The following is a 56061-nucleotide window of genomic DNA, read 5'->3' as shown; positions in this document are numbered from 1 at the left end:
GTCGGCGATCAGCCGTGCGGCGCGCTGCTCGGCGGTCGGTTGCTCGGCGGCCAGGGCCTCGACCAGTTGGCCGATGCTCATGCCGCGCTCCTTCGCGAGCTCGGCGAGGTGGTCGCGGGTCTCCCGGGGTACCTGAATCGTCGTCGATGCCATAGCGCCACTATAGAACCCCTGTGGCGGCAGGGGCGTGCTTCCCCCGCACCCGAAAGTCCACTCAGCAAACGGCCCCCAGCAAAAGGCCCCGCCCCCGTCCGAAGACGGAGGCGGGGCCTCGGCGCGTACGAGCCGGACTCCGGGCGGAGCGGGCCGGGGACGGGCCCGGGGGCCGGGCGGAGCGCCCGTTGCCCGCACCCGGGCGGAGCTCAGAAGCGGCGGGTGATCAGGGCGCGCTTGACTTCCTGGATGGCCTTCGTGACCTCGATGCCGCGGGGGCACGCGTCGGTGCAGTTGAAGGTGGTGCGGCAGCGCCACACGCCGTCCTTGTCGTTGAGGATTTCGAGCCGCTGCTCGCCGCCCTCGTCGCGGGAGTCGAAGATGAAGCGGTGCGCGTTGACGATCGCCGCCGGGCCGAAGTACTGGCCGTCGTTCCAGAACACCGGGCACGAGGACGTGCACGCGGCGCACAGGATGCACTTGGTGGTGTCGTCGAAGCGCTCGCGGTCCTCGGCGCTCTGGCGGCGCTCGCGGGTCGGCTCGTTGCCCGTGGTGATCAGGAACGGCATGACGTCGCGGTACGCCTGGAAGAACGGCTCCATGTCGACCACGAGGTCCTTGAGGACCGTGAGCCCCTTTATGGCCTCGACCGTGATCGGCTTGTCCGGGTTGATGTCCTTGATCAGCGTCTTGCACGCGAGGCGGTTCTTGCCGTTGATGCGCATCGCGTCGGAGCCGCAGATGCCGTGCGCGCAGGAGCGCCGGAAGGTCAGCGTCCCGTCCAGCTCCCACTTGATCTTGTGGAGGGCGTCGAGGACCCGCTCCTTGGGGTCCATCTCCATCTGGAAGTCCTGCCAGGTGGCGTCCGCCGAGACCTCGGGGTTGAACCGGCGGATGCGGAAGGTGACCTTGATCAGGTGGCCCTGGTCGCCCTCCAGGTCGTCCAGCGACTTCGAGTGCTTCTCAAGGGTGGGGGTGCTCATCAGTACTTACGCTCCATCGGCTGGTAGCGGGTCTGCACGACCGGCTTGTAGTCGAGGCGGATCGTCTCTTTGCCGGAGGAGTCCGTCTCGCGGTACGCCATGGTGTGCCGCATGAAGTTGACGTCGTCGCGGTTGGGGTAGTCCTCGCGGTAGTGACCGCCGCGCGACTCCTTCCGCGCCAGCGCCGACACGGCCATGACCTCGGCCAGGTCGAGCAGGTTGCCCAGCTCGATGGCCTCCAGCAGGTCGGTGTTGAACCGCTTGCCCTTGTCCTGCACGGACACGTTCTTGTACCGCTCGCGCAGCTCGCCGATGGTCTCCACGGCGGTCTTGATCGTCTGCTCGGTGCGGAACACCATCACGTTGGCGTCCATGCACTCCTGGAGCGCCTTGCGCAGCTCGGTGACGCGCTCGGTGCCCGTCGAGTCGCGCAGGCTCTCCACCTGCGAGGCGACCAGCGACGCCGGGTCCTCGGGCAGCTCGACGAAGTCGTTCTTCGCCGCGTACTCGGCGGCGGCGATGCCGGCCCGGCGGCCGAAGACGTTGATGTCGAGGAGCGAGTTGGTGCCCAGCCGGTTGGCGCCGTGCACGGAGACACAGGCGACCTCGCCGGCGGCGTACAGGCCCGGCACGACGGTGGTGTTGTCGGCCAGCACCTCGCCCTCGACGTTGGTCGGGACGCCGCCCATGGCGTAGTGCGCGGTCGGCTGGATCGGGATCGGGTCCGTGTAGGGCTCGATGCCCAGGTACGTACGCGCGAACTCGGTGATGTCCGGGAGCTTGGCGTCGAGCTGCTCCGGCGGCAGGTGGGTCAGGTCCAGGTAGACGTGGTCGCCGTCGGGGCCGCAGCCGCGGCCCTCGCGGATCTCCGTGTAGATGGAGCGGGAGACCACGTCGCGCGAGGCGAGGTCCTTCATGACGGGCGCGTACTTCTCCATGAAGCGCTCGCCGTCCTTGTTGCGGAGGATGCCGCCCTCGCCGCGCGCGCCCTCGGTCAGGAGGATGCCCATCCGCCAGATGCCCGTCGGGTGGAACTGGAAGAACTCCATGTCCTCCAGCGGCAGCCCGCGCCGGTACGCGGCGGCCTGGCCGTCGCCGGTCAGGGTGTGCGCGTTGGAGGTCACCTTGAAGAACTTGCCGGTGCCGCCGGAGGCGAAGATGATCGCCTTCGCCTGGAAGACGTGGATCTCGCCGGTCGCCAGCTCGTACGCGACGACGCCGGCGGCCTTCTTGACCCCGTCGACATCCTGGAGCAGCAGGTCCAGGACGTAGAACTCGTTGTAGAACTCCACGCCCTCCTTGACGCAGTTCTGGTACAGCGTCTGGAGGATCATGTGGCCGGTGCGGTCCGAGGCGTAGCAGGACCGGCGGACGGGGGCCTCGCCGTGGTTACGGCTGTGGCCGCCGAAGCGTCGCTGGTCGATGGTGCCGTCGGGGGTCCGGTTGAACGGCAGGCCCATCCGCTCCAGGTCGAGGACCGAGTCGATGGCCTCCTTCGCCAGGATCTCGGCGGCGTCCTGGTCGACCAGGTAGTCGCCGCCCTTGATCGTGTCGAAGGTGTGCCACTCCCAGTTGTCCTCCTCGACGTTGGCGAGGGCGGCGGCCATGCCGCCCTGCGCCGCGCCGGTGTGGGAGCGGGTCGGGTAGAGCTTGGTCAGCACGGCGGTGCGGCTGCGCTTCGTCGACTCGATGGCCGCGCGCATGCCGGCGCCGCCGGCGCCGACGATCACGGTGTCGTACTTGTGAATCTTCATGGGTTAGGCCTCGGTCCCGGGGTCTACTGGATGTTCGGGTCGAAGGTGAAGATCACCAGCGTGCCCAGAAGGACGGTGAACACTGTGGCGGTGTAGAGCAGCATCTTCAGCCAGAAGCGGGTGTTGTCCCGCTGCGCGTAGTCGTTGATGACCGTGCGCAGGCCGTTGGCGCCGTGCAGCATCGCCAGCCACAGCATCGTGAGGTCCCACACCTGCCAGAACGGCGAGGCCCAGCGGCCGGCGACGAACGCGAAGCCGATCTTGGAGACGCCGCCGTCCAGAACGAGCTGGATCAGCAGGTGGCCGAGGACGAGGACGACCAGCACGATGCCGGACAGGCGCATGAAGAGCCAGCCGTACATCTCGAAGTTGGTGCGGGTCGACTTAGGGGTCTTCTTGGTACGCGCGCGGGGCGGCTCGATCACCGGAGCCGGGTGGTCCGCGTCGTACAGCGACACGGAGTCGTGCGGCGTTGTGGTCTCAGCGGAGGACATCTCAGCTCCCGAACAGCGTGCGCAGGGTGTGCTGCAGCACGGGGTAGAAAGCGCCGGCCATCAGCACGACCCAGACGCCGACGACGGTCCAGAGCAGGTGCTTCTGGTACTTCGGGCCCTTCGACCAGAAATCCACGGCGATGACCCGCAGGCCGTTGAGCGCGTGGAAGAGGATGGCGGCCACCAGGCCGTACTCCATCACGTTGACGATGGGCGTCTTGTACGTCGCTACGACGTCGTCGTACGCCTGGGGGGAGACGCGGACGAGAGCGGTGTCGAGGACGTGCACGAACAGGAAGAAGAAAATGAGGACGCCGGTGACTCGATGAGCCACCCAGGACCACATGCCTTCCCGGCCGCGGTACAGCGTTCCAGCCGGCACTGAAAACCCTCCGGGAGCGGGGATTGGGGGCTGCCGCCAGCTTCTAACAGGTAAGAGGAACACTGTCGGTCGGGCCCGGCCGGGTACGGTCCACCGGCCCTGGCCATCGTAGCGACGACGTGTCGGTTCGCTCGCCCGGGGTCCTTAGGTGTGATCAAACAGGCACGTACGGCGTACTGGGGAGGGGTGCGTACCGCCCTGGAAGCCCCATTTCGGCGCGTCCGTTCGTACGGGCGTTCGAGGCTGGTCGCCCTGTGCGTGGCGCGCCGCTCACGCGCCCGCGCACCGCTGGGTGTCCGGTACGGGGGTGGCCTCCGGTGCGGGCGCGGGGGGGGGGCGGTGATGGGGGGCCAGGGGAGTGCCTGGGGGGAGGGGGTGCCTGGGGAGGGGCGGGCGAGGGGGCGATCGAGTCGTCACCGTAGCGATGCGACTCGGCCACTGTCCGACGGATGTGCGAATTTCACCCGGACGTGAGGTCGTACGGGCGCGTAACTGACGGCTGAAGGGGCAACAGCCAATACCTTCGCCCCGAAGTGATCCAAATCATTCATACTCAGGAGGAAACGCGCCATGCGGTTGCCCCGCAGGATCAGCCGGACCGCGGCCGTGAGCGCCGCCGTCGCGGGTGCCGCAGTGATCGTGGCCGTCGTCGTGGCCCTCATCGTGTGGCCGGACGACGACGCTCCCACGAACCCGAGCGCGCCCGGCGTCACCAGCACGGCCAGCCCCAGCCCGGCCCCCACCGGCCCGCTGTCCAAGGCCCCCCGCACCATCCCGGCCGTACGCGACTTCGACGCCGCCCGCGGACCCGGCTGGCGGCCCTCGCCGTCCGGCCGCGTCATCGCCGACCCGCGCGGCCCGCTCGGCGAATCCGCCCGCGTCCTCGCCCGCGACCTCGACCTGAAGACCGCCTCCGGCCCCGCCCGCCGCGGCGACGTCGAGCTGCGCCTCGGCCATGACGGCGGCCCCGAGTCGTACACCATGGCCACCCGCGACGGCCGTGTGGTGATCACGGGCGCGGACGAGGCCGGCGCGTTCTACGGCACCCGCACCGTCGTCCAGGCCGTGCGCTCCGGCGGGCAGGTGCCGGAAGGGACCGTGCGGGACCGGCCCGACCGCCCCCAGCGCGGCCTCAACCTCGACATCGCCCGCAAGTTCTTCGACGCCGACTGGATCGAGGCCCGCCTCCGCGAGATGGCCGACCTCAAGCTCAACCAGCTCTGTCTGCACTTCTCCGACGACCAGGGCTTCCGCGTCGAGAGCGAGAGCCACCCCGAGATCGTCTCGGACCAGCACCTCACCAAGGACCAACTGCGCCACATCACCGACCTCGCCACCAGCCTGCACATCGAGGTCATCCCCGAGATCGACTCGCCCGGCCACCTCGGCGCGGTCTTCAAGGCCCACCCCGGCCTCCAGCTCCGCAAGGCATCCGGCGCCCCCGCCCCGGGCGCCGCGGACATCTCGGACAAGAAGGCCGCGCAGATCGTCGACGACCTGCTCCGCGAGTACGCCCCGCTGTTCCCCGGCCCGTACACGCACCTCGGGGGCGACGAGTACCTTGCCCTGATGGCCCGCGACCCCGAGGGCTCCTACCCCGGCCTCGCGGAGGCGGCCCGCGCCGAGTACGGGCCGGACGCCAAGGTCCAGGACCTGGCGACGGGGTGGCTCAACGACCGGGCGAAGACGGTGCGTTCCCTCGGCGGGAAGGCCAAGGTGTGGAACGACGGCGTGCACGCCGGCGGCGTCGTCACCGCCGACAAGAACCGCGAGGTCGAGTACTGGACCGGCACCGAGACGGGCGCCCGCGAACCGCTGGAGTACCTGAAGGAGGGCCGCAAACTCGTCAACCTCAACGACGAGTTCCTCTACTACGTGCTCGGCCAGCCCAACCAGTTCCGCTACCCCACCGGGCAGCGGATCTACGAGCGCTGGACGCCCGCCGTGCTGCGCGGCACCAAGCCCGTACCCGCCGCCATGGCCGGCCCGGACCGGGTGCTCGGCGGCCGGCTCGCGATCTGGGGCGACATCCCCGGCGCCCAGACCACCGAGCAGGTGGCGCGCGGCATCCGGCTGCCGCTGCGGGCCCTGTCCCAGAAGCTGTGGGACCCGCGCCGGCCCGAGCTGTCCTGGAAGGAGTTCACGGCGCTCGCGGACCGCGTGGAGCACTGACCGCTGAGCGCTGGCCGCTGAGCGCCGACCGCTGAGCACTGAGCGCGTCGAACACCGAGGGCGGTGGACGCCGAGCATCGAGAGCGGCGGACGCCGAGGGCTGGGAGCGACGGACGTCAAAGGCTGAGAGCGTCCGGACGCGGCACCCGTTTCAAGGCCCCGGACGGCCCCGGGCAGCCGCGAGGGTTGTCAGTATGGGAGACAACCAACGCGGATGCTCGCGCATCTAGCCATGGCGGAGTGCGCGTTCGCGCGCCCGCGCACCTGAACGAGGGCCGATGAAGATCGAATTTCTGATTCACAACGCGTACGGAATCGGCGGCACGATCCGCTCGACCGTCAACCTCGCCGCAGCACTCGCTGACCGGCACGACGTCCGCATCACCAGCGTCAACCGCCCGGCGGACGCCCCCGAGCTGACGATCGACCCCCGCGTCCCCGTCGCCCCCCTCGTCGACCTGCGCGAGGGCGCCGACACCGACGAGTACGCCGACCCGCTCAACCAGAAGCCCAGCGCCCTGTTCCGGGACGAACGGATCGACAACGGCCGGATGGCCGCCACCGCCCTGACCGACCAGCGCGTCGCCGCGCACCTCGCGGCCACCGACGCCGACGTCGTCATCGCCACCCGCCCCAAGCTCATCGGCTACCTCGCCGAGTACGGCAGCGACCGCTACCTCCGGCTCGGCCAGGAACACCTCACCCACGAGGCGCACGTACCCGAGCTGCACGAGGTGATGGACCCCGCCATCGCGGCCCTCGACGCGTTCGCCACCGTCTCGGAGGCCGACGCCGGGCACTACCGGGACGCCCTCCCCGACGCCCGCGCGCGCATCCTGTGCATCCCCAACGCCGTGCCCGCCCCCGCCGCCGACCCGGCCGACCTCGGCGCGGGCGCCACCCACACCATCGTCTCCGCCGGCCGCCTCGTCGCCGTCAAGCGCTACGACCGGCTCATCGCGGCCTTCGCCAAGGTCGCCGCCGAGCGCCCCGACTGGAACCTGCGGATCTACGGGCGCGGCCCCGCCAAGGCCAAGCTGCGCAAGCAGATCGAGCAGCTCGGGCTGTACGAGCGGGTGCTGCTCATGGGCGCCCGCTCGCCCATCGAGACCGAGTGGGCCAAGGGCTCCCTCGCCGCCGTCGCCTCCGACGCCGAGTCCTTCGGCATGACCATCGTCGAGGCCATGCACGCGGGCCTCCCCGTCGTCGCCACCGACTGCCCGTACGGCCCGCGCGAAATCCTCACCGACGGCACCGACGGCGTCCTGGTGCCCCTCGACGACTCCGACGCCGTCGACGCCTACGCCGACGCCCTCCTGCGACTCACCGGCGACGCTGAGCTGCGCCGCACGCTGGGCGCCGCCGCCCGCCGGACCGCCCACCGCTACGAGCCCGCCACCATCGCCGGCCGCTACGAGCAGCTTTTCGAGGAGCTGCGCCCCGGCTGCACGACCGCCGCACCGGCCAAGGGCGGGCTGCTGCGCGGCCTGTTCGGTGGCAAGTCCGGAGCGAAGGCCGGCGCGAAGTCCGGCGCGAAGTCCGGCGCCAAGAAGGTGGCCCCCGCCCACACCCCGTCCGACCCCAACCCCGGCGCGCGCTGCGCCGTGGAGAGCGACGGCACCCTGACCGTAGCCCTCCGCTCCGAGCAGCTCACCGCCGCCGACACCCACCTCCTGCTGCGCCACCGCGGCACCAAGGGGAAGGAGGCGCTGCGCGTCGAACTGCCCAAGCGCCGCGTGCCGGGCGAGCGCGTCGAGGTCCGCGTCGAACGGTCCGCGCACACCCTGGCCGAGGGCCGCTGGGACAGCTACGTGGAGCGCTCCGGCGACAAGACCCGCCGCCGCCTCAAGGCCGAACTCGTCGAGCAGAAGCGGCTGTTGAACCTCCCGCTCACCGAGACCGGCGACGGCGTCGGCCACTGGGTCCCGTACGAGACGAGCGACGGCTTCCTGGCCGTACGGACCTGGCAGCGCGCCGTGCACGCCGAGGCCGCCGAGGTGGTGGTCGGCGAGGACGGCATCACGGTCGCCGTGGACGTCGGCCCCGCGCTCGGCGGCAAGCGGCTCGGCGACGGCGCGGAGCTGATCGCCCGGCTGCGCGGCGGCGACGGCTCCGTCGGCGATGTGCGCGCGCCCGTCGAGGACCACCGCGGCTGCCTCCCGTACGAGCCGATGGCCGAGCGGCGCGGCGCCGAGGCCGACCTGTGGGACCTGTATGTACGGCCGTCCAAGGGCGCCGAACTCGTCCGCCTCGGCCGCCTCGGCGGCGACTTCGCCGACCGCAAGGGCATTGACACCTTCCCCGCCGCCACCCGCGGCGAGGCGCGGCTGCGCCCGTACTTCACGGTCACCAACGACCTGACCGTCTCGGTGAAGGACGCCGCCGACGACTCGGCGTGAGGCGTGGCCGGGCGCCGCCGAGGCGTCCGGCCGCTCACCCACGCCCAGGGCATCGAACTTCGCCGGGAGCGGCGGCAAGATGGACAGGTGCCGCCGCCCGGTGCGCGGACGCCGCGAGCCGAGAGCCGTGTGATCAAGGGAGATCAGGATGGGCTTCTGGGGCTACTTCGTCGTCGGCCGGAGCGACCGGGGGCTCGTCGAATGCGCCGTCTTCGACGAGAGCCGCGACCACCTGGAGCTCACCGAGGCGTTCGCGGACGGCTGGCAGCTCTGGCAGCACCCGCCCGAGCCCGAACTCGGCGACATCGACTCCCTCGTCCGCGGCCTCACCAAGGAAACCGGCGCCCCCGCCCTCGCCGCCTACGTCCTCGACAGCGAGTGCGCCGTCGTCGCCGCGGCCGGCCCCGCCGGCACCTCCTGGTCGGCCTGCCTGGGCCGCGCCGCCATGGCCCGCTACATGGAACAGAGCGAGATGGACATCGGCGAACTCTTCCTCACCCCCCGCGCCGCCGCCTCCCAAGGCGCGGCCTGGGCCGCCGCCGCGGGCCACATCGCCAACACCACCGCCCTCACCCGCGTCCTCGCCGCCGACCCCGACCCCTTCGTCGAGAACCTCTTCTACGACCTCCTCGCCGAACTCGGCATCGAAGACCTCGCCGACCCCGACGCGCCCGAGCAGCACCCCGGGGCGAACGGCGGGCGGGGTTCGGGCGGCTGACGCACCTCTCCTGATCACCGGCGCTGCGCTATCTGTCCAAATCGAGTATGCCGAGATCCGTCGAATTCACCCGCCGCTATGCCCACCCCCTGCTCCCCGGCGGCCTGCCCGGTCCGGTCGGCGCCACCGAGGTCGCCGATCCGGCCGCCCGGACGAAGCACGAGGTCGACGTCATCGCGTTGGCGGCGGGCGAGCGCCCACAGGCCCCCCGCGCCAGGATCGCGCTGCTGGGCGAGGCCAAGGCGACCGCCGCCCGCCGGGGCACCGGCGACCTCGAACGCCTGGAACGCATCCGCACCCTGCTCGCCGACCAGGGCCACGACACCACCGCCACCACCCTGGCCCTGTACTCCCTGCACGGCTTCTACCCGGACCTCACCGACCTGGCCGCCCGCCGCGACGACATCCTCCTGGTCGACCTGCCCACCCTCTACAACGGCTGACCCCCGGGCCCGCTCCTGCCCAGGTGGTGTCTCTGGTCGTCTCCAACCGCTGCTGGTCATGCGTTGCCCACGCCGCCGACGACCGGGCCGTCACCTGCGGGTTGAACGGCCCTACCGAGCGACCCCGCCTGAAACCGAGCTTCAGTGCGCCGTGCCGACCACGTGTTCCAGGCGCTCGCGCAGGGCGTTGATGTCGCTGTTGTCCGCGTGGGGGTCGGTCTCCTCGTGGAGTTCGCTGAGGCGGTCGGCGATGCGGGTGCTGTGCAGGCCCTCGGTGATGGTGAGCGCGGTGGTGGCCTCCTGGCAGGCTCCGGCCAGTTCTCCGACGGCCAGGTGGGTACGGGCGAGGCCGATGTGGTCGAACGCGCGGGAGCGGACGCGGCCCGCGGGGCGCAGGTGCAGGGCGTTGTTCAGCAGGGTGAGGGACTGTTCGGCGCGTTGGGTGCGGTGGGGGCCGGTGGCGTGTTTGGCGGCGATCTGGTGGGCGATGCCGAGGGTGGCGGAGAGTTCCGCTTCGTCGAAGAAGGCGGTGTGCGGCGGTTCGTCGTCGGGGCGGATGCGGGCGAAGGCGTCTTCGGCTTCCCCCGCTGCCCGTTGGCTCTCCTCCAGGTCGCCGCGCATGGCGCTGAAGCGGGAGTGGAGGGCGGCGAGGATCGCGCGGGTTCCTGGGCCGGCGTGGCGGCGGGCTCCGTACTGGGCGAGGGCGACGAGTTCGAGGGCGTCTTCGACGTGTCCGAGGTGGGACATCTGGCGGGCCATGCACTGGAGGATGTGGGCGGCGAGCTGGCGGTCGCCGCCTTCGCTGGCGGCGTGCACCGCGGTGACGAAGAGGCGCTGGGCGCTGAGGTGGGCTCCGGCGTCGAAGGATATCCATCCGGCGACGCTGCCCAGGTCGGCGACGGCGCGGAAGAGGCGGCGGCCGGTGGCCTCGGTGTAGGTGGCGGTGGCGAGCAGGTCGTTGATCTCGCTCATCTGTGCCACGACGGCGCGGCGGGAGAGCACGCCGCCGTGCCGGTTGTCGGCGTCGCGGAAGGCGGCGGTCAGCGCCTCGATCGATTCGACCTGGGCGGTGCCCAGCATGCCGGGGCGTGTCGCGGTGTTCGGCAGGGCGGCGGGTTTGGCGGAGGGCCAGCGGCGCAGCGGCTCCAGGAGGGCGTCGGCGGTCTGGATCTGTGCGGCGTCGTCGCTGGTGCGGGTGTGCGGCAGCATCAGGTCACTCCGGGTCAGGGCAGCGATGGCGGCGATGGTGGCGGCGTGCTGCCACGGCAGATCGGCGCCGTGGCCGGGGCCGGGTTGCGGGCCTGGCAGGCCCACGTCGGCCGGGGTGAGCGGTAGTGCCAGCCGGGCTCCGAGGACCTGGGCGATGAGCTGCGGTACCGGTGGTCGGGGGCGTTCCCCTGCGCGCCAGCGCCGTACCCGGCTCTCGTCCGGGTTGATGTGCCGGTGCCCTGCTGCCCGCGCTCTTCCGGTGACTGCCTGGGCGAGCTGGGCGTTGGAGAGCTGGGCGCGGTCCATGAAGTGGCTCAAGAGGGTGTTGGGCAACCGGCCGCCAGCCTGTGCCATCTGGGCCCTTCCGCCAAAGTGCCGACGAACCTTCCGAGCGTACGGCGTGCGGCACCCGGCAGGAACAACGCCGCTGGATTCGCCGGTCTTTCGCCGGTCCGCACGCCGGGGCGACGCCGCGGTGTCCGCCGCTGTGCGCCACGCTTCACCGGCTTCGCGTGCCCAGATGGCTGTGGTGCCGTGGTGATGACGCCCGGAGCCGTGGCCCGGGGTCTGGCGTACAGCTCACAGGAGAGGCCCATGGAACTTCCGTTCATCGTGGTCGATCAGCTCACCCCGCAGCAGGAACGCGACTGGCACACCTTCTTTGGCACCGAGGGCGCCGACCGGCCCCGGGACATCGAGGAGGGCATCTGGCGGCGCACCCAGGAACAGGCCACGGCCGCGCAGTCGCACTGGCGTCCCGGCGACGCGCGGCGCCGCATGGTGCACTACCGCTACCGGTACGGGCTCGCCACCACCACCGGTGCCCCGGCCCTGGCGCTGCGCCAGTTCTACCTGTACCACCACGCCGCCGCCCCGGCCGAGGAGATCGGCGCGCACTGGGAGACGGTCCGCACCGCCCTGCGCACGGGCGGCTGGAAGCCCGAGGACGGCGGGTGGGTGCGCGGCGACCTGCGCGCCACCCCCACCCTGCGCTCCGCCCCGCACCCCGAGGACATCCGCGCCCGCCGCACGCTGCCGAGCGGGTACGCCTGTCTGGACGTGCAGATCACCTCGTCCGGCTACGTGCCGCCCCCGGCTACCCGCCGCCGCCCGTGGCAGGTACTGGCCGGCGGCATCCGCCGCAAGGCATCGCCGGGCACCTTCCGGCGCATCCCGGACCTGGCGGCGCTCGCCGATTTCCTGCCGTTCCAGGTCGAGATCGGCTGCGGCACGAGCTGGGAGGCCGGCATCCCCGCGCTGCACCGGCTGCACGAGATCTACCGGGTCACCACCCGCGAGGACGGCGCCCCCGGCGCCCACGGCTTCATCCTGCGCCCCCAGGACGACCCCCTGCTGACGGAGTTCCTCGCCGCACCGGAGGAGAAGGCCGAGGAGTGCGTGGAGATGTACCGCGCCTGCTTCCAGGCCCGGCCCACCCCGGCCCTGACCGCGCTCAAAGAACTGCACGAAGCCGGGTACCTGACCGGGCCCGTCATCACCAACAACTTCGACGTGCTGGCAGCCCGCGCCGGGCTGCGCGAGTGCTTCGTACGCCGCTACGACCAGATGATCCCCGACGTGGAATGGGGCCAGGAGGCCCGCGCGCTGCTGGTGGTCGGGCTGCACGCGGACCGCCGCCAGGTCGCCGCCCGCGCCCGGCAGCGCGGCATGCAGGTCATCCACTGCGACCCCGAAGGCTTCCACAACGACGGCATCTTCCACCCCTACCCGCTTGAAGGCCCGCAGGACGGCGACCTGGTCTGCAACGCCCCGGCCGGTGTGGCGCTGCCCGCGCTCGCCCAGCACCTGCTGGAGAAGGCCGCGGCCTGACCCCCGCGTCAACGGCGCGACCTGCCCAATGCCCGTTCGTCCGGTCAACGGCGCTAGCGTGCGAGCCCGTTGACCGGCCCGGCCTTCACGACGAGGGCGGGCGGACCGAAGGAGCACACCGCACTATGCGCGTATCCGTCATCGGCTGCGGCCACCTGGGCATCCCGCACGCCGCGGGCATGGCAGAGATCGGCCACGAGGTGATCGGCGTGGACACCGACCAGGCCAAGATCGACACCCTCAACCAGGGTGAGAGCCCCATCTACGAGGCGGACCTGCCCGACCTGCTCGCCCGCCACACCGCCTCCGGGCGGCTGCGCTTCACCACCAGTCTCGCCGAGGCCGCAGAGAACGCCGATGTGCACTTCCTCGCCGTCGGCACGCCCCTCGACGCGGACGGCCGCACCTACGACATGGGCCAGGTCTTCGGCGCCGCCCGCGCCCTCGCCCCGCACCTGACCCGCCCGGCCCTCATCATCGGCAAGTCCACCGTCACCCCCGGCACCACCGCCAAACTCGCCGACCTGCTCGCCCGCCACGCCCCCGCCGGCCGCGACGTCGAGGTCGTCTGGAACCCGGAGTTCCTGCGCGAAGGCCACGCCGTCGCCGACACCCTGCGCCCCGACCGGATCGTCGCCGGCGTCCCCTCCCGCCACGCCGAGACCATCGTCCGCGACCTGTACGCGCCGATCGGCGCCCCGCTGGTGGTGTGCGACCCGCCCACCGCCGAAATGATCAAAGGCGCGGCCAACACCTTCCTCGGCCTGAAGATCTCCTTCATCAACGCCGTCGCCGACATGTGCGCCGCCTCCGGCGCGGACGTGGCCACCGTCGCCGCCACCATCGGCATGGACCCGCGCATCGGCACCGGCGGCATGAGCCCCGGCATCGGCTACGGTGGCGGCTGCCTGCCCAAGGACATCCGAGCCTTCACCGCCGCCGCCCGCCAGCTCGGCGCCGACGACGCCGCCACCCTCCTGCGCGCCGCCGAGATCATCAACGAACACCGGCCCACCGCGGCCCTCGACCTGATCACCCGCGCCCTCGACGGTCCCCTGGCCGGCCGCCCCATCACCGTCTGGGGCGCCGCCTTCAAACCCGGCACCAACGACGTCCGCGAATCCCCCGCCCTCGCCGTCGCCCGCCTCCTCCAGGACCACGGCGCCCGCATCACCGTCCACGACCCCCACGCCGTCCCCACCGCCCTGGCCCGCCACCCCGAGCTGGAGTACACCGACGACCTCCCCGCCTCCCTCAAAGGAGCCGACGCCGTCGTCCTGGCCACCGAATGGCCCCACTACCGCGACGCCGACCCCACCACCCTGCACGACCTCCCCGCCCAGCCCCTGATCATCGACCTGCGCACCACCCTCGACCCCCGCCCCTGGACGGCCGCCGGATGGCGCGTCCGCCAGCTCGGCCGCCCTGGGGTACGCACCCCCCGCTAGCCAGCGGCCGACACCTGAACCGCGAGCGGCCGATTCCCGTCCGCCCCCGCCCACGGCACGTACCGTGCACACCAATGAGCCGAGGAGGGCCCATGGGTGTGGCGGCGGCGATCCGCAACAGCGACGGCGCGTACCTGCTGCACCTGCGCGACAACATCGACGGTATCTGCTGGCCCGGCCACTGGAGTTTCCTCGGCGGCCGAGTGGAGAGCGGGGAGACACCGTACGAGGCCATCACCCGCGAACTGCACGAAGAAGCCGGCCTCGTCCTGCCCGACCTGCGCTCTCTGGCCACGCTGCAACAAGGCAACGGCCGTGCCGACATCGAGGTCTTCACCGCCTCCTGGGACGGCGACGCCGCCGGCATCCCGGTGACCGAGGGCATCATGCTCGCCCATTTCCACCCTCGGATACTGCCGCGCCTGCGCGTCCCACCGTGGTGCGTCGAAGCGATTCGTCTCGACGCCGCAACAGCTCCTGGGCGCTGATAGGGGAGACGGCCGGGGCCGCCACCCCCCACAGGAGAGGCCCCGGCCGCCGTTCGGGTACGGGCGTGGGTGCGGCCCGTACCTCTTACTGCGTCGGGGGCGGCGAAAGCGTTACCCCGCAGGGTCGCGCGGGCGGGGTGGGCGGCTCTGGACGGGAGTGGTTGGGGGGCCGTAACGTGCTGGTCCGCGCCGGTGGGCGCGATATTCGCTGAGCACGCGCCCGTGACCGGCGCAGCGGTCACATTCCCTGGGGGTCTCGAAGATGCATCCGTGCGGGAGCTGCCGCGCCGTCGCCGTGGGGCCGGACGGCCGCTGTGCCGCGTGCGGCGCGTATCAGCAAGGGGCGTACCAGCAGCCGGGGGGCTATCAGCAGCCGGGCCCCTATCAGCAGGCCGGTGGGTACGCCGGCGCTCCTCCCTACGCGCCGTACCCTTACGCGGCGCCGCGGTTGCCCGCCGGTGGGGTGGATCTGCGGCGCGGGCTCGCGACCGCGGTGACGGTGCTGCTGGGCGTCACCATCGTCGTGCTGGTGCTGCGGATCGTCGCCGCGGCCGGGCAGTACGGCGTCATCTCGGACGCGCTCGACGGGGTCCGGGTGAGCGAGTCCGACCTCGACGGAGCGGACGATTTCTTCCGGATCATGATGCTGTTCGGCTCGCTGACGCAGTTGGCCACCGGCATCGTGTGGGCGGTGTGGTTCCGGCGGACGCGGCTCAACGCCGAGGTGTTCGCGCCCGGTCAGCACCGGTACGGCAGCGGCTGGGCCGCCGGCGCCTGGTTCACGCCGGTGGTGAACCTCTGGTTCCCCAAGCAGATCGCCAACGACATCTGGCGCGCCAGCTCGCCCGCCGGCCCGTACGCGCCGCGCGGCCTGCTCAGCGCCTGGTGGGTGGTGTGGATCGTAGGCATCGTGCTCAACTCGGCCACCACCATGCAGTACACCGTCGCACGCGGCCGGATGATCGACACCCACGTCGCCGTCCTCAACGTCCGCGGCCGGGTCGACGCCTTCCAGAACGCGCTGGCCACCAGCATCGTCTCCTGCCTCGTCCTGCTCGCCGCCGCCGTCCTCGCGATCCTCCTCGTCCGCCGCCTCACCGCGATGCAGGAACAGCGCGCCATGGCCGGCCCTCAGGGACCCGCCGGGTACGCCGGGGCGATGCCGGGCGCGCCGGGCATGCCGTACGGCGATCCGGGGTACCCGGCCCCGCACGGCGGCTCCGGTCCTCCGGCGCAGGGCGGCTACGGCTACCCCGCCCCGGGCGGTGGCCACGGCCACCCCGGCCCGCCGCAGAGCCCGCCCCCGCCGGCGCCGCAGGCGAGTCCGTACGGGCAGCAGGGCCGGCAGCCCCCGTACGGCTCCGGCCCGGCGGGGTACTGAACCGCGGGCCGACCGGAGTGGGGCAGGATGTGGGCGTGCTGGGGGACGACGCTGAGCTGACCGCCGCCGTGTACGCGGCCCAGGGCGGGGACGAGACGGCGTTCAGAACCGTCTACCGCTCCGTTCAGCCCCGGCTGCTCGGCTACCTGCGGACGCTGGTCGGCGAGCCCGACGCGGAGGACGTCGCCTCCGAGGCATGGCTCCAGATCGCCCGCGACCTCGGCCGGTTCCGCGGCGACGCCGACCGGTTCCGCGGCTGGGCGGCCCGTATCGCCCGCAACCGCGCCCTCGACCACATCCGGCTGCGCGGCCGCCGCCCCGCCATCGGCGGCGACGAGAGCGAGCTGGAGGGCCGGGCCGCCGACGCCGACACGGCGGGGGAGGCGCTGGAATCGCTCGGCACCGGGCGCGCGTTCGCGCTCATAGCCCAGCTCCCGCGCGACCAGGCGGAGGCCGTCGTGCTGCGCGTCGTCGTCGGCCTCGACGCGAAGAGCGCCGCCGGGGTGCTGGGGAAGCGGCCCGGAGCGGTACGTACCGCCGCGCACCGGGGCCTGCGGCGGCTGGCGGAACTGGTGACGGGGTCACAGGCGTCGTCGGGGACGGACCCGCCGCGGCGGCGGGGCGCGCACACGCCCCCCACCGGGGTGGGCGCTTCCGCAAGTGTGACGCAATTGCGCTCCGGTACGCAGAAGGACATGTGATGGCGGACGACCACCCGTACGACCACCCGTACGGCCGGCTGGACGACGACGCCGTGGAGCGGCTGCTGCGCGGCGAACCCCTCCATGGCGACAAACCGGTCGGTGCCGATGATCCGTCGTCTCGTTTCGATGATCTGGGCGGTACCGGTGGTACGGGCGGCGGTGCGCCGGGCGCGGGGGACTCCGCTGGTACGGGCGAACAGCACGGCAGCGACGCGCGGGCCGTCGCCGACCGGCTCGCCGCCGCCCTCTCCGACACCGTCGCCGAGCTGACGGAGACCGCGCCCGCCTCGCCGGACGGCACACTGCCCGGCGAGGAGCGGGCGCTCGCCGCGTTCCGGGCGGCGCGCGCCGAGCAGCCCGCGCCGGTACGGACCGTATGGCTCGGCGCGCTCGCCGGGCGGCGGCCCTCCTTCGTGCGACGGCCCCTGAAGGCGGCGTTCGCCCTGGCCCTCGCGGGCTGCGCGCTGGGCGGGGTGGCGGTCGCGGCCGGTACGGGCATGCTCCCGGCGCCGTTCAGCGACGGCGGCGGCGAGCCGGGGCCCGCGACCAGCGTCTCGGCGGCCGACGACACGGGCGGCGGCCAGTCGTCCCAGCCCGACCTCGAACTCAGCACGGGGGACCCCTCGCCGTACCCGTCGGGTCCGTACGGCACCGCGCCGGGCCGCTCCGCCTCGCCGGGCGGTGGTCCGTCGGTGGATGGGCGCGGGGGCGAACACGGGAACGGGGACGAGGACGGGAATGAGGACGGAGTCGGGGACGCCGATCCGTCGAAGGGTGGAAAAGGCGAGGGCGAGTCGCAGCACGGCGGCGCCCACAGCAAGGGCGGCAAGGGCGACAAGGGTGACAAGTCCGGCCGGGCGTGGGTCGAAGCGGTCTGCCGCGCGTACCTCTCCGCCAAGCGCGGACCGGGCGGTGAGCTGGAGGACGTGAGGCTGCGGCGGCTGGAACGCGCCGCCGGCGGCCCGGCCGCGGCGCGCAAGCACTGCGAGCGGGTGCTGGGCCCCGGCGGCTCCGGCGCTCCGGGACCGACGACGGGGCCGCCCGGAGGATCGGCGGGCTCGGGTGGATCGGACGGCTCCGACCCTGGGGACGGCGGCCAAGGCGGCGGCGCGGGCGGCGGCCCCGGCCATGGCGACGGGCCAGGGCACGGTGGCGGACCCGGTCACGGTGGCGGCCCGGGTCATGGCGGTCACGGTGGTCACGGTGGTCATGGCGGTCACGGCGGGAGCGACGGCGATGGCGGCGGGGGTGACGACGACGGCTCGGGGCCAGGCGGTGGCACTGGTAGCGGCGACCCCGGCCCCACCACCCACCCGTCGCCTCCCACAGGCCCCACCCATACCTCCGCCCCACCCATGGCCGCGCCGCTCCGGACCGCCCAGCCCGGCGCCCCGATCACCACGGCCACTTCGATCCGTCAGCCCGTGGCGGCTCCGGCGAACGCGTGACACTGCCGGGCTAGAACGGGGAGACGGGCCGGGCCGAAAATCACTCGGAAGCCGGTCCGATGCCGCCGAATGCCACGGGGTGTGACGTTTTTCGGCCGCCCGGCGCTGAATGAAGCAGGCCGACTGGTCATCGGCCGCGCACGAGGCCGGGGTTCCCCCCGTACCAACGGCCAGTGCGCATTCGGCGCGGGCGGGGCACGTTCCCCCGGCCCTGCCCGCGCTGCTCTTCGCACTGCGCCGCCATGCCCTGCCGCGCGCTCCACGCCCTGCCGCGAGCCCCGCGCACGTAAGGCGCCCGCCCCCAACGGACTACCGGTAGACCACGACGCGGTCGCCCTTGTGGACCTTCGCGAACAGCGCCGCGATCTTCGCCTTGTCCCGGACGTTGATGCAGCCGTGCGAGGCGCCCGCGTAGCCGCGGGCCGCGAAGTCCGAGGAGTAGTGCACGGCCTGGCCGCCGCTGAAGAACATGGCGTACGGCATGGCCGAGTGATAGATCGTCGACACGTGATGGCGGCTCTTGAAGGCCACTTTGAACGTGCCCTCGCGCGTCGGCGAGTGGTGCGAGCCGAACCGTACGTCCATGGCCGAGACGACCTTGCCGTCAACCATCCAGGCCAACGTGTCACTCTTCTTGCTGATGCACAGCACACGCCCGGTCCGGCACCGGCGGTCGGGCGTGTCGATCGGCTTGGTGGTCGGCGGGTGGAGCTCCCCCTGCGGCGGCCGGCCGCCGGTCGCGGAGCGCAGCGCGTGCCAGGTGTCGCTGTCGGTCGTGCCGGTGGCGTGCAGCCTGTGCCCGCGCTGGAAGGCGGCCACCGCACTCTTGGTCAGCGGTCCGTAATAGCCGGTCGGATTGGCGTCGAAGAGGCCGAGCCGGCGCAGCCGCGCCTGCAACTCGCGCACGCGCTCGCCGTGCGCGCCCGGCGCGAGAACGACCTTGGGCGCCGCCGGGTGGGTCTTATGAGGCCGGTGTGGCGTGTGGCGCTGACTGGAGGCGTGGGAGGAGGCGTGGGAGGGGTCGCGGGGGGCGGCATGGCCGGGGGCGTGGGAGGAGGCGTAGGAAGTGGCGTGCCCGGCGGAGCCGGGCCAGGACGGCCACGGCTGTACGCCCGTGCCGGCCTTGGCGTCCGCGCGCTGGTCCGTACGGGCGTGGCTGCTGCCTCCGGCCGGTTGCGAGGCGGTGCCGGAGACCGGCCCGGTCTGCACCTTGCACCCGGCGGTCAGCGCCACCGCGCCCGCCGCCACTCCTGCCGCGACGAGCACTCTGCGTACGACAGTTGTCTGCTGCATCACCGCTGGATGATTCCCAGGGTCGCCGCGAGGCGAACCTCACCCCACCCGGAGGTGGCACCGCCCCGGACGGTGGGCAGGCTGTGAGGAAGGTCCCAGGCGGTGCGGCTCCACCCTTCGTACCGCCGCCGCTACAGTCCGCGGCGGGGGCCCGAGGACCCGGGGGCCCCCGGCGTCCGTACCGTCCGGCGTCCGCATCGCTCGGCGCGCGCGTCGTCCGGCGTCCGGGCCGTCGGGCGTCCGGGGCGTCGGCCGTCCGCACCGCTCGGCGGCCGCACCGTCGGGCGCCCGCGGTGCTCGGTGTTCGCTTTGTTCGGCAACTCAGCGGGAGGCACAGAACCCATGGCGCGTGAGACAGAGTCCGGTCTGCCCATCGAGCCGGTCTACGGTCCGGAAGCACTCGCCGACTGGGACGCGGCCGACATACTGGGCGAGCCGGGCGCGTACCCCTTCACCCGCGGCGTGTACCCGACGATGTATACGGGCCGGCCGTGGACCATGCGCCAGTACGCGGGGTTCGGCACGGCCGCCGAGTCCAACGCCCGTTACCAGCAGCTCATCGCCAACGGCACCACGGGCCTGTCCGTCGCCTTCGACCTGCCGACGCAGATGGGCCACGACTCCGACGCGCCGCTGGCGAGCGGCGAGGTCGGCAAGGTCGGCGTCGCCATCGACTCCATCGAGGACATGCGGACCCTGCTCGGCGGCATCCCGCTGGACAAGGTCTCCACCTCGATGACCATCAACGCGCCGGCGGCCCTCCTGCTCCTCCTCTACCAGCTCGTCGGCGAGGAGCAGGGCGTACGGGCGGACCAACTGACCGGCACGATCCAGAACGACGTGCTCAAGGAGTACATCGCCCGCGGCACGTACATCTTCCCGCCCAAGCCCTCGCTGCGGCTGATCGCGGACATCTTCAAGTACTGCAAGGCCGAGATCCCGAAGTGGAACACGATCTCGATCTCCGGCTACCACATGGCGGAGGCCGGGGCCTCGCCCGCGCAGGAGATCGCCTTCACGCTCGCGGACGGCATCGAGTACGTGCGTACGGCCGTGGCGGCCGGCATGGACGTGGACGACTTCGCGCCCCGGCTCTCCTTCTTCTTCGTCTCGCGGACCACGATCCTCGAAGAGGTCGCCAAGTTCCGGGCCGCGCGCCGGATCTGGGCGCGGGTCATGCGGGAGGAGTTCGGCGCGAAGAACCCCAAGTCGCAGATGCTGCGCTTCCACACCCAGACCGCGGGCGTACAGCTCACCGCGCAGCAGCCCGAGGTCAACCTCGTACGGGTGGCGGTGCAGGGGCTCGCGGCGGTGCTCGGCGGCACGCAGTCGCTGCACACCAACTCCTTCGACGAGGCCATCGCCCTGCCCACCGACAAGTCGGCGCGGCTCGCCCTGCGCACGCAGCAGGTGCTGGCCTACGAGACCGACGTGACCGCGACCGTCGACCCCTTCGCGGGCTCCTACGTCGTCGAGACGATGACCGATGGCGTGGAGCAGGCCGCGCTCGACCTGATGGCCCGGGTCGAGGACATGGGCGGCGCGGTCGCCGCGATCGAGAACGGCTTCCAGAAGTACGAGATCGAGCGCAACGCGTACCGCATCGCGCAGGAGACGGACAGCGCCGAACGCGTCGTCGTCGGCGTCAACCGCTTCCAGCTCGCCGACTCCGAAGAGGAGGAGCCGTACGAGCCGCTGCGCGTCGACCCCGCCATCGAGGCCCAACAGGCGGCCCGGCTGGCCGCGCTGCGCGCCGGACGGGACCAGCCGGCCGTGGACGCGGCGCTGGCCGAGCTGAAGAAGGCCGCCGAGAGCGACGACGGCTCGGTCAACGTCCTCTACCCGATGAAGGACGCCCTGCGGGCGAAGGCGACGGTGGGCGAGGTCTGCGACGCGCTGCGCGAGGTGTGGGGGGCCTACGTGCCGACCGACGCGTTCTGAGGGGGAGGGGACGGGGGTGTTGAAGGGGCCTTGAGGGCCTGACAGCTTTGATGGCCATCAGGGACCTGGCGCGCTGCTAGGTGCTGAAGAGTGAAGAGTGCTGAGAGGCGTCGCAGGACGGCTGAGGTGAAGGGCGGCTGACGTGACGGGCGGGGGCGGGGCCGGAAGCGGGTCCGGAAGTGGGGGCGGGGCCGGGGGCGGTGGTCCGAGCGCGGGTGGTGGTGCCGGCTTAGCCGGCGGCTATACGTACGGCTACGGCCTCTTCGTCGTCGGCGCGCTGGACCTGGCGCGGCTGACGGACGCCCTCGCGGAGGGCTTCAGCGTGTCGGCGGCGGAGACCGTCGTGGCCGCCGAGGGCGACACCACCCCGCCCCGCCCCGTCGCGTGCGCGTACCGGCCCGTGACCGGCGACGTCTCCTGGCACCTGGAGATACGCGTCCGGGAGGGCGCGCCCGATCTGCCCGGCGGCCCTGACCTGGGGCGCGGCATCGCCGCCCGGCTCGACCGGACCGTGCTGTACGAGGCGGAGCTGTTCCGGCCCAGCGCGTACTGGGTCGTCACGCCGGGCGGCGCGTACGGGCGGGCGCGGCTGCACGGCCCCCAGGCCGAGGGCGGCGGGCAGCCTCGATACGTCCTGGACGCCGCCGAGATCCCCGTGCCCGGTCTGCCGCACGTACCCGTCGAGATCATCTACGAGGCCATCGGCGACCGCTGCGGCTTCGCCTTCGCCGAGGCCCTGCGCCGGATCGTCGACGCGCTGGCCGGCCACTGCCCGCAAGCCCGCACGGCCGTCCTGCGCGGCTCCCTGGCCACGGACACGGCGGATCGTTTCAGCGACTTCGACCTCGTATGGACCGTGCCCGACGCGGACTTCGCGGCCTGCGTCGCCGCCGCCCCGTCCGTCGTCCACGCCGCCCACCCCCTCCTGCTGCCCGCCCGCAGCGACCCCGACTTCCACGCCCGCGCCGACCGCCGGCTGCTGTTCTTCACCTTCCGCGACCTGCCCCTGTTCTGGCGCCTCGACCTGGAGATACGGGCCGAGTCCGGCTCCCCGCCCGGGCCCCTGGCCCCGCCGGGCGGCGGGTGGCCGCTCCCCGCGAGCGCCCTGGCCAACGCGGTCGCCGCCGTCAAGGCCGTACGGCGCGACCGCCCCGACGCGGCCCGCGGCCTCGTGGACCGCGGCTTCGAACGCCTCGGCTCCCGTCGCCGGGCCACCGGCCGCTGGCCGGAGGACATTCGCGGCCTGGCGGACGCGGCGGAGGCGATGGAGGCAGCGGAGGCCGCGGTGGAGGGGGGCGGGCAGCCGGGGATCAGGGCCTTCGCGGAACGGGTCCGGGGGCTGGTGGCGGGGGAGCTGGAGTGACGGGGGTGGTGTGGGGGGTCTGGGGGGTCTGGGGCGGGGGGAGACGAAGACATACGAATCGGTCTGGTCCACTCCGGACCGGACCGGCACAGATCAGGACGCGCCGATCCCGACCGATGGGCGATCAGCCTGAGTCAAACTGGAGCCATGTCGTCTCCCCGCCGCGCCTGCCCCGTCTGCACCCGCGAGATCGCCGTAGTCGGCGGCCGCTACGCCCGCCACGACCCGCCCGGCCGCCGTACGAGCTTCGAGCTGATCTCCTGCCCCGGCTCCCGCCGCATGGCCCCGCTCATGGCCGCGGCGCCCAAACTCTTCGACCCCGAGGAGCCTCCGATCCCCGGTCAGCAGCCGTTGTTCTAGGGCGTGTGGGGGGCGCGGCCACGTCCGCCCTATTCGATATTCGATGTTCGGGATCGATATTCGAGGAGAGCGATGTCCGAGGACGTCACGGCCTGGCTGGCGGCGAACGCCGTGCACCTGGACAGCCTCACGGCGGGGTCGCCGACCGCCGACCTGATGCCGCTGAAGCGGGCCTTGGCCGGGGTACGGGCCGTGGGGCTGGGGGAGGCCACCCACGGCACGCGGGAGTTCTTCCAGCTCAAGCACCGAATACTGGAGTTCCTGGTCACGGAGATGGGGTTCTCCGTGCTGGCGATGGAGGCCAGCGCCTCGGCGGCCCTCGCGGTCGACGCGTACGTCACGCACGGCGTCGGCGAGGCCGAGGAGGTCCTCGCGGGGCTGGGCTTCTGGACCTGGCGTACGTATGAGGTGCTCGACGTGATCGAGTGGCTGCGCGCGTACAACCGCGAACGGCCGGACGCCGAGAAGGTGCGTTTCGTCGGCATCGACCCGCAGCGCTGCGGGGATTCGGTGGCGGCGCTCGACACCTTCCTGCGCGCGGCGGCACCGGAGCGGGCGGCGGCCTTTCGAACGGTGCTCGGCGGGCTGGCCGACGCGGCCCCGGGGTCGGCTTGGGAGCCGGTTTCGGAGCCGGTTTCGGAGCCGGTTTCGGAGCAGCCGCCGAGCGACCCCCGGCACCCCTGGACGCGCGAGGCCGGGGAACTGGTCGACTTCCTGGAGCGGAACGCGGCCGACCTGACCCGACTCACCAGCGCCGCGCGCGTCGACATGGCGCGCTGCCACGCCCGGCTGCTCGTACGCGCCGCCGACCTGGCCAGTCGTCCCCTGCACCACGAGGACCCGGAGCGCACCGCGTTCGCCGTCCGCGACCGGTACATGGCCGAGGCCGTCGCCGCGCTGCTCGACCGCGACGACGCCCCGAAGGTCGCCGTGTGGGGGCACAACGGACACATCATGACCGGCCACTACGGCGGGGCCGGTGGGACCGGCGGGGGCGGTGGCGACCGTGGTGGGGTCCCCGCGCTCGGGTGGCATCTGCGACAGCGTTACGGCGAGGCGTATTACGGGCTGGGGCTGCTGTTCGGCAAGGGGGCCTTCCGGGCCTGGCGCGCCGGGCGGCGCGCCCTCGCGCGCCCCGCGTCCGCGCGTCGGCGGCGGCCCGTCCGGAACACGATCGGCGCGCCTTCCTACGGTTCCGGTACCGGCTCTGGTTCCGGCTCCGGTTCCGGTTCCGGCTCCAGGTTCGTGGAAGCGACGCTCTCCGCGGCCGTCGCCGGGCCTCACTTGGTGAATCTTCGAGCCGACGACGTGTCACCGGCCGTGGCGCGGTGGCTGCGGGAACCTCACTTCACGCGCTCCTTCGGGGCCTGCGTCCCGCGCTTCACCTACCGGTTGAGCGCGATGCCGACGGTCCTGGCCGAGGAGTACGACGGCCTCGTCTTCGTGCCGGAGTCGACGTGTTCCCGGCCGCTGCCCGGGGCGGACCCGGCCTCCTGACGACGGCTGACGCCCCGTTACGGCCGCTGGCCACGTGCTCGTACGAGAACGTACGTGTCCGCATGCGCCCGTACGCGATCGTAAGTGGTCGCATGTGCCCGTACGCGGCCGTACGCGGCCGTACATGGCCGTACATGGCCCGTCTTCAGCGGTCGAGGATCGGGACGATGCTTCCCGTCGCGTCGCAGTGCACGGACCACACCCCCTTGATGCCGGGTTCGTGGACTCGTACGGTCACGTCCGGCGGCCGTTTGCCGCCCGGTACGCGGGCGTTGGCCGCGGTGCAGACGATCTGGTTGAGACCGAGGGTGCCGCTGTGCATGTCCGCCACGGCGACGGGGAGGTGGACGTCGACGGCGCCCTTGCCGGCCTGGGCGAACACCCGCTCGTACGACGGCGGGAGGTCCGTGGTCAGGCCGCGGGCGCGTTCGGCGGAGTCGGGGCCTTCGAGGAGCAGGTCGAGCGCCTGCTGGGGGCGGGCCGCGGTGCTGGTCTGCCGGGCGACCGACTGGAGTCCGCGGGTGCTGACGAAGTAGAGCTGCGCGTACTGCGTGCCGCCGCCCGGTTCGCGCAGCCCGGAGGCGGGCCCGCCGTCCCGGACCGGTCCGGTGGAGCCGGCCCCGCAGCCGGTGACGGAGCCGGTCACGCCGAGCGCCAGCAGGGCGGCGGTCAGATACGCGAGTGAGCGCTTCACGACGGTTCCCCCTCCTCCGGCGGCGGCTGCGGCGATGGTGGCGGCTGCGGGAGGGTCACGGTGAACACCGCGCCGCCTTCCGGGAGGTTGGCGGCCGTGAGAGTGCCGTGGTGCAGACGTACGTTCTCCGCCGCGATGGCCAGGCCCAGGCCGCTGCCCGCGGACCGGGTGCGCGCCGTGTCCGCCTTGTAGAAGCGGTCGAAGACATGGGCCAGGACCTCGTCCGGTATTCCGGGGCCGCTGTCGGCGATGGTGATGACGAGGGAGTGGGGCGTGGTCTCGGCCCGTACGGTGACGGGGGCCGCGCCGTGACGCAGGGCGTTGCCGATGAGGTTGGCGAGCACGACGTCGAGGCGGCGGGCGTCGACGCGGACGGGCGTACCGCTGCTGCTGGCGCCGCTGCCGCTGCCTCTGCTGCCGCTGCCGGGGCGGCCGTCGTCCGGGAGGCTGCCGCCGAGTCGGCCGTCGTCCGGGAGGGTGCCGCTGGGGCGGCCATCGTCCGGACGGCCGCCGCCCGGAAGGTCGTCGCCCGGGAATTCGGTGATGACGTCCGGCGATTCGTGCCAGCCCCGTAGCTGGAGGGTCTTGCGGATCAGGGTGCGCAGGTCGACGTCGTCCGAGCGCAGGTGCGCGGCGCCGGCGTCGAAGCGGGACATCTCCATGAGGTCCTCGACCATCGTGGTCAGCTTGCGGGTCTCGTCGCTGATGAGGAGGACCGCTTCGGCGGTGTCCGCCGGCAGCCGGCCCGAGCGGGCGTCCTCGTCGAGGGCGTCGGTGACGGCGGCCATCGCGGCGAGCGGCGTGCGCAGTTCGTGGGTGACGTCGGCGGCGAACCGGCGGGCGTTGGCCTCCATGCGCCGCAGCTTGGTGTCGTTCCGTTCCAGCGCGCCGGCCATGGTGTTGAACGTGCCGGTGAGCGCGGCGAGTTCGTCCTTGCCCTCGGCGTCGAGGCGGGTGTCGAGGGCGCCTTCGGTGATCTTCTCCGCCGCCGTACGCAGCCGTCGTACGGGCCGCAGGACGCGGCGCGCGGCGAACAGGGCGGGTACGACGGCGAACGCGAGCGCCGGGATCGCGCCCGCCCAGGCGGCGGTGATCAGGGCCGAGATATCGGTGCGCTCGCGGTCCAGGGGCAGGGCGGCGTAGACGACGACGCCCGACGGTTTCGGCTTCGGGGTCGGCTTCCCGGTGCTCTTGTCGGCGCTCTTCTCTGCGCTCTTCCCTGCGCTTTTTCCGCTCTTCCCGGTCGGCTGGCCCTGGTCCTGGTCCTGGTCCTGGCCCTGGTCCTGGTCCGTCTCGGAGCCGTAGCCGACCGGCATGCCGATGATCAGGCGGGGCGCGGCGCCGTGGTCGACGCGTTCGAAGAAGGCGGCGTCGTGGTGGGCCGCGACCGTGTCGCGAAGGGTGCCGCTCACGTCGTCGGCCGCGGTGCCGATGAGCGGCTTACCGTCGCGGGAGACCGCCGTGTGCCAGTCGCGGGAGCCGGCGGCGCGGTCGAGCTGACGGGTGAAGGCGCGCAGGTCGTCGTCGTTGGGGTCGGCCGGGAGGCTGGGGGCGAGCGATGTCGTCTGGAGCCGCAGTTCGCTCACGGCGCTGTGCTGGGCGCGGTCCAGGATCGACTGGCGCGCCTGGCGGAACGTCAGCGCGGCCGTCACCAGCGCGCTGACCGCGGCGACCAGCAGGAACGCGACGATCAGGCGCGGGCGCAGGCCGCGCGGCGGGGCGGGCTTCCTGCGCGGGGCGGGCCTATCGCTGCGCGGGGCGGGCCCGCCGCTGTGAGGGGCGGATCCACCGCTGTGCGGGGCGGACCCACCGCTGCGCGGGGCGGATCCACCGCTGCGCGAGGCGGACCCATCGCTGTGCGGGGCGGGCTTCATGCGGGCAGGGGACCGAAGCGGTAGCCGAAGCCGCGTACGGTCTGGATGTACACGGGCCGCCGCGGATCGTCCTCGATCTTGGAACGCAGCCGCATGACGCACGCGTCGACCAGCCGGGCGTCCCCGTAATAGCTGTGCTCCCAGATGTCCTCCAGAAGCTGCTGGCGGTTGAAGGTGCGTCCGGGTGCGGCACTGAGGAAGAGCAGCAGCTTCAGTTCGGAGGGCGCGAGGGTCACGTCCGTACCCCTCTTGCGCACGATGAGCGCGTCGCGGTCGATCTCCAGCTCGCCGGCCCGGCTCAGGCCGGTGGCCGGGGCGGCGCCGTCCTGGGCGGGCGCGACGCGTCGCAGGACCGCCCGCATCCGGGCCTCGATCACCGCGGCACTGGCCGGCTTGACGACGTAGTCGTCGGCGCCCGCCTCCAGCCCGATGACGATGTCGATGTCGTCGCCGCGGGCGGACAGGATCACGAGCGGGACCTGGCTGGTCTCGCGGACGCGTCGGCAGACCTCCAGGCCGCTCATGCCCGGCAGCATCAGATCGAGGAGTACGAGATCGGGTCTGATGGCCTCCAGCGCCTCCAGGCCGTCCTCGCCGGTGCCGACCGCCTCCGTCTCGTGCCCGTTGCGGTTCAGGCCGAACACGATGCCGCGGCGTACGGCCGGGTCGTCCTCGATCAGCAGGACGCGGGACATGGACGGAACCTCCCGGACGGTACAGCTCGGATTGGTTGATGTCGGTTCATATCGTGACGCAAGGGGCGTGTGGCTGTCGATGAGGAGGTACGGCCACGGGGCCGGCGCCCCGTCGGCCTCGCCGCCCCGCAGCACCGCGCAGGCCGCCCCAGCAGCCTCCCGCGACCGTTCGTAGCGGGCGACAGCCCGCCCCGGCAGCCTTCCGCGACCGTTCGTAGCGAGCGACAGCCCACCACCCCGGCAGCCTTCCGCGACCGTTCATCTCGGCAGCTCACCGCAACTGCTCGACGTCGACCGTGCCCGCGCCCGGTACCGGCTCCGGCACCGTCGCCCACAGCACGCCCGCCGCCACCGCCGCCGCGGCCACCACGGTCAGCCCGCGCCGGCCGCGCGCCCAGCCCTTCCGGAACCGCACCGGGTCCTCGACGTACGCCTTCGTCAGCGCGGCCAAGGCCACCGACAGGGCGATCGCGACGGCCGCCGTGATCCAGTCGCCGAGCGGACCGCCGCCGCAGAGGTCCTTCAGCCCGCCGAGTTTGGGCAGCAACAGCAGGTAGACCGGCCAGTGCCACAGGTAGAGACTGTACGACAGCTCGCCGAGGCCCCGCGGGAGCCGGCTGCCGGCGACGCGCGCCGCGTACGTACCCGGTACGTGCGTCAGGAGCACGATGAGTACGGCCGCGCCGAGCGAGTGCAGGAACAGCCCGCCCTTGAAGAGCAGCGGCGACCGTTCGCCGCCGGTGACCGTCCAGGAGACGGCGAGGGCGCAGGCGATGCCCAGGCACAGCAGGTCGGCGGCGCGGCGCGGGATCCGGCCGGCCAGGTTCCGTAGCGGAGCGGTGGCGGCCAGCGCCCCGAGGAGCAGGGCGGCGGCGCGGGTGTCGGTGCCCTCGTACGCGCGTGTGGTGTCCACGGCCGTTCCGAGCCATACGGTCAGGAGGAGCGCGACGAGGGCGCCCGCCCCGGCGAGCGCCGCCACCGTCCGGTGCCCGTGGCGCCCCCGGCCGGCGACGGCCACGATCAGCGGCCAGGCCAGGTAGAACTGCCACTCCACGCCGATGCTCCACAGGTGCGCGAAGACCCGGGTGCCGGAGCCGTCCCAGTAGCCGATCTGCTCGCCGATGTAGTGCCAGTTGACGGCCTGGGCGCCGACCCAGGGCGTGTCCTGCAGGGCGAACCGCAGCATGGTCGCGCCGCCCCACGCCCAGGTGGCGAGCAGCACGACGAGCACCACGCAGACCAGGGCCGGCAGCAGCCGCCGGGCGCGCCGCCACCAGAAGGAGGCCAGGGCGATCCGGCCCTTGCCGGCCGCCTCGCCGAGCAGCAGCCCGGTGATCAGGAACCCGGAGAGCACGAAGAACAGGTCGACCCCGAGGAACCCGCCGTCCAGCAGCCCGGCGTGGAAGAGCAGCACGGCGGCGACGGCGAAGCCGCGCAGTCCGTCGAGCGCGGAGATGTGGTTACGGGCGCTTTCCCGGCCACCGGGCGTGCGGTGCCGCCCGGACGGCTGGCTGGATGGCTGCCCAGACGGTTGCCCGGATGGCTGCCCGGACGGTTGCCCGGACGGCTCCCCGGGAACGAGCGGAGCGACGGCCGCCGACGATGTCACTGCGCCTCCCTATTTCGAGCACGACTGCTTGCCGTACCGGTCGGAACCGGTCCATCCGCCGTTGGCCCACTTGTCGACGGGGGCGGGCTCGAAGCCCTCGCGCTTGCCGAGTTCCGTGCTGAACCACTTGGCGAAGGCGGCGGCCCCCTGCTGGCAGTTGTGGATGCCGTCCGGGCCGCGCAGCGCCTTCTTGGCCGACTTGTCCGTACCCCAGAGCTGCGACGCGTCCAGGTACACCGCGGCGTCCTTGTGCTTCCCGGCGACCTCCTCGGCCGTCTTCGGGGCGGTGGCCATCTGCGACTCGTGCTTCTTGTAGAAGTCGTCGATCTTGATGGGCGGCGAGGGGATGAAGACCGTCTTCGCCCCGGCGTCCTTCACCGTGCGCACGAGCTTCTCGTAGGCGGCGCGCTGTGTGTCGGGGGTTCCCCAGTCGTAGGTGGTGACCTGGTAGGCGACGACGGTCGGCTTGAACGCCTTGATGTTCTCGCCGAGCTGCTTCCACGTGTCGCCGGAGATCATCTTCGTGATCTCCTCGCCGCTGTCCACGACCGTGCCGCCGCCGTCGGACGAGGCGTCCTTGAACCCCACCCCGCTCGCCTTCAACGCCGCCCCCATCGCGGGCGCCTCGGCCCCCGCGATGGAGTCCCCCACCCAGAGAACCTTCACTCCGCCACCCGCGGTGGCCTCCTGCTTCACTTCGGTCCGGTCGGCCCGGGCCTTGGACGCCCCCGAGTCCTGCTGCCCACACCCCACCAGCGCCACCCCCAGCACCGCGACGGAGGCCATCGCGGTCAGAATGGGTCGGTAAGGGGCGCGGTTCGTCTTCTCACTGCTGTTCATGCCCCGAGAAAATCAGCCCGAGGCCCCCCAATCGCCGTCCGTCATCGTCCGCTCATATTCCGTGAAACAAACCCTCACGGTGATCCGGAGGATCCCGGCGAGGGCAAGCGGCGTGGTGGTGAGGGGGGTGGCGGGGGCCTCGCTTTCGCGGAGTTGAACGCGCCCGGCCGATATGCCGACCTCGACGCGATTGCCGGTCTGCTTCCGCCCGCCGGCCGATATACCGACTTCGACGCAGTTCTCCTCCTCTCCCCCGCCGGAGAACGAGGACTTCTGCCAGGCGATTGATGAGGGCACGGCTACCCCTTTCATATGTCTGCTGCGATGCGGTGGATGAGCTTCCGCGACTTCTCGGAGTCCAGCGCTGAGCGGCCGACTCTGTCGAGACGTGCCCGGTAGCGCTTGAGCTGGGGTTCGGCGTCCAGGAACGTACTGCCGTGCGCGGCGTCCAACTGAACCGTGTCGAGCTGCGGAACGGGGCCGCGGACGAGGAGCATCGAATGCCCGGCGCCGGCGAAGTCGTCGGCGGCGAACGGGATGACGCGTACGGTCACATTCTCGCGGTCGGAGGCGCGCAGGATATGCGCGAGCTGTGCTCCTGCGACCGCTGCACCGCCCACCTTGATGCGCAGCGCGGCTTCATGGATGACGACGTCATACGGCAAGGGCGGGACGCGATCGATGACCGCTTGCCGAGGCATGCGGGTACTCGACTCTCGAATCGAGTTCGGTATGCGGCGACTCCGGGTCCACGTAGGCGAACGCGGCTCATACGTGCTCCTCCGTCTGGAGCAGCCGGGGGATATGGGCGATCTCCATCGTGCGGAGCCCGATGGCGTGGTGCTCCAATTCGGCGAGGTCCAGTGCCTTCGGGGCCAGGATTCCGCGGTATTCCTCCCACCACCCGCCGCGGCGCTCGTTCCCCATCGCGACCAGCGCGTCGACGAGTTGGCGATCGTCGCACGCGTAGAACGCGGCCAGCCTGCGAAGCCGTTCCTCGCTGACGCCGAAGCGGCCAGCCTCGATGTGGCTTATCTGGGTCTGACCGCTGCCGAGCAGCGCGGCCGCCTCGCGCATCTTGCGGAGGTCGGCGCCCAGCCGCGCCTGACGTGCCGTGGGATTACTCCTCGGCGGCATGCGGCCCTTCCCTCGCGTCCACTACGGAATGCGCGGCGTCACCATCCCCCGGTTTACGGAACGGATGACGAGTTCCCCGGACATGCTTGCGACCTATCAACCCCGCCCTCTACGGTCTGTGACGTATCCCTCACGCAAGGGTACGGGCCGCGCTCGGCGGCCCAACCCCCTTGGCCTGCCCGTGAGTCGGAAGCGTGCCCAGCAGGACCCCCACAGAGAGAAGTTCCCCCATGGGAGTTAATGCCGCCTGCCTCGCTGACGGCTCAGCGGTGCCGCACTCGTACACCCTCTACTGCCCGCCCTTGCGGACGTCCCCCCGCGTGGCCCGCGACTTCGTGAGGTCCGTCCTGCGCACCCTGAATCTGACGGCGGCCATGGACGCGGCGGCCCTGTGCACATCGGAACTGGTCACCAACACCTACCTCCACGCCGGCAACGCGGGCTCCCTCCTCTGGCTGGCCATCGTCCTCCCCACAGTCCGCATCACCGTCTACGACAACAACCCCACCGAACCGTCCCCCGCCCCACCCCCGACGACGAACACGGCAGAGGACTACAACTCGTGGGCTCCCTGGCGGACAAGTGGGGCGTATGCCAGGGCGCACCGCTCGGCCTGGGCGGCATCCGAGGAAAAGGCGTCTGGTTCGTACTGGCGGCGGGGTGAGTCCGCCGGCGGCCTGCGCCTCCCATCCGCAGGCGCTGAGCAACGAGCGGAAACGACGCTGCGGGACCCTCCAGTGCGAGTACCTACCTCGGCACCGGCCCGTAGGTGGGACGGCTCCGGCTCGGGTAACAGAAACCCGATCAGATGCCGCTACCGGTCGTCGGCCAATCGGCCGGTCTCCTGAAGTGGAACACTCAACCGCCCCAATAGCGGGGGCCGGCTGCCCCGACGGGCTCATGCCATCCGTCCGTTCCGGTGCGAACATGGTTGCTGGCCATATAGGCCGCGCAACGGACAGCCCGGGCCTCCGGCCACCCTCCTCCACGCCAATGAAAGACTGCTTCGCTACGGGGCCCTCCCCGTCAAGGACTGATATTCCGAAACCTGCTTCCGGTGCCAGCTCTGAGGATCAAAAAGTCGGAGGACGGCAGGGAAGCGGCGATCGGATGCATACAGAGCGGAGAAGGGGAATCGAAATGACTTTCCTGCATGAAGGGAAGCGGTTAACCGGAACTGGGGTCAGATGGTGTGCGACATAGACCGTCATAAGAGTTCCCGCTGGATCAGCGCTCGTGTCCTGCCTCCATGACCGCTGTACGGAACTCTTCCGGAGGCAGATAGCCGTGGTCGACAATGTAGTGAATGATCAGTGAAGGTGCCGCGTAGGTCACCCCGTTGCTGCCAGTCACCCAAATTTCTCCGGTCCCCAGGGAAAGACCTTCACTGTGTAGATGTTCTCTGGCGGCATCCAGTGTCGGGCAGAGCTCGCAGAAGTGCACGCCTCGGTAGACATTCTCCAAGTTCTTCGCGAGTGTACGCAAGCGGGCCACTAGGCCGTTCGGTGCGAGTCCGCGCGGATAATCATGCTCCGACGAGAGCCAGCCAATATTGAGGGCTGGCGGGGCGGGATCGGAATACTCATAGGGTGACAGGTCTGCGTAATAGGTCATGTGGATCTACCTCGGAGAGATATGTTCGCGACAAATTGTTGCGTGAGTTGCACCCATATTGGGCTGAATGATGTCGCTGAGCAGTGTCGGTTGTGACACGCTAATCGATCGACTGCTGATGTTCAAATCGGCTGGCGGGCCTACGGTGTAGTTTGGGACGCTGCTGCCAGGGCCGAAAGTCTCAACAGGCTGCACCTTTCCTCCGGTTTCGACTTTCAATCCTATCGAATCTTTAAGTCGTAGTCCGTCTTCGGTATAGAACTTGATCCATGTTCCGCCTGGCACTTGGAAGTCCCCAGTCCCGCGAACGTAATAGCCATGCCCCGTGATTACGGTGGAATTATCGGACCTCCCGAGTTTTGTTACGCTTGTTGCGTGTTCATTTCCGGCGCCTGTGCCGTGGGCGGGTTCCGTGCGACGTTCGAGATCGTCCGTAGGGCACGGCGACAGCCCCAGCGGGTCAGCCCACGTATGCGGATTATGGACATACGCGACCGGGTTCGGGGCCGGGGCCAGGCCCAGGGGGTCCGGAGTGGTGTAGCGGGCGGTTTCTGGGTCGTAGTGGCGGTGGTAATTGTAGTGGAGGCCGGTTTCGGGGTCGAAGTATTGGCCGGGGAAGCGGAGGGGGGTGTAGGCGGTGCTGGTCACCGGCCAGGTGGTGGAGCCCCAGAGGGTGGATCTTTTGCGCCAGGATATTTCGCCGGATTCGGCTATGAGTTCGCTGGGGGTGCCTATCAGGTCGGTGATGATGGCGAAGAAGCGCTGATCGATTTCGCGCTGCGGCGCCTCGGCCGCCGTGATGCGTTCGGTCTGGGCGATGGGCTGGAGGCCGTTGTGGTCCCAGGTGAGGGTGACCGCGTTCGGATGGGCGGCTGTGGTCGTGGTCTGTTCGGTGAGGGTGGGTCCGTCCCAGGTGAAGTCGGTCTGTTCCGCCACCTCGCCCGTGTCCGTCAGGCGCTGCTTTGTCGTGCGGCGGCCCAGCGGGTCGTAGCGGTAGCGCCAGCGGGTGCCATCCGGCGTGGTCACGGAGGTGAGGCGGTCCTCCGGGTCCCACTCGTAGCGCCAGGTGTCCGGCTTGCGGGAGAGGCGGGTCTTCTGCCGGAGTACGACGCGGCCCAGCGCGTCGTACTCGTAGCGGACGCCGCCCGCCCGTGTGACGCGCGTGCCCGTGTAGGCGCGGGCGCCCCTCGCCTCCGCCCCCGGGTGGTCGGCAGGCCAGTGGGCTTCCGACTGGTTGCCCGTCGCGTCGTAGGCGTACCGCTCCGTCCAGTCCGCCGCGTCCACCGACGTGACGCGGCCCGTCACGTCGAGCCCGTACGTACGCGGGCCGGACAGCAGGTCGTCGACGCCGGTCAGGTTGCCGTCCCGGCGGTAGGTGTACGCCCGGGACTGGAGGGGAGCCGCGGAGCCGTCCGTCGGCCGCAGCGTCTGCGTCGTCAGGCGGCCCGCCGGGTCCCACGCCTGCGTCATCGTCAGCGACAGACTCTCGCCGAAGTGGCGCGCCACCTCCCGGCCCGCCGCGTCGTGTTCCAGCGCGAAGACGTGCCCGGAGGCGGATACGGACGTACGGCGGCCCGCCGCGTCGTACGACCAGGTGCTCACCGCGCCCGACGGCGTGACCCGGCGCGTACGGCGGCCCAGCTCGTCGTAGGCGAAGGTCAGGGTTCGGCCGTCGCACGTCTGCGACTTGACGCGGCCGAGCCGGTCGCGGCCGAACACGAGCGTCGCGTCCGGACCGTCCGCCTCCACCAGTCGCCCCGCCGCGTCATGCCGGTACCGCGTGACCTCGCCCGCCACATCCTTCGCGACGAGACGGTCGAGCACGTCGTGCTCGTACCCGATGGTCTGCCCCAGCGCGTCCGTACGCGACGTGAGGCGGCCCGCCGCGTCGTGCGTGTACGTCAGCGTGCGCCCGTCGAAGTCCGTCTCCGAGAGGAGTCGGCCCGCCGGGTCGTACGCGTAACTCCACGCCAGTCCCTGCGGGTTGATCACCTCCTGGAGCTGTAGCTGAGTGTTGTGTCGGAACTCGTGGCGCACCCCGTCCGGGCCCGTGCGCGCGCTGAGCTGGTCGAAGTGCGTGTACTCGGAGCGGGTCACGCCACCGAGCGCGTCGGTGTGCGCCGTGCAGTTGCCCTCGCCGTCGTACGTCCAGGACTGCTCGGACCCGTCCGCCTCCACGCGGCGCACCAGCTTCCCCTCCACCGACCAGGCGAGGCGCGTCGTCGCGCCCACCGGGTCGATGACGGCGGTGATCCGGCCGAAGGCGTCCCGCCGGTAACTCGTCGTGCCGCCCAGCGGGTCGGTGATCTCCACCGGCAACCCCGCCGCATCGCAACGGATACGGGTCGTGGCGCCCGACGCGTCCGTCACCGAGGCCGGATGGCCCAGCTCGTCGTACGTGTAGCGGGTCGTCGCGCCGGCCGGGTCGGTGACGGACGTACGTCTGCCCGCCCCGTCGAACGTCTGGTGCCACGTCGCGCCGTCCGGCTCCGTGATCGTCACCGGCTTGCCCAGCTCGTCGTACGAGGCCGTGGCCGCGCGCCCGTCCGGCCGGACGAGGGCGATCAACCGCCCCGCCTCGTCGCGGCGGTACTCCGTGGTGCGGCCGAGCGCGTCCGTACGCGCGCACAACCGGTCGTAGCGGTCCCACCGCGAATGAACCGCCGCACCCGTCGGATCGATCTCGGTGACGACCTGAAGCGCCCGGTTGATGACATAACGGCTGGTGTGGCCTAGAGAGTTGGTGAGCGTCGTGACGCTCAGGCCCGTGTCCGGATCACGCGGTCCGTACTCCAGCGTCGCCCGCATATGGCCCTCGGCCCCGGACTCGAAGACACACCGGTCCCACGCGTCATACGTGTACTCGTACCGGCTCTCATTACGGTCCGTCCAAGCCGTGATACGGCCGCGCTCGTCGTACTCGAACCGCAGCGGCAGCCCGGAGGAGTTGACGACCTCCGTCAGGTCGCCCCCGGTGTAGCCGTACCGCACCAGCTCCACATCGGCGCCCTCCGGCCCGCCGCCCGCCAGATGCAGCGCCGTGACGCGCAGCCCCCCGCCCGTGACGCTGTCCGTGGCCCCGACCGCGGCCCTGTCCAAGACCTCCGTCGTCACGCGGACGCGATAGCCGCTGTCGTGGACGATCGCCGTCGGCACGCCGTCCGCGTCCCTCTCGAACGCGATCCAGTGACCGTCCCGGTCGGATATCTGCTCCAGCGGAGCGATCCCGTTCTCGGCGTGCGGGCGTGAGACGGTCCCGTTGTCGCCGTACGGGCCTGGCACCGCCCCGTTCCCGTACGCGCGTGAGTCGTACGAACCCTCAGCGGCCCCGCCCCCGCACGACCCGAAGTGCCACACCCGCCCCACGTCCGGGTCCCGGATCGCGTAACCGCCGTCCCCCGGAATCTCCAGCGGCCACCGCGGCCCCTCCACCGGCAGTGTCGGGACGCCCGGGGCCGGGTGAGGGTAGGTCAGGACCATGCCGTCCTCGCCGACGAAGACCACGCCCTCGGCATCGATCTCCAGCCGCTGGTCGAGGGTGCTCGACCAGGATGGTCCCAGCCACCGCCCGGCGCGGTACCCGGACTGCGCCTTGCGCGCGAACGTCAGCGGCAGGGTGCCCGGCAGCACCACGTCGACCTGCGGCAGGAACATCCGGCCGGAGGCGAGGTCGACCGGGTCGGTGCCCTTCGTGGTCTTGGTGCCGTCGGGGCGGGTGCCCTCGTGGGGGCCGCGCTCGGCCTCGCGGCGGGCCGCGCTCTTGCCGGCCTGCTTGACGCCGGTTTCCGCGCCCTCCTGGGCGACCTTCTTAGTGGCGTTGAGGACCGCGCCCTCGGTGGCCTTGGCCGCCGTGCCGGCGCCGCCGGTGCCGATGGCCATGATGATGTTGCCGAACAGCCGGCCGCCCGCCTCCGAGGGGTCCGACCCCCAGCCGGTGCCGAGGAGGGCGCCGGGCAGGCGCTCCGGGTGGGAGGCCAGGGAGAGGATGCCCGCGGCGGTGTTGGAGACGTTGTCGAGGTATGCCGCGGGGTGCGTGATGTTGTACGGGTCCGTCGGATTGAGGCCGCGGGCGAACTTCAGCACGTCCGTGCCCGAGCGGACGACGCCGCCGGCGAAGTGCAGCAGCTCGACCTGGCCGCCCTCGAACCCGTCGAGCGCGTCCCCGGCCATCCGGTCGTGGAACTCCGGCTTCTCCGGGGCCAGTTTCGTCGCGGCGTCGATCTTCGACTTGGCGGTGGCGGCCGCCGTGTTGCGCTGCTTTCGGGCCTCGGCGAGTATCCGCTGCGCCTCCTTGCCGTCCGCCACCCCCGGGTCGTGGAACTCGCCCGGCTTCGGCCCCGGGTCCTCGCCCTTGTCGACCTTCGCGTTGTAGGCGTCGACCTTCTTGTTGTGCGCGTCCACGGCTTCCTTGGACGCGGCCTTGCCCTTCTTGTAGAGGCGGACCGCCTCCTTGGCCTGCTTCTGCGCCCAGGTGACGGTGTGCCCGTACGCGGTCAGCGCGCCCGCGGCCTCCTCGCAGGCGTCGGCGGCCCGCGCCCACTTCTTCGGGTGCTCCGCGAACTTCTTGGCGAACGCCTCCTTGCCCTCGCCCTCCCACTCCGCTGAGCCGACCTTCAGCAGCTCCGCGTGCACGGAGTCGAACGCCGCGTGGAACTTCTTGAGGTGCTCGGCCGCCGCCTCGATCCGCTTCACGTCGCCATGGATCAGCTCGTCGGCCTCCTCGGTCTGGCCGAGCTGCTTCTCGTCGACCTCCGCGCCGAGGTCGGAGGCGGTCTCGTCGCCCCAGTCCTCGACCGAGTCGGCCCAGTCGTGCAGACCGACGTAGTCAAGGCCGTCGCTGACCTTGTGGGTCGCGTACTCGACGCCCTCGCCGACGAGCTTCTTGCCCTGCTCGACCTTCTTCTCGACCCAGTCGCCGCCCTTGTCGATCCAGTCCATGACCCCCATCAGCCGTAGTCCTCGATCTTGCTCACGATATGGGCGGCGGGACCGACGGGGCCGAGCCCCCAGCCCGACTTGACGTCGTCAGCCGTCCGCGACCACGTCTTCTTCGTGTTCTCGGCGGCGTCCTGGAAGGACTTCGCGCTGTAGTCGGCGTCCCGCACCTGCGTGAAGGGGTTGTCGGACAGCGTCTCCCCCCAGGACTGCTGCTCGACCTGCTCCTCCGTTAGATGCGGGTTGCCCATGACCGCGTTGGTCGTGACCTTGAGGGTGTTCGAGATGTACTCGTCCGTCTCGTGGTAGTAGCCCGCGGCCAGGCCCACCCGTTGCGCGAACTCGTTGCCATCGCGAATCAGGGCCCGTACGCCCCACTCCCAGCGGTCGCAGAACGACTTGAAGGACGAGGTCAGGTCCTCGTGCCCGGCCTCCAGGCCGCTCAGGGCCAGTTCGGAGAACCCGCGCCCGACCGCCGCCTCGCCCGGCGAACCCATCTTCTTCAGCTCGCCGATGGCCCCGTCCAGGCCCTTGGTGATGTTGTCCAGCGCTTCCTTGCCGGCCTTGAGACCGCCCCCGCCCCCGCCGCTCACCGCGGGGCCTCGGGGGAGTAGTTCTCCGGGCCTGCCGGGCCGTCTGTGCCATTCGGGCCTTGCGGGCCTGCCGTGCCTCCCGGACCCTCCGCGCTTCTCGGGGCCTCCGGGGCCGCCGGCCGCCAGTTCTCCGGGGCGTCGACCGCGACGGCGTCCGGCACGATGCCGACGACCGGCGGGAACATCATCGGGTGCTCGCTGCCGACGTCCAGCGCCACTCCCGCCGGGACGCCGACGGCAGGCACGACGACATCCAGCAGCCGGGCGCCGAGCACGGTCCGGTACTCCCAGTCCGTGCTCGATGCGTCAGTCCCGCCCGATGCGTTGCCCGCGCCCGATCCGTTGCCCCCGCGAGTGGCCGCGAATCGGGCCAGCGCGGCCTCGTCCGTGAACGCGCAGATCCAGCGGATTCCCCCGAAGTCCACCGACAGCAGCCCGTCCTCGCCAGGCGCATCAGGGCCGCCTGACGCGCCCGACATGCCCGGTTCCGCCGGCACCGTTGGCACCAGCACCGCTGTACGCCGCAGCTCTCCGACCATCGCGGCCGGTCGGCCCCGCTCCGCGTGAACCGCGGCGACCTCGTCCGTCAGCGACACCGCAACCACCCCCCTTGTGAACAGCAGAGTACAAAGCCCCACTGACAACGGGGGTCCGGGTCCGGAAACAGGCCCCCGCCCTCCGGATTCGGCCTGCGGCCGGCCGCCGCTTCACAGGGCACCTCCCGGGGCGCCGCCCAGGCTGAGGGGTGCTGTTCGGGTCGCTATCCGGCGGTCACGCCAGCCCGAGCTGTGTCACCAGCATCGCCAGCGCCACGACCAGCGACCAGCCGACGATCTGCTCGACGATCTTGTTCTTGTCGGAAGGGCCGCCGGTACCGGCCCGGCTCGCCGCGGTCTCCGCCATTCCCACTGCCGCCGCCATACCCGCCGCCTTCGCCTTCGCCATTCCCGCCATCTCCGTCATACCCACTACCTCCGCCCTCTCCGCCCGCTCTCGTCCCTTTCGTCCCTCCCGTCCCTTCACAGTGCGGCGGCCCCGATGTGGTGGTAAAGAGGGGGTGATTCAGGCCACGTGGGCTGGACAAATGCCGATGCGCGGCGAACTCCCGGACGGTTACGGTGCGTTCGTCCGAGCGGCACCCGGCATGAGAGGGAGTACCGTGACCGGCTTCATACCGCGCGGGCCGGCCGATCGCGCCCGTACGCCGGCCCCCGCTGAGGCGGCCGATCGCGCCCGTACGTCGGCCCCCGTCGAGGCGGTCGATCATGCCCGTACCTCGATCGATCACGCTCGTACGCTCGCCGGTCAGGTTCAAGCCCTCGCCGGCGGCGAGGTGACCGCGGAGGCGCTGGCGGAACGGGCCCTCGCGGACATCGCCCGTACCCAGCCGACGATCAACGCCTTCCGGCTCGTACGGGCCGAGGCCGCCCTCGCGGAGGCGCGGGACGCGGACCGGCGGCTGGCCGCGGGGGAGCTGTCGCCGCTGCTGGGCGTGGTGGTCGCGGTGAAGGACGATATGGATGTGGCGGGGGAGCCGACGGCCTTCGGCTGCCCGGGGGACTTCCCGCCGAAGTCCGCGGACAGCGAGGCCGTACGGCGGCTGCGGGCGGCCGGGGCCGTGATCGTCGGGAAGACGAACACCCCCGAGCTGGGGCAGTGGCCGTACACCGAGGGCACCGCCTTCGGCGAGACCCGCAACCCCTGGAGCGCCGAGCACACGCCCGGCGGCTCGTCCGGGGGCGCGGCGGCGGCCGTCGCGGCCGGGATCGTGCCCGTGGCGCTCGGCTCGGACGGCGCGGGCTCGGTCCGCATCCCGGCGGGCTGGACCAACCTGGTCGGCGTCAAACCGCAGCGCGGCCGGATCTCGACCTGGCCGGAAGCCGAGTCGTTCCGCGGCATCACCTGCTTCGGCCCGCTGGCCCGTACAGTCGCCGACGCCGCCCTCCTCCTGCACGTCGCGAGCGGCCGGCACCCCGGCGACCTGCACGTTCCGCCCGCCGTCGATGTCCGCTCGGCGGCCACGCGCGATCCGGGGCGGCTGCGGATCGCCCTCTCCTTCCGTCCCGCCTTCGCCGCCGTACGCCACCGCCTCGACCCGGCCGTACGAGCGCGAGTGCTGGCGATCGCCGAGCGGCTGGCGGCGCTGGGCCACGAGGTGGCGGAGGAGGACCCGCGGTACGGGCCGATCGGGCTGACCTTCGTGCCGCGCTCGACCGCGGGCGTACGGGAGTGGGTCGGGCGCGTGCCGCAGGCGCGGCTGCTGGACCCGCGTACGCGCGCCAACGCCCGTAACGGCCGCTTCCTCGGCGGCGGGGTGCAGCGGCTGGCGCGGGCGGCGGAGGGTCCGCTGCGGCGCAGGGTCGGTGAGATCTTCCGGCGGTACGGCCGTGGTCGGCGCACTGACGCCGACTACGGCCATACCGCCGCCGCGCGTCGGGGCCCTCGCCGGGCTCGGTAGCTGGCGTACGGACGAGGCGATGATCACGGCGTGCCCGTACAACTGGCCGTGGAACGTACTGGGCTGGCCCGGCGTGAGTGTCCCCGCCGGGTTCGTACGTGCGGAGGGGGGCCTGGGGGCGGGAGAGGCCGATCAGGCCGGGCGGGCCGATCAGGCAGGGCAGGCTGATCCGGCAGGGGCCGCCGGCCGATTCGGCAGGAGAGGGGCGGGCAGCGGAGGGGGCCGGGCCGGAGCTGCCGGTCGGCGCGCAGTTCCTCGGCCCGGCCGGCAGCGAGCCGCTGCTCATCTCGCTCGCCGCCCAACTGGAGGCGGACCAGCGGTGGTACGAGCGGTGGCCGCCGGGGTGCGGGAGCTGAAGCAGCCGAGCAGCCCCTGGCCAGCCCCTGGCGTCGAACCCTCGTGTCCGGCTACGGAGCCAGCACGTCCAGTTCGGCCATGGCCCCCACCGTGATCTCCCGCGTCAGTTCCTCCGCGCGGGCGGCGTCCCGTTCCCGTACGGCCTCGGCGACGCGTACGTGGAGGGTGACGGCGGCCGGGTCCGGGTCGGTGAACATGACGTGGTGGTGGGTGCGGCCGGTGAGGACTTCGGCGACGACGTCGCCGAGGCGGGCGAACATCTCGTTGCCGGAGGCGTTGAGGATCACCCGGTGGAACGCGGTGTCGTGCACGAGATAGCTGTCGAGCTGCTGGCCGCGCGAGGTCTCCACCATGCCCAGCGCGTGCCGCGTGAGGGCGGCGCACTGCTCCGGGGTGGCGAGGGCGGCGGCGAGGCCGGCCGCGGCGGGTTCCACGGCGGAGCGCAGCACCGTCAGTGAGCGGAGCTGCCGCGGCCGGTCGGCGCCGGCCAGCCGCCAGCGGATGACCTGCGGGTCGTAGACGTTCCACTCCTCGGTGGGGCGTACGGTCACGCCGACCCGGCGGCGCGAGGCGACCAGATGCATGGACTCCAGAACGCGGATCGCCTCCCGTATGACGGTGCGGGAGACGTCGAAGCGCCGCTCCAGCTCGTCCGTGCGCAGGATCGTGCCGGGCGGGTACTCGCCCGCGGTGATCGCGGGGCCGAGGCTGGAGAGCACGCGTTCGTGCAGCCCGCGAGCCCCCTGCGGGCCTGCTGGTGCCCCCTGTGTGTCCATGTGCTCAGCGTACGGGCCGGTCGGCGCCGGGCCGGGTGTGCAGTACGCGGGCCTCGGTGGGGTCGCATTAAGTATGACGTTTGCGTCACATGCTCTTGAATACGTCGTACGTATGGGTTTCAGTGAAGCGACGTACTGATGTACCGGCGTACCCGGCGTACCCGGCGTACCCGGCGTACCGACGTAGCGACGTACCGACGTACGGATGTCAACGAAGACACCTGGCGGCTGTCGATGAGGGCGGCGCGCGCAGCGGACAGTGAGGCCCCCATGAGCACCCGCACCCCCCACGTGGTCGTCGTGATGGGAGTGGCCGGCACCGGCAAGACCACGATCGGCCCCCTGGTGGCGGACGCGCTCGGGGTGCCCTACGCCGAAGGCGACGACTTCCACCCGCCGGCCAACATCGCCAAGATGTCGGCCGGCACCCCGCTGGACGACGACGACCGCTGGCCCTGGCTCGACGCGATCGGCGCGTGGGCGCACCGCCGCGCGGGGCTGGGCGGCGTGGTCAGCAGCTCCGCGCTCAAGCGCGCGTACCGCGACCGGCTCCGCGCCGCCGCCCCAGACGTCGTCTTCCTCCACCTCACGGGCGACCGCGAGCTGATCGAGAGCCGGATGGCGGAGCGCAAGGGGCACTTCATGCCGACGGCCCTGCTGGACTCGCAGTTCGCCACGCTGCAACCGCTCGGTGCGGATGAGGCGGGTGTGGCGGTGGATGTGGCCGGCACCCCGGAAGAGATCGCCGAACGGGCGGTGACCGCGCTGCGGGGCCTGGACACGTAGGCGATACGGGGCCCGGACACCTGGAGAACTGCCCCACTGCCCCACCGCCCCACCGCAAAGAACTTTCCCCACGTAAAAACACTTCCACGTAAGGAACGGGAACCCGCCGTGACTCATCTCAGCGTCGAGATGCTGGCAGCGGACGCAGCGGCGCCGATCACCTCGGCAGGCCACGCGCAGCTCGGCATCGCCGTACTGGCCGGAATCGCCGCCATCGTCCTGCTGATCACCAAGTTCAAGCTGCACGCCTTCCTCTCCCTGACCATCGGCTCGCTGGTGCTGGGGGCGGTGGCGGGCGCGCCGCTGGACAAGGCGATCGACGGGTTCACGAAGGGCATCGGATCCACGGTCGCGGGTACGGGCGTCCTCATCGCGCTCGGCGCGATCCTGGGCAAACTGCTCGCGGACTCCGGTGGCGCGGACCAGATCGTCGACACGATCCTCGCCAAGTCGAGCGGGCGCGCGCTGCCCTGGGCGATGGTGCTGATCGCGGGCGTGATCGGGCTGCCGCTCTTCTTCGAGGTCGGCATCGTGCTGCTGATCCCGGTCGTGCTGCTGGTCGCCAAGCGCGGCAACTACTCGCTGATGCGCATCGGCATCCCGGCCCTCGCGGGCCTGTCCGTCATGCACGGCTTCATCCCGCCGCACCCCGGCCCGCTCGCGGCCATCGACGCGATCGACGCCAACCTCGGCGTGACGCTGGCCCTGGGCGTCCTCATCGCCATCCCGACGGCGATCATCGCGGGGCCGGTCTTCGCCCGCTACGCCGCCCGCTGGGTCGACATCACCCCGCCCGAGGGGCTGACCCCGCAGCGCGCCTCCGAGAACCTGGACCGCCGCCCGAGCTTCGGGGCCACGGTCGCGACCGTCCTGCTCCCGGTCGTACTGATGCTGGCCAAGGCCCTCGTCGACATCGTCGTGGACGACTCGTCGAACCACCTCCAGCGCGTCACCGACGTCGTCGGCTCCCCGCTGATCGCGCTGCTCGCCGCCGTCGTCGTCGGCATGTTCACCCTCGGCCGCGCGGCGGGCTTCGGCCGCGACCGCATCGCGACCACGGTCGAGAAGTCCCTCGCGCCCATCGCGGGCATCCTCCTCATCGTCGGCGCGGGCGGCGGCTTCAAGCAGACGCTGATCGACGTGGGCGTCGGCCAGATGATCCTGGACATCTCCAAGGACTGGAACATCTCCGCCCTCCTCCTCGCCTGGCTCATCGCCGTGGCCATCCGCCTCGCCACCGGCTCCGCCACCGTCGCCACCATCTCGGCCGCCGGCCTCGTCGCCCCCCTCGCCGCCGACATGTCCACCACCCACACCGCCCTCCTCGTCCTCGCCGTCGGCACCGGCTCCCTCTTCTTCAGCCACGTCAACGACGCCGGCTTCTGGATGGTGAAGGAGTACTTCGGCATGAACGTCGGCCAGACCGTCAAGACGTGGTCCCTGATGGAGACCATCATCTCGGTGGTGGGCATCGTGTTCGTGCTGCTGCTGTCGCTGGTGTTGTAGGGGGTTACGGGCGTACGTACGGGGCGCGTTGAGGCCGTACGGGCTGTACGGGCTGTACGGGCGGCGGGGGCCCTGCGGGCGTAGGAGGGCGTGCGGGCGCGGGGGCCCTGCGGGCGTACGAGGGCGTACGGGCGTGCGTACGGCCCGACGAACGCCCCCCGCCCTCGGCGCCCTGCCCACCCCCCGCCACGGTCAGCGTCCGTGGAAGCCGTGACATAGGGCGTCGAAGGCGGTGCGGGTGTCTTCCGCGATGTTCCGAGGGGGCTCGGCCTCGCCGGACTCTTCGAGGCCGGCGATGTCTTCGGCCTGGCCGGGCTCTCCGGCCATGAGGCGCTGGCGCGCTTGACGTAGGACTGCGCGGTGGAGTCCGGCGATGGCGCCGGCCAGGAGGGCGGGCGCGGGGAAGTCGCCCTCTGCCTCCAGTTCGGCGGCCAGGGCCGCTTCCGCGCGCTCGCGGATCTCGCGTTCCCGGGCGAGCAGGGCCGGGCTGTCCGCGATGACCTGGTGGAAGCGCAACCCTTCCGCGGCGGTGGGGAACGGCAGCAGGTGGTGCTTGAGGGCTTCCAGGAGGTAGTCGCGGACGGCCTCGACGGGGCAGGTGCCCGGTTCCCGTTCGCGGACCAGGCGGGCGAGTTCGTCTTCGACCTCGGCTTGCCGGTCGAAGAACAGGTCTTCCTTGGCGGGGAAGTAGTTGAAGACCGTCTGCCCGGAGACGCCGACGTGGCGTGCCACGTCGGCCACGGTCACCTGGTCGAAGCCGTGCTCCAGGAAGAGCGGTAGCGCGGCGTCCGCCAACGCCTGCCGCGTCTGCTGCTTCTTGGTCTCGCGAAGTCCCATGAAGCAAATCGTAGCGCCACACAAAACTTGGTGGCACTCAAAAGTTGGTGTCACTAAAACTTTCTCGTATGGTGGCGACCGAACCGCTCCGGCTGCTCCTTGCCGGATGTCCCGCGCGGCGGGTGCCGCGCGCTGCCCTGAGGAGGCGGTCATGACCACCCCACCCCCATCCACACCCCCATCCCCCTCCCCATCCGTACCCCCATCCCCATCCCCATCCGGGCCCGTGCCTGGGACGCCCGCCGCCGCGCGCGATGTCCGCTGGGTGCTGCTCGGCGTCATGCTCGCCATGCTGCTCGCGATGTTGGACAACATGGTCGTCGGCACGGCGATGCCGACGATCGTCGGCGACTTGGGAGGCATGGGTTCCCTGTCCTGGGTCGTCACGATCTACGCGCTGGTCACCGCGGTGACCACGCCCGTGTGGGGCAAGTTCGGCGACCTCTTCGGCCGTAAGCGGATCTATCTGGCCTCGATCGTGCTCTTCATCGCCGGCTCCGCGCTGTGCGGCGCCGCCGCCTCGATGGGCATGCTGATCGCGGCCCGCGCGCTCCAGGGCGCCGGAGCGGGAGGCATCGGCGCGGGAGCGTTCGCCTTGATCGCTTCTCTCGTACCGCCGCGCGAACGGGGCAAGTACCAGGGCCTGACCGCGTCGGTCACGGCCATCGGCACCATCGGCGGACCGCTGCTGGGCGGCTTCATCACCGACCACCTCAGTTGGCGCTGGGCCTTCTGGATCAACCTCCCCCTCGGGCTGATCACCGTGGTGTGGATCTCCGTACTGCTGCGGCTGCCCGCCCAGCGCGGCAAGGCGCGGATCGACTGGGCCGGCATCGGCCTGCTCGGCGCCGCCATCTCCGCGCTCGTCCTGGTGGCCACGTGGGGCGGGGGCCGCTACGCCTGGGGGAGTTGGCAGATCGCCGCGCTCGGCGTGGCCGCGGTGGTGTCCCTGGCCGGGTTCGTCGCGGTCCAGCGCCGGGTCCCCGAGCCCCTGCTGCCGCTACGGATCTTCGCCGGGCACCGCAACTTCCCCCTGTCGATAGGGATTCTCTTCGTCGTCGGCGCGATCACCCTCGGCGCGGGGCTGTACCTGCCGCTGTTCCAGCAGACGGTGCAGGGGGCTTCGGCCGCCAACTCCGGCCTGCTGATGCTGCCGATGATGCTCCCCGTACTCGTCGTCTCCACGGTCGCGGGCAAGGTCATGTCCGCCACCGGCCGCTACCGGGCCTTCCCCATCGCCGGCACGGCGCTGATGACCGTAGGTCTGGGCCTGCTCGCCACGATGAACGCCGACACCCCGCGTCTACTGACCGGTTGCTACATGGTGTTCCTCGGCGCGGGCCTGGGCCTGTGCATGCAGATGGCCGGCACCATCGCGCAGAACTCCGTGGAGATGCGCGACCTCGGCGCCGCCAGCAGTTCCCTCACCCTCTTCCGCTCCATGGGCGGTTCGCTCAGCGTCGCCGTCTTCAGCACCCTGTTCAACCGCGCCCTGAACAGCCACACCGGCCACATCGCAGGCTTCGTCGACGGCACCCGGTCCGTCTTCATACTCGCCGCCGTACTGTCCGCCGCGGCCTGCGTCGCCGCGTTCTTCATCATCGAGGTCCCCCTCCGCAAAGCCGGACCCCCCAAGCCGGCCCCCACGGAACCGGCTACCGGTCAAGTGCCGACCGCGCGTTGACACCGCGTGCGGTGTCAACGCGCAGTGACACCGCGTGCGGTGGGGCTGGTGGGGCGGCAGGGCCGGGGGGGTCGGGGGGCCGCGCCTTCCCGCGATGCTTCAGTCCCTCGCAGCCTCGCAGCCTCGCCGCCTCGCCGTCGAAAGCGACGCGCGGCGCGAAATCCCCGCCCCCAGAATGAGTTCGGGGAGGAATCGTGCCCCCGCCGACGGCGGCGAAAGGGGGCACGGGATTCTGTAGGCGGTGAGTGAACGCGAGGGAGACGGTGAGGCCCACGGCCATCGACGCCGTGAGCGTGAATAGCACGGCGAGTACTTCTCCTCTGTACGCGCGCTTCACCTACGGTCGTCCCGGGCCGAGGCCGCGGCGCCGGGCGATGGCTTTTCGCCGGGGCGCACCGTGACCGTGAACTCAGCCGAAGGCTCCAACGTCGCGTAATCGACGACGGTCCGGCGGAAATGCGCGTGACCGGTCTCGTACGAGTGCCTACGCATCCACTCATCGACCCACCCCGCCCGCGTCGCGGACGGCAGCCCCTCGCCGCACTGCTCCTTCTCTTCCCCCTCCCCCTCCACCCGACCGGAGACGCACACGACTCCGTACTCGGGCCACAGGTCAGGGGCGTGAGGAAGCGCGAACGCCTCGTAGAAGGGAACGCCCGCCGGCGACGAACCCGCCGGCCCCGTATTGCGTCGCCTATCCCCGCCGTCGGGCCCTTCCGGAAATTTCGGCACCAGGACCGAACCATCTCTCCCGCGTTCCACGATGAGCCGTGAGAGTTCGGCCCGTGCTGTGCTCTTCATTTGGTAACCGCCCCAATCTGTACCGTGCGTGTTACGGCAGATCTGCGTACACACGTTCGCTCCCGCTCGGGAGTCGCTGTTCTCGACTCACTGTGGAGGTGAAATGAGTACGCTCGCCAGTAGGAGCAGCTTGACAACGCTGGTTTCAAGTCCGGGAGTTGTGCGTGATGACGGTACGGAAGTCACTGACTTCACGGCAGAAGTACGGCCAGGAGTTGCGGCTGCGTCGGCAGGAGTCCGACCTGACGCAGGAAGAGCTGAGCGAAGTGGTCGTGTGCTCGCCGTCGTTGATCAGTCACATTGAGGCTGGACGGCGCTTGCCGTCCCCCGAGGACGCACAGCGTCTGGACCAAGTGCTCAAGACCAACGGCTGGTTCAGTCGGTGGCTGGAGGACCTGGAGGCGCGGTACGCCGACCATTTCGCTGTAGCGGCAGAACTGGAGGGCCAAGCTATTGAAATCCGTGAGCATGCGGCGACGCTGATCCCCGGCCTTCTGCAGACGGAGGCGTACGCGCGTGCGGTATTCACCGCGTTCAGCCCGAACTACGTTGCCGACGAGCTTGACAAGCGCGTTATCAATCGAACAGAGCGCTCTCGAATCCTTGATAACCCCACTTCCCCCGTAATGTGGACGCTGCTCGACGAGGCGGTGCTCCGGCGGCCTGTCGGCGGCCCGGCGGTCATGGCCGCACAACTCGGGCGGCTAGCCGACATGGCGGACAACGGTCGTCTCCGCCTGCATGTGATCCCCTTCGCCGTCGGGGCGCATGCTCTGATGGAGAGCATGCTCTCCCTGATGGCCTTCGCCGACACAGCTCCGGTCGCCTACGTGGAAGGCGTGCTCACGGGAACATCGATGGACGACCCGGCGCTCGTGTTCAAGTGCCGATCGGCATACGATCTCGCTATCAGCGAAGCGTTGTCCCAGGCGGATTCACTTGCCCTGATCAGGGCGACAGCAGAGGAATACAGGCATGATCAGTGAGCGTGTCATACCCGACGCGTCCTCCTTGGAGGGCTGGCGAAAGTCCAGCTACAGCGGAGGCAGCAACGGAAGTTGCCTTGAGGTGATAGACGGCTACGTAACCGGCGTCCCCGTGCGTGACAGCAAGGACCCGCAGGGGCCCGCGATTGTGTGCGGCCGCGTGGCGTGGGCGTCGTTCGTCGCGTTCGCCGCTGGCTGTGAAGCCTGAAGGTAGGTCTTCGTCAAGTCTCCGGAGGGTTCGGTCAGCATGACTGCAGACGATCTCGGTGTGGTGACGTGGGTCAAGAGCAGCTACAGCGGGAGCAACGGCGGCAATTGCGTCGAGGTGGGCCGAGGCGGAGGTATCCGCGGTGTGCCCGTGCGTGACAGCAAGGACCCGCAGGGGCCCGCGATTGTGTGCAGCCGCGTGGCGTGGGCGTCGTTCGTCGCGTTCGCCGCTGGCTGTGAAGCCTGAGGGCAGGTCTTCGTCAGGTCTGCGGAGGGTTCGGTCGGCCTGACCGTAGGCGATCTCAGTACGGTGATGCGGCTCAAGAGCGGCCGGGGCCGCGTTCCACCTCGGCCGTCGCGGCGAGCGTCGTCGAGGTGATGCGAGGCGAACCGGGTCGGGAAGCCGCTCACCTCGCTGAGTACGCACCCGAGTGTGGGCTCGCCCCGGGCCGGGCCGGGCCGGGCTGGGCCGGACCGGCTCGCGGGGGCGAGTGGCGCCGGCGGCGAGCGGCGGCGAGGAGCTGGTCTCAAGGGACGAGGACGGTGCGGGTGCCGGTAGGCATCTTGGTGTCCCAGGCGGCTTCGACGTCGCGCAGGGGCATGGTGACGGTGTCGATGGTGAGTCCGGCGGTGGGCAGGCGGTCGGCGAGTTCCTGGTGGGCGGTGCGCATGTCGGCGGGGGAGACGGAGCCCTGGCCGCTGCCGCGGAAGTCGATGTTGGTCTTGCGCAGGGTGGCACCGGGCAGGGTGATGTCAGGCCCGGCCATCGCACCGACGTGGACCCAGCGCAGCCGGTGGGCGGCGTCGGCGCGGGCCGAGGCGATCGCGGCGAGGGCGACTTCGGTGGGGTGGCCCCACACGTAGTCGACGACGACGTCGACGTTCGCGGCGGCCTCGGCCAGGCGCCCGGCGACAGTGGCGTCGTCGGCGTCGAGGGAGACGGTGCGGTCGGCGCCGAGGCCGGGGAGCTTGGCCAGGGCCCGCGGGTCGCGCCCGGCGGCGGTGATGGTCTTGGCCCCCTCGTGGCGGGCGAGCTGGACGGCCATCTGTCCGGCGTTGCCCGTGGCGCCCAGGACCAGCACGCTCTCGCCGGGTTGGATACGCGCCCGGTGCGTCAGGGCGAGCCACGCCGACATCGCCGGGTTCATGGCCCCGGCCACGGTGACGTCGTCGACGCCGTCCGGCAGGTCGACCAGGGCCTTGGCCGGGACGGCGACGTACTCGGCCATGCTGCCGTTCGGGGCCTTGAGTCCGCCGAAGAAGACGCGCGCGCCGTCCGGGGTGAGGCCCACGCCGTCGAACCCCGGCACCAGGGGCAGAGTGCCGTCGCTGGTGTAGTGCGTGCCGGCCGCGCCGGACCGTACCCGCGGGTGCAGCCCCGCGGCCAGGACCCGCACGAGGACCTCCCCCGCGGCAGGTACGGGGTCGGGGAAGGACTGGTAGCGGGGCGGCCGGCCGAAGGCGGTGACGACTGCTGCGTGCATGGGGGTGCTCCTGAGCGTGGGACAGTCTGGCTTGAACCAGGGTGCTTCGTGACCCATAATATACGTGCCGCTAATCATTGCCGTTAAGTATTGCCGCTGAGCATTGACGTTGAGCTTTGACGTTGAGCATTCGCCTCCGGAGTCGCCGGACGCGCCGTACAAGGAGAGACCCCATGAGCCGGGACCAGGGCGAGAGCCTGTCGCTGACGGACGCGCTGGTGCAGTTGTCCTTCCTGGTGCAGTCCGTGATCGAGGAAGCGTGCGCCGAACACGGCACCTCCGCCGGGCAGGCCCGCCTCCTCGGCGTGCTGGAGGGCCGCAGCCCCGCCATGACCGAACTCGCCGCTCTGCTCGGCGTCGAACGCGCCAGCGTGACCGGCCTCGTGGACCGGGCCGAACGGCGCGGCCTGGTGCGCCGCACCCCGAACCCCGGCGACCGGCGCGCCTCCCACGTCCACCTGACCGACCAGGGCCGCCAGACCGAGGCGGCCTTCCGCGCGTCCGTCGCCCGCCGGATCGAGTCCCTGACCGCCGGCCTGCCGTCGGCCGACCGCTCCCACCTCGCCCGCCTCGCCACCCGGGTCCTGGGGGTCGAGGCGTAGGCGAACTCGGATGGGCCCGCACTCGGTGCGAGGATGGCTGTGTAACGTCATCGCGTTCGCACGCTTCCTGCTCGCGTGAGGGCACCCTGCTCCACCTGCTCCAGAGGGAAAGGCACGGACGACATGACGACAGAAGATCTCGGTGGCCGCGCGATGAGGCGGGTGCTGGTCACCGGGGCCTCGCGCGGGATCGGCCGGGCCGTGGCGCTGGCGTTCGCCGAGCGCGGGGACCGGGTGGGGGTGCACTACGCGGCCAACCGCGCCGACGCCGAGGAGACGCTGCGGCGGCTGCCCGGCTCCGGCCACGCCCTGCTGACGGGCGATGTCGGCGACCCGCAGGCGGCGCGCGGGATCGTCGACGAAGCCGTGGAACGCCTCGGCGGGGTCGACGTCCTGGTCAACAACGCCGCCACCGCCACCTCCGACGCCACCCGGCACGCGGTGGCCGACGTCTCCTACGAGGACTGGCAGCGCGTCTGGCACCGCATGGTCGACGTCAATCTGCTCGGCGCGGCGAACGTGACGTACTGCGTCGCCCGGCACCTGATCGACCGCGCCGCCACGGGCAGCATCGTCAACATCGGTTCCCGCGGGGCCTTCCGCGGCGAACCCGACTTCCCCGCGTACGGCGCGAGCAAGGCCGCGCTGCACGCCTTCGGCCAGTCGATGGCCGTCGCGCTCGCACCGCACGGCATCGCGGTGGCCTCCGTGGCCCCGGGCTTCGTGGCCACCGAACGGCAAGCCTCTCGGCTGGCGGGCGACGACGGCGAAACCCTCCGCGGGCAGAGCCCCTTCGGACGGGTCGGAACCCCCGAGGAGGTCGCCGCCGCGGTGCGCTACCTCGCCTCACCGGAGGCCGCGTGGTCCTCCGGAACAGTCCTCGACCTCAACGGAGCTTCCTACCTTCGGACTTGAGCCAGCCGCCTGTGCGGTCCCGGGCTCGTACGGTCCGGGGCTCGTACGGTTCCGGGCTCGTACGCTCGCAGGCTCGTACGGCCCGGGGGCAGCCCCCAATCGCGGCGGCGCTCAGCTCATCCCATCCTGCCGAGCCAGCGGCGGCACACATCCGCCGTGACCGGCTCGAAGAGTTCTGGGCTGGACACTTCGAAGAGGAACTGCGCCAGCAGATCGAGTTCCGCCTCATCGCTGCCGCCGTCGCCAACGTCAATCGCGACACCAATGTCGATGCCGTCAGCCATATGGACCGCGAAGGCCCACTCCGGCAATTCCTTGACGTCCAAAACCCCGGACAGGCACCGTTCCAGCACGCTTCGCACGGCCCTGCGGTCCAGAGTCACTGAGTTATCCGAGTGGATACGCGAATGGATATCCGAGTTCCTCGCGTGCTGGTCGTATCGGCTCGCCGTCTGAATCAGTCCTCGCAGCGGCGACTCCCAACGGACCAGGCCGGCCAGCGCTTCACGAGCCTCCGAACGAGTCTCCGGCTCCATATACCGCTTCCCTTGTTCGATCGTGTACTCGCAGGAGAGTTCGGTTGGCGACCGTAGGTCCAATCCGGCACGGAGAGCAGGCATTTGGCGGTACCGTAATCGCGTCATCACGTTCCGTGCGTACGTACGGAGCGGCCCCCAGTGGTGCTCACAACACCGTCCTGAGGGCCTTCACCGCGAGTGGAAGAACAGGTCCCACCGGGATGCTCAGGTATGTTATCGCGCCCACCGGGCGCTACGTGAAGGCGTCGCACGACGTCGTCCGTCATTGTCGCCTGAACAGCGACGCCAAGATCCTTCTGCTCTACGTCCAGGGACTGCCCGAGTCCGAGGCCGCCAGGCCGCTCGGCGAGCACGCGCGGCGGCTGGGGATCACGGGCAGGGCGTTCCAGAAGGCGAAGCGACAACTGGTCGAGGCGGGCTACTTCCACGACTGGCGATGGCAGGGCGAGCGCGGGCGCTGGATGACGGAGCAGGTCTTCGCCAATGTCGTGCTCAGCGCCGAGGACGCGGTCCGGGTACGGGACGGGGCACCGCCGAGTGCGCGGCCTCCGACGGTCGGTGGGCCGACGGGCCGGAGGGCCGGTGGTCATCTCCGTAAGAAGAAGAACGAGGAGAAGAACTCCTCCCGCCCACCCACCGCTTCCGTGGCGGAGGCCCGATCCGAAGCCGTGGCCGAAGCCCCGACCGTGGCCCTCGTCGACGGCCCGGCCACACCCCTGGTCGACGGCCCGGCCGTAAGCCTGGCCGAAGCTCCGCCCGCAGCCCTGGCCGAAGGCTCGACCGTAACGCTGGCCACAGCTCCGACCGTAACGCCGGCCGCCGGGCAGCCCGCCCCGGATGGCGATCGGACCTCCCCCGAACTCCGCCTCCGCCAGAAGATGTTCGAACCCCACCTGGCCGAGGCGGAGAGGGTCCTCCTCTCCCTCCGGCACACCGACCGCCGCCTCCGCCTCGGGGCGGCGGAGGCCCGCGAACTGGCCGCCAGTGCCGTCGAGTGGTTCCTGCGCGGTGCCGGGCCCCGCGAACTCCGAGAAGCCCTCACCACCGGCCTCCCGCCCGAAGGCGTCTACTACGCCCCCGGTTTCCTCCGGCGCCGCCTGGCCGACAAACTGCCGGAGGCCGCGCCGAGCCTCCCTCAACAGCAACACCGCTCCCGTACGCCCCAAGCCCCGCCCCGGCCAGCCCAGTTCGTCACCTGCCAAGGGCCCGGCAACGAACACGTCTTCCGCCCGGTCGCCGACGAAACCCACTGCGCCCCCTGCCGCCAGTCCCGAGCCGAGGCGGCCCACGCCGCCACCTTCGCCGACCAGATGTGAGGCCGGTACGGCTCGGGGTGTTGCTGCCTAGCTGTACTGACGGGGTACGTTGCACGTTGCTTGAGAGCAGGGGGCCTGAAAACGGCAATCACGCGGCAGGGGTTGAGTGCCTGTCAGCCAGGCCCCTGGCGAGCTGGCTGACGCGTGCGCGGGCCGTCTCAGGGGCGAGCACCTCGATGTGGTCGCCGAACTGAAGAAGCTGACGCACCGACTCGATGTCGGGGTAGCGCACGACGACGACGCACGAGCCGTCTTCCGCGTCGGAGACATGGTGGATGCGGGTTCCGAGGATGCGCCGCGCCAGGTCGAGACCCTTTTCCGGCAGGCGGATGGTCACGCTCACGCGGTCTTGCTCCTCAGTGCGTTTCTTCAGCACGGCCCATCTGGTGCGGAGGGTTTCGCCTGATTGGAGCGCGGCTGGTGCGTCTAGCTGTTCGAAGGCCGACAGCCGTTCCAGAGCGAACAGCCGGCTGTCGCCCTGGTCATCGGCGACGAGATACCAGCGACCCGATTTCGCCACGATCCCGTACGGGTCGACCACCCGTGCCGAGACCTGGCTCTCGGCGCTGCGCCGGTACAGGATGCGAAGGCGTCGCCGGTGTCGCAGGGTCGAGGCCAGGTCCGATACTTCGACCGCTACCTCGGGGGCGGCAAACCACGCTGTGCTGTCGACAAGCACAAGGTCAGCCAGCCGCGGCGGGCTCGGCGACTCTGGTGCCGCAGCCTGGCGGGCGGCGATCTTGCGCTCGGCCGACTCCCACGCCGCAGTCAGGCCCATTCGCTCACATAGTGCGCTGTCCAAGCCGGCTACGGACAAGGCTTCCAGTTCCGGGGGTTCCAGGTGGGATGCGCTGAGCCGTGCACTGGGGAGCAGGACGATCCCGCCGTTCCGTCCACGTTCGGCATAGACGGGCACGCCCGCTATCGATAGCGACTCGACGTCCCGCAGCACAGTCCGCCGGGATACCTCAAGACGCTCGGCTAGTTCCGTGGTAGTGAGCCGCTGCCGGGTCTGCAGGAGCAGCAGGAGATGCAGGAGCCTTGAAGCCTTCATGCGTACCCATGTTCTCAGAAAAGGTGACAGGTTCCGTCGCGATTGGTTGATCCACTGGGCGCTGGACCGAGAAATCAACGAGTTGAGGAGCGCTCCATGCCCGCACCGAACCTGTTCCTGATCGGCGTCCGCGACGCCGAGGCCGCCACCGCCTTCTACAGCGACCTTTTCGAGATCGAACCGACCTTCACCAGTCCCCACTACGTAGCCTTCGAAGCTGCCCCCGGTGTTCTGTTCGCACTGTGGACGGGCTACAGCGAGCACGCGGCCCCGAGCCTCCCTCGTACGACAGAGATCGGGCTCATGGTGCCGGGGCCATCGCAGGCGATTGACGAGATCTTCACGAGGTGGGCCGCGAAGGGGGTCCACGTTGTGCAGGAGCCGCATGATGCTGTCTTCGGCCGCACGTTCGTGGTCACGGACCCTGACGGCAATCTCATCCGGGTCTCCCCGGTCGACTGACCTGCACTATCTCTCCGCGCTTATCTCCAAGCTGAAGGGTTGGCCCCACACCGCGTGCGGCAACCAGCCGCCATTCTCACGATTGATCAACGTGCCCGGTCGATACACCTAGCGGCTCGTCCACCAGGCGAGCCCTGAACCGGCCGCGGTCGTCGCGAGCACGCGGGTGTACGCGAAATGAGGCTGGACGGGCGACCCGCCTGCGTCGACAGTCATCGGGTGAATGTCGGCGCCAGGCGGGCGTCGCCGCTGGTGACGATGTGGTACTACTTTCGATTTGAAAGCACATTGTGGTCACCGAAGACGGCCGAAGGCAGCCGTAGAGGGCCGTAGAGGGCCGAAGAGGCGCCGAAGAGGAGTAGTCGTGTCCGATCAGGCGAGCCGCGTCACCTTTCAGCACGGTCAGGAGTTCCTGGCCGCGATTTCCGAGCGCTGGAACTACCAGATCCTGAGGGAGGTGTTCTTCGGGGTGGGCCGCTTCGGTGAGCTGAAGCGGGCGTTGGGGATCTCGCCGAACATCCTCACCGCGCGGCTCAACAGCCTCACCGAGCTGGGGCTGCTCACCAAGCGCGCCTACCGTTCCGACAAGCCGTGGTACGAGTACGCGCTCACCGACAGCGCCCGTGAGCTCGTCGTCCCCGCCATCGCTGCCGTCACGCGGTGGGCCGAGACGCATGCGACCGGCACCGATGCCGCGCGTCACCCGCTGATGCACACGACATGCGGCAACGCGACCGATCCGTACCTCGCTTGCAGTAGCTGTCACCAGCCCATCGAGGCCTCAGCCTTGCGTCCCGCCGTGCCGGCGGACGGCTGAGCGCCCTGGCCCGAGAGTCAAGT

General features: G+C 71.2%; 49 protein-coding genes and 2 pseudogenes (1 of these 51 running past the window's edge). 26 read left to right on the top strand and 25 right to left on the bottom strand.

Annotation, left to right across the window (positions count from 1 at the left end; all coding sequences use genetic code 11):
- From IF55_RS26720 to sdhC, 5 genes are all read right to left on the bottom strand, one after another.
- A protein-coding gene (locus tag IF55_RS26720; protein ID WP_030893254.1) for a ribbon-helix-helix protein, CopG family crosses the window boundary here: on the bottom strand, positions 1-153 show its 5' portion. The gene continues 132 nt to the left of window position 1, outside the view; the window shows 153 of its 285 coding nt (coding positions 1-153); the start codon lies at positions 151-153; its stop codon lies beyond the left edge, outside the window.
- A 209-nt stretch (positions 154-362) separates the two neighbouring features.
- Positions 363-1136, bottom strand: a complete 774-nt coding sequence (locus tag IF55_RS26715) for a succinate dehydrogenase iron-sulfur subunit (protein WP_030893256.1) — start codon at positions 1134-1136, stop codon at positions 363-365.
- Entirely contained in the window at positions 1136-2890 is a 1755-nt protein-coding gene (gene sdhA, locus IF55_RS26710; protein ID WP_030893258.1) for a succinate dehydrogenase flavoprotein subunit, read from the bottom strand. Before sdhA ends, IF55_RS26715 begins: the two co-directional genes overlap by 1 nt.
- Before the next feature lie 23 nt (positions 2891-2913).
- Positions 2914-3384, bottom strand: a complete 471-nt coding sequence (locus tag IF55_RS26705) for a succinate dehydrogenase hydrophobic membrane anchor subunit (RefSeq protein ID WP_030893260.1) — start codon at positions 3382-3384, stop codon at positions 2914-2916.
- A 1-nt stretch (position 3385) separates the two neighbouring features.
- Positions 3386-3766, bottom strand: a complete 381-nt coding sequence (gene sdhC / locus IF55_RS26700; protein ID WP_030893262.1) for a succinate dehydrogenase, cytochrome b556 subunit — start codon at positions 3764-3766, stop codon at positions 3386-3388.
- A gap of 570 nt (positions 3767-4336) precedes the next feature.
- Here sdhC and IF55_RS26695 point away from each other — a divergent pair.
- The 4 genes and pseudogenes from IF55_RS26695 to IF55_RS26680 all read left to right on the top strand — a co-directional run.
- Positions 4337-5938 (top strand): beta-N-acetylhexosaminidase, encoded by a 1602-nt coding sequence (locus IF55_RS26695; RefSeq protein ID WP_030887457.1) that lies wholly within the window; start codon positions 4337-4339, stop codon positions 5936-5938.
- A gap of 278 nt (positions 5939-6216) precedes the next feature.
- Complete coding sequence (locus IF55_RS26690) at positions 6217-8337, top strand: glycosyltransferase (RefSeq protein ID WP_030887454.1); 2121 nt, start codon at positions 6217-6219, stop codon at positions 8335-8337.
- Between the two features lie 148 nt (positions 8338-8485).
- On the top strand, positions 8486-9055 hold the full coding sequence (locus IF55_RS26685; protein WP_048832490.1) for a hypothetical protein: 570 nt from the start codon (positions 8486-8488) through the stop codon (positions 9053-9055).
- Between the two features lie 62 nt (positions 9056-9117).
- A pseudogene (locus IF55_RS26680) lies at positions 9118-9498 on the top strand (ATP-binding protein); the annotation flags it as partial.
- 141 nt (positions 9499-9639) lie between these two features.
- On the opposite strand, the gene IF55_RS26675 reads toward IF55_RS26680, so the two are convergent.
- Positions 9640-11061, bottom strand: a complete 1422-nt coding sequence (locus IF55_RS26675) for an NsdA family TPR-like regulatory protein (protein WP_030887444.1) — start codon at positions 11059-11061, stop codon at positions 9640-9642.
- Between the two features lie 240 nt (positions 11062-11301).
- Between IF55_RS26675 and IF55_RS26670 the strand changes: the two genes are divergently transcribed.
- The 6 genes from IF55_RS26670 (at position 11302) to IF55_RS26645 (ending at position 18006) form a co-directional block, all read left to right on the top strand.
- A complete protein-coding gene (locus tag IF55_RS26670; protein ID WP_030887441.1) occupies positions 11302-12537 on the top strand; it encodes an SIR2 family protein in 1236 nt (411 codons plus the stop codon).
- 125 nt (positions 12538-12662) lie between these two features.
- Positions 12663-13985 (top strand): UDP-glucose dehydrogenase family protein, encoded by a 1323-nt coding sequence (locus tag IF55_RS26665; protein ID WP_030887437.1) that lies wholly within the window; start codon positions 12663-12665, stop codon positions 13983-13985.
- Between the two features lie 92 nt (positions 13986-14077).
- Positions 14078-14473 carry an NUDIX domain-containing protein gene (locus IF55_RS26660; RefSeq protein ID WP_048832488.1) on the top strand — a complete coding sequence of 132 codons (396 nt, stop codon included), beginning with the start codon at positions 14078-14080 and terminating at the stop codon, positions 14471-14473.
- Between the two features lie 463 nt (positions 14474-14936).
- The gene (locus IF55_RS41245; protein WP_169767273.1) at positions 14937-15854 is read left to right on the top strand and encodes a DUF4328 domain-containing protein; all 918 of its coding nucleotides are present in this window, start codon (positions 14937-14939) and stop codon (positions 15852-15854) included.
- 35 nt (positions 15855-15889) lie between these two features.
- Positions 15890-16555, top strand: a complete 666-nt coding sequence (locus IF55_RS26650; protein WP_030887429.1) for an RNA polymerase sigma factor — start codon at positions 15890-15892, stop codon at positions 16553-16555.
- Positions 16555-18006: a hypothetical protein gene (locus IF55_RS26645; RefSeq protein WP_048832485.1), complete on the top strand. Its 1452-nt coding sequence runs from the start codon at positions 16555-16557 to the stop codon at positions 18004-18006. The genes IF55_RS26650 and IF55_RS26645 overlap by 1 nt, the downstream gene beginning before the upstream one ends.
- Positions 18007-18315: 309 nt before the next feature.
- Here IF55_RS26645 and IF55_RS26640 read toward each other — a convergent pair whose 3' ends face one another.
- On the bottom strand, positions 18316-19299 hold the full coding sequence (locus IF55_RS26640; RefSeq protein ID WP_063764043.1) for a L,D-transpeptidase family protein: 984 nt from the start codon (positions 19297-19299) through the stop codon (positions 18316-18318).
- Positions 19300-19641: 342 nt separating this feature from the next.
- Between IF55_RS26640 and IF55_RS26635 the strand changes: the two genes are divergently transcribed.
- The 4 genes from IF55_RS26635 (at position 19642) to IF55_RS26620 (ending at position 24460) form a co-directional block, all read left to right on the top strand.
- Positions 19642-21240 (top strand): acyl-CoA mutase large subunit family protein, encoded by a 1599-nt coding sequence (locus tag IF55_RS26635; RefSeq protein WP_030887422.1) that lies wholly within the window; start codon positions 19642-19644, stop codon positions 21238-21240.
- Between the two features lie 142 nt (positions 21241-21382).
- Positions 21383-22603 (top strand): nucleotidyltransferase domain-containing protein, encoded by a 1221-nt coding sequence (locus IF55_RS36075; RefSeq protein ID WP_051776207.1) that lies wholly within the window; start codon positions 21383-21385, stop codon positions 22601-22603.
- Positions 22604-22750: 147 nt separating this feature from the next.
- On the top strand, positions 22751-22963 hold the full coding sequence (locus IF55_RS26625; protein ID WP_030887417.1) for a hypothetical protein: 213 nt from the start codon (positions 22751-22753) through the stop codon (positions 22961-22963).
- A 72-nt stretch (positions 22964-23035) separates the two neighbouring features.
- Positions 23036-24460, top strand: coding sequence for an erythromycin esterase family protein (locus IF55_RS26620; protein WP_030887416.1), 1425 nt, complete (start codon positions 23036-23038; stop codon positions 24458-24460).
- 145 nt (positions 24461-24605) lie between these two features.
- Here the strand turns inward: IF55_RS26620 and IF55_RS26615 are convergent, their stop codons facing one another.
- The 13 genes from IF55_RS26615 to IF55_RS26565 form a co-directional block, all read right to left on the bottom strand.
- On the bottom strand, positions 24606-25154 hold the full coding sequence (locus IF55_RS26615) for a GerMN domain-containing protein (protein ID WP_030887414.1): 549 nt from the start codon (positions 25152-25154) through the stop codon (positions 24606-24608).
- Positions 25151-27028, bottom strand: a complete 1878-nt coding sequence (locus tag IF55_RS40815) for a HAMP domain-containing sensor histidine kinase (protein WP_245661430.1) — start codon at positions 27026-27028, stop codon at positions 25151-25153. Before IF55_RS40815 ends, IF55_RS26615 begins: the two co-directional genes overlap by 4 nt.
- Positions 27025-27723, bottom strand: a complete 699-nt coding sequence (locus tag IF55_RS26605; protein WP_030887407.1) for a response regulator transcription factor — start codon at positions 27721-27723, stop codon at positions 27025-27027. Before IF55_RS26605 ends, IF55_RS40815 begins: the two co-directional genes overlap by 4 nt.
- A 271-nt stretch (positions 27724-27994) precedes the next feature.
- A complete protein-coding gene (locus IF55_RS26600; protein ID WP_030887404.1) occupies positions 27995-29179 on the bottom strand; it encodes an acyltransferase family protein in 1185 nt (394 codons plus the stop codon).
- A 162-nt stretch (positions 29180-29341) separates the two neighbouring features.
- Positions 29342-30172: an SGNH/GDSL hydrolase family protein gene (locus tag IF55_RS26595; RefSeq protein ID WP_030887402.1), complete on the bottom strand. Its 831-nt coding sequence runs from the start codon at positions 30170-30172 to the stop codon at positions 29342-29344.
- A gap of 12 nt (positions 30173-30184) precedes the next feature.
- Positions 30185-30469 (bottom strand): DUF397 domain-containing protein, encoded by a 285-nt coding sequence (locus IF55_RS26590; RefSeq protein ID WP_048832480.1) that lies wholly within the window; start codon positions 30467-30469, stop codon positions 30185-30187.
- 11 nt (positions 30470-30480) lie between these two features.
- Positions 30481-30873: a DUF5753 domain-containing protein gene (locus IF55_RS41365; RefSeq protein ID WP_342668341.1), complete on the bottom strand. Its 393-nt coding sequence runs from the start codon at positions 30871-30873 to the stop codon at positions 30481-30483.
- A 67-nt stretch (positions 30874-30940) separates the two neighbouring features.
- The gene (locus IF55_RS41360; RefSeq protein WP_342668340.1) at positions 30941-31309 is read right to left on the bottom strand and encodes a helix-turn-helix domain-containing protein; all 369 of its coding nucleotides are present in this window, start codon (positions 31307-31309) and stop codon (positions 30941-30943) included.
- Positions 31310-32536: 1227 nt separating this feature from the next.
- Positions 32537-32923 carry a DUF7919 family protein gene (locus IF55_RS39535; protein ID WP_157854482.1) on the bottom strand — a complete coding sequence of 129 codons (387 nt, stop codon included), beginning with the start codon at positions 32921-32923 and terminating at the stop codon, positions 32537-32539.
- Positions 32924-32929: 6 nt separating this feature from the next.
- The gene (locus IF55_RS26580; RefSeq protein ID WP_030887394.1) at positions 32930-37870 is read right to left on the bottom strand and encodes a putative T7SS-secreted protein; all 4941 of its coding nucleotides are present in this window, start codon (positions 37868-37870) and stop codon (positions 32930-32932) included.
- Entirely contained in the window at positions 37870-38451 is a 582-nt protein-coding gene (locus IF55_RS26575) for a hypothetical protein (RefSeq protein ID WP_051776206.1), read from the bottom strand. The genes IF55_RS26580 and IF55_RS26575 overlap by 1 nt, the downstream gene beginning before the upstream one ends.
- Positions 38448-38990, bottom strand: a complete 543-nt coding sequence (locus IF55_RS26570) for a hypothetical protein (protein ID WP_398243360.1) — start codon at positions 38988-38990, stop codon at positions 38448-38450. Before IF55_RS26570 ends, IF55_RS26575 begins: the two co-directional genes overlap by 4 nt.
- Before the next feature lie 232 nt (positions 38991-39222).
- Positions 39223-39414 (bottom strand): SCO1431 family membrane protein, encoded by a 192-nt coding sequence (locus tag IF55_RS26565; RefSeq protein WP_037966258.1) that lies wholly within the window; start codon positions 39412-39414, stop codon positions 39223-39225.
- Between the two features lie 181 nt (positions 39415-39595).
- Here IF55_RS26565 and IF55_RS26560 point away from each other — a divergent pair.
- Positions 39596-41265, top strand: a pseudogene (locus tag IF55_RS26560) (amidase).
- Positions 41266-41316: 51 nt separating this feature from the next.
- Here the strand turns inward: IF55_RS26560 and IF55_RS26555 are convergent.
- Positions 41317-42042 carry a FadR/GntR family transcriptional regulator gene (locus tag IF55_RS26555; protein ID WP_030887382.1) on the bottom strand — a complete coding sequence of 242 codons (726 nt, stop codon included), beginning with the start codon at positions 42040-42042 and terminating at the stop codon, positions 41317-41319.
- Positions 42043-42312: 270 nt separating this feature from the next.
- Between IF55_RS26555 and IF55_RS26550 the strand changes: the two genes are divergently transcribed.
- Both IF55_RS26550 and IF55_RS26545 read left to right on the top strand, forming a co-directional pair.
- Positions 42313-42828, top strand: coding sequence for a gluconokinase (locus tag IF55_RS26550; RefSeq protein WP_030887379.1), 516 nt, complete (start codon positions 42313-42315; stop codon positions 42826-42828).
- A gap of 108 nt (positions 42829-42936) precedes the next feature.
- The gene (locus IF55_RS26545; RefSeq protein ID WP_030887375.1) at positions 42937-44334 is read left to right on the top strand and encodes a GntP family permease; all 1398 of its coding nucleotides are present in this window, start codon (positions 42937-42939) and stop codon (positions 44332-44334) included.
- A 192-nt stretch (positions 44335-44526) separates the two neighbouring features.
- Here IF55_RS26545 and IF55_RS26540 read toward each other — a convergent pair whose 3' ends face one another.
- A complete protein-coding gene (locus IF55_RS26540) occupies positions 44527-45171 on the bottom strand; it encodes a TetR/AcrR family transcriptional regulator (RefSeq protein WP_051776205.1) in 645 nt (214 codons plus the stop codon).
- 280 nt (positions 45172-45451) lie between these two features.
- Between IF55_RS26540 and IF55_RS26535 the strand changes: the two genes are divergently transcribed.
- The 4 genes from IF55_RS26535 (at position 45452) to IF55_RS37665 (ending at position 49096) form a co-directional block, all read left to right on the top strand.
- Complete coding sequence (locus IF55_RS26535) at positions 45452-46855, top strand: MDR family MFS transporter (protein WP_048832503.1); 1404 nt, start codon at positions 45452-45454, stop codon at positions 46853-46855.
- A gap of 968 nt (positions 46856-47823) precedes the next feature.
- Complete coding sequence (locus IF55_RS26525; RefSeq protein WP_030887365.1) at positions 47824-48642, top strand: helix-turn-helix domain-containing protein; 819 nt, start codon at positions 47824-47826, stop codon at positions 48640-48642.
- A complete protein-coding gene (locus IF55_RS26520) occupies positions 48632-48850 on the top strand; it encodes a DUF397 domain-containing protein (RefSeq protein WP_030887362.1) in 219 nt (72 codons plus the stop codon). The genes IF55_RS26525 and IF55_RS26520 overlap by 11 nt, the downstream gene beginning before the upstream one ends.
- A gap of 39 nt (positions 48851-48889) precedes the next feature.
- On the top strand, positions 48890-49096 hold the full coding sequence (locus IF55_RS37665; RefSeq protein WP_078645240.1) for a DUF397 domain-containing protein: 207 nt from the start codon (positions 48890-48892) through the stop codon (positions 49094-49096).
- A gap of 280 nt (positions 49097-49376) precedes the next feature.
- On the opposite strand, the gene IF55_RS26515 is transcribed toward IF55_RS37665, so the two are convergent.
- The gene (locus IF55_RS26515) at positions 49377-50333 is read right to left on the bottom strand and encodes a quinone oxidoreductase family protein (protein ID WP_030887359.1); all 957 of its coding nucleotides are present in this window, start codon (positions 50331-50333) and stop codon (positions 49377-49379) included.
- Between the two features lie 173 nt (positions 50334-50506).
- On the opposite strand from IF55_RS26515, the gene IF55_RS41240 reads away from it, so the two are divergent.
- Both IF55_RS41240 and IF55_RS26505 read left to right on the top strand, forming a co-directional pair.
- Positions 50507-50935 (top strand): MarR family winged helix-turn-helix transcriptional regulator, encoded by a 429-nt coding sequence (locus tag IF55_RS41240; protein ID WP_048832478.1) that lies wholly within the window; start codon positions 50507-50509, stop codon positions 50933-50935.
- Between the two features lie 153 nt (positions 50936-51088).
- Complete coding sequence (locus IF55_RS26505) at positions 51089-51850, top strand: SDR family NAD(P)-dependent oxidoreductase (protein WP_030887356.1); 762 nt, start codon at positions 51089-51091, stop codon at positions 51848-51850.
- 116 nt (positions 51851-51966) lie between these two features.
- Here IF55_RS26505 and IF55_RS26500 read toward each other — a convergent pair whose 3' ends face one another.
- Complete coding sequence (locus IF55_RS26500; protein WP_037966252.1) at positions 51967-52386, bottom strand: hypothetical protein; 420 nt, start codon at positions 52384-52386, stop codon at positions 51967-51969.
- A gap of 203 nt (positions 52387-52589) precedes the next feature.
- Here IF55_RS26500 and IF55_RS39530 point away from each other — a divergent pair, with 203 nt between their 5' ends.
- Complete coding sequence (locus tag IF55_RS39530; protein WP_048832476.1) at positions 52590-53705, top strand: hypothetical protein; 1116 nt, start codon at positions 52590-52592, stop codon at positions 53703-53705.
- A gap of 88 nt (positions 53706-53793) precedes the next feature.
- Here IF55_RS39530 and IF55_RS26490 read toward each other — a convergent pair whose 3' ends face one another.
- Positions 53794-54759, bottom strand: coding sequence for a helix-turn-helix transcriptional regulator (locus IF55_RS26490; protein ID WP_030887348.1), 966 nt, complete (start codon positions 54757-54759; stop codon positions 53794-53796).
- A gap of 96 nt (positions 54760-54855) precedes the next feature.
- Between IF55_RS26490 and IF55_RS26485 the strand changes: the two genes are divergently transcribed.
- Together IF55_RS26485 and IF55_RS26480 are read left to right on the top strand one after the other, a co-directional pair.
- The gene (locus IF55_RS26485; RefSeq protein WP_030887346.1) at positions 54856-55221 is read left to right on the top strand and encodes a VOC family protein; all 366 of its coding nucleotides are present in this window, start codon (positions 54856-54858) and stop codon (positions 55219-55221) included.
- A gap of 364 nt (positions 55222-55585) precedes the next feature.
- A complete protein-coding gene (locus IF55_RS26480; RefSeq protein ID WP_030887345.1) occupies positions 55586-56038 on the top strand; it encodes a winged helix-turn-helix transcriptional regulator in 453 nt (150 codons plus the stop codon).
- The last annotated feature ends 23 nt before the right edge of the window (positions 56039-56061 follow it).

Source organism: Streptomyces varsoviensis (genome assembly GCF_000718635.1).
Classification (GTDB): Bacteria; Actinomycetota; Actinomycetes; order Streptomycetales; family Streptomycetaceae; genus Streptomyces; species Streptomyces varsoviensis.
Note: the sequence above shows the minus strand (reverse complement) of the source record. Positions and strands in the feature narration are given on the sequence as shown.

Bases quoted from the DNA above. Each gene is read 5' to 3' on its own strand.
- IF55_RS26505 (WP_030887356.1), top strand. From the start codon at position 51,089: ATGAGGCGGGTGCTGGTCACCGGGGCCTCGCGCGGGATCGGCCGGGCC.
- IF55_RS26540 (WP_051776205.1), bottom strand. From the start codon at position 45,171: ATGGGACTTCGCGAGACCAAGAAGCAGCAGACGCGGCAGGCGTTGGCG.
- IF55_RS26555 (WP_030887382.1), bottom strand. From the start codon at position 42,042: ATGGACACACAGGGGGCACCAGCAGGCCCGCAGGGGGCTCGCGGGCTG.
- IF55_RS26685 (WP_048832490.1), top strand. From the start codon at position 8,486: ATGGGCTTCTGGGGCTACTTCGTCGTCGGCCGGAGCGACCGGGGGCTC.
- IF55_RS39530 (WP_048832476.1), top strand. From the start codon at position 52,590: ATGCTCAGGTATGTTATCGCGCCCACCGGGCGCTACGTGAAGGCGTCG.
- IF55_RS41240 (WP_048832478.1), top strand. From the start codon at position 50,507: ATGAGCCGGGACCAGGGCGAGAGCCTGTCGCTGACGGACGCGCTGGTG.
- IF55_RS41360 (WP_342668340.1), bottom strand. From the start codon at position 31,309: ATGCCGCCGAGGAGTAATCCCACGGCACGTCAGGCGCGGCTGGGCGCC.
- IF55_RS26500 (WP_037966252.1), bottom strand. From the start codon at position 52,386: ATGGAGCCGGAGACTCGTTCGGAGGCTCGTGAAGCGCTGGCCGGCCTG.
- IF55_RS26640 (WP_063764043.1), bottom strand. From the start codon at position 19,299: ATGCAGCAGACAACTGTCGTACGCAGAGTGCTCGTCGCGGCAGGAGTG.
- IF55_RS26605 (WP_030887407.1), bottom strand. From the start codon at position 27,723: ATGTCCCGCGTCCTGCTGATCGAGGACGACCCGGCCGTACGCCGCGGC.
- IF55_RS26595 (WP_030887402.1), bottom strand. From the start codon at position 30,172: ATGAACAGCAGTGAGAAGACGAACCGCGCCCCTTACCGACCCATTCTG.
- IF55_RS26690 (WP_030887454.1), top strand. From the start codon at position 6,217: ATGAAGATCGAATTTCTGATTCACAACGCGTACGGAATCGGCGGCACG.
- sdhA (WP_030893258.1), bottom strand. From the start codon at position 2,890: ATGAAGATTCACAAGTACGACACCGTGATCGTCGGCGCCGGCGGCGCC.
- IF55_RS26565 (WP_037966258.1), bottom strand. From the start codon at position 39,414: ATGACGGAGATGGCGGGAATGGCGAAGGCGAAGGCGGCGGGTATGGCG.
- IF55_RS26515 (WP_030887359.1), bottom strand. From the start codon at position 50,333: ATGCACGCAGCAGTCGTCACCGCCTTCGGCCGGCCGCCCCGCTACCAG.
- IF55_RS37665 (WP_078645240.1), top strand. From the start codon at position 48,890: ATGACTGCAGACGATCTCGGTGTGGTGACGTGGGTCAAGAGCAGCTAC.
- IF55_RS26570 (WP_398243360.1), bottom strand. From the start codon at position 38,990: ATGGTCGGAGAGCTGCGGCGTACAGCGGTGCTGGTGCCAACGGTGCCG.
- IF55_RS26715 (WP_030893256.1), bottom strand. From the start codon at position 1,136: ATGAGCACCCCCACCCTTGAGAAGCACTCGAAGTCGCTGGACGACCTG.
- IF55_RS26660 (WP_048832488.1), top strand. From the start codon at position 14,078: ATGGGTGTGGCGGCGGCGATCCGCAACAGCGACGGCGCGTACCTGCTG.
- IF55_RS39535 (WP_157854482.1), bottom strand. From the start codon at position 32,923: ATGACCTATTACGCAGACCTGTCACCCTATGAGTATTCCGATCCCGCC.
- IF55_RS26580 (WP_030887394.1), bottom strand. From the start codon at position 37,870: ATGGGGGTCATGGACTGGATCGACAAGGGCGGCGACTGGGTCGAGAAG.
- IF55_RS26645 (WP_048832485.1), top strand. From the start codon at position 16,555: ATGGCGGACGACCACCCGTACGACCACCCGTACGGCCGGCTGGACGAC.
- IF55_RS26550 (WP_030887379.1), top strand. From the start codon at position 42,313: ATGAGCACCCGCACCCCCCACGTGGTCGTCGTGATGGGAGTGGCCGGC.
- IF55_RS26675 (WP_030887444.1), bottom strand. From the start codon at position 11,061: ATGGCACAGGCTGGCGGCCGGTTGCCCAACACCCTCTTGAGCCACTTC.
- IF55_RS26535 (WP_048832503.1), top strand. From the start codon at position 45,452: ATGCTCGCCATGCTGCTCGCGATGTTGGACAACATGGTCGTCGGCACG.
- IF55_RS26635 (WP_030887422.1), top strand. From the start codon at position 19,642: ATGGCGCGTGAGACAGAGTCCGGTCTGCCCATCGAGCCGGTCTACGGT.
- IF55_RS26625 (WP_030887417.1), top strand. From the start codon at position 22,751: ATGTCGTCTCCCCGCCGCGCCTGCCCCGTCTGCACCCGCGAGATCGCC.
- IF55_RS26520 (WP_030887362.1), top strand. From the start codon at position 48,632: ATGATCAGTGAGCGTGTCATACCCGACGCGTCCTCCTTGGAGGGCTGG.
- IF55_RS26490 (WP_030887348.1), bottom strand. From the start codon at position 54,759: ATGAAGGCTTCAAGGCTCCTGCATCTCCTGCTGCTCCTGCAGACCCGG.
- IF55_RS26525 (WP_030887365.1), top strand. From the start codon at position 47,824: ATGACGGTACGGAAGTCACTGACTTCACGGCAGAAGTACGGCCAGGAG.
- IF55_RS26485 (WP_030887346.1), top strand. From the start codon at position 54,856: ATGCCCGCACCGAACCTGTTCCTGATCGGCGTCCGCGACGCCGAGGCC.
- IF55_RS26695 (WP_030887457.1), top strand. From the start codon at position 4,337: ATGCGGTTGCCCCGCAGGATCAGCCGGACCGCGGCCGTGAGCGCCGCC.
- IF55_RS26665 (WP_030887437.1), top strand. From the start codon at position 12,663: ATGCGCGTATCCGTCATCGGCTGCGGCCACCTGGGCATCCCGCACGCC.
- IF55_RS40815 (WP_245661430.1), bottom strand. From the start codon at position 27,028: ATGAAGCCCGCCCCGCACAGCGATGGGTCCGCCTCGCGCAGCGGTGGA.
- IF55_RS41365 (WP_342668341.1), bottom strand. From the start codon at position 30,873: ATGCCTCGGCAAGCGGTCATCGATCGCGTCCCGCCCTTGCCGTATGAC.
- IF55_RS26620 (WP_030887416.1), top strand. From the start codon at position 23,036: ATGTCCGAGGACGTCACGGCCTGGCTGGCGGCGAACGCCGTGCACCTG.
- IF55_RS26670 (WP_030887441.1), top strand. From the start codon at position 11,302: ATGGAACTTCCGTTCATCGTGGTCGATCAGCTCACCCCGCAGCAGGAA.
- IF55_RS26705 (WP_030893260.1), bottom strand. From the start codon at position 3,384: ATGTCCTCCGCTGAGACCACAACGCCGCACGACTCCGTGTCGCTGTAC.